Origin of the sequence: Actimicrobium antarcticum (genome assembly GCF_039536745.1) — a bacterium.
Taxonomy (GTDB): domain Bacteria; phylum Pseudomonadota; class Gammaproteobacteria; order Burkholderiales; family Burkholderiaceae_D; genus Actimicrobium; species Actimicrobium antarcticum.
In genome coordinates this window covers 1-57,671 of record NZ_BAAAZE010000012.1, presented here as the reverse complement: position 1 = coordinate 57,671, position 57,671 = coordinate 1, and the positions used below count along the sequence as shown (strand labels likewise).

Genomic DNA, 57,671 nt, shown 5'->3' with positions numbered 1-57,671 from the left:
GACATAAAAATGGTAGTCGCCCAGCCAGGCCTGTTTGGTGATGTAGGCGGCCGGCTGGCGTTCGACGCTGCGCAGTCGGATCACGTCCAGCAGGCTATCGATTTCATCTGGTAGCAAGCGTGCATCGAGGAATGGATCGAGTTTGTCCAGCGGCAGGTTCAGGGTGTGCAGAATCAGGTAGGCGGCTTCATCGAGCGCGTTGGTACTGCCATGGCCGAAGAACAGCTTGGCGTTGTTGAAGCGGGTGACGGCGTAGCGCAACACGTCGCGGATAGTAGAAAAATTGTTGGTCATGGGATTTGGACGTTCAGAAAAAGGTGGGGCGAACTGGTATCGGCCAGGCGTCGAGGTCAGGCTGGAATACGCGCGGTCCGGTGGCCGGGGCGCTGATTTTACGTTGATTTTGCGTGGAGACCAACCGGCTTCCACGCAAGCTGACCGCTCAGGTCAGCAGATTTTCCAGCGTGCGCCGATAAATGTTTTTCAGCGGGTCGATGTAGCGCACCTCGATGTGTTCGTCGATCTTGTGAATACTGCCGTTTGGTGGGCCGACTTCGATGACCTGCGGACAAATCTGCGCAATGAAGCGGCCGTCGGATGTCCCGCCTGTGGTCGACAGTTCGGTGTCGAGACCGGTTTCGGACTTGATCGCTGCGCAGATTGCCGCACTCAGTTCGCCGCGTGGTGTCAGGAACGGCAAGCCGCTGACAGTCCATTTCAGGCTGTATTCCAGTTCGTGTTTGGCAAGGATGGCGACCACGCGCTGCTGCAAGTCCTCGACCGTGCTGGCGGTCGAAAAGCGGAAATTGAAATCGATCACCAGTTCGCCCGGAATCACATTCGACACACCGGCGCCGGCATGGATATTCGAGATTTGCCACGAGGTCGGCAAATAATATTCGTTGGCGTCATCCCATTTTTCGGCGACCAGTTCGGCCAGCGCCGGGGCTGCCACGTGGATCGGATTGCGCGCCAGTTGCGGATAGGCGATGTGCCCCTGAATGCCTTTGACGACGAGTTTGCCGGACATCGAACCACGCCGACCGTTCTTGATCGTATCACCCAGTATGACGGCTGCGGTCGGTTCGCCGACGATGCAATAGTCGAGCTGTTCACCGCGTTCCATCAGCAGGTTGCAGACCACGATGGTGCCATCGGTGGCCGGACCTTCCTCATCGCTGGTAATCAGAAACCCGATCGAGCCAGCATGCTGCGGATGTGCGGTGACGAACTCTTCAACGGCGACGACCATGGCCGCGATCGAGGTCTTCATGTCGGCCGCGCCACGGCCGTACAGCTTGCCATCGCGATGGGTCGGGATGAACGGGTCCGACTGCCACTGGTCGAGCGGGCCGGTCGGCACGACATCGGTATGACCGGCAAATACCAGCAATGGTTGTGCCACGCCTCGGCGCGCCCACAGGTTGGTGACATTGCCGGACTGGATCGATTCGCACTGGAAGCCCAATGGCTCCAGCAAGGCGATCAGCCGTTTCTGGCAACCATTGTCTTCGGGAGTCACGGAGGAGAGCGCGATCAGTTGTTCGGTCAGCGCCAGAGTTTTGCTCATGGTGTCATTTCTTGAAAAGCTGTTGATAAACGTCGTCGGAAAAGCCGACCACGGTGTGCGATGGCGTCACCAGCACCGGCCGCTTGATGACCGATGGCGCTTCCAGCATCAGGACGATCGCGCTATCAGCGTCGATGATGGCGCCCTTGCGTTCGTCGGCGAGGGCGCGCCACGTTGTTCCCTTGCGATTGATCAGCACTTCCCACGCAACATGTTGCAGCCAGCTCTCGATCAGCGCGCGGCTGATGCCGGCTTTCTTGAAGTCGTGGAAGACAACTGTCTGGTCGTGCGAAGCTAACCAGGTGCGGGCTTTTTTGACCTGGTCACAGTTGGGAATGCCATAGAGCGCAAGGGTCATGTGTTCAATGTGAATTCAGTAAAGGTCGCGCCTTCCGGAACATCTTTAACGGGTTCGGGATGCGGCGTTTTGCCGGTCTTGGTGCTATTGCTGTTGTTGATCAACCAGAACAGGTTACTCGCCGAATCGGCATTGGCCAGGGCTTCTTCCTGTGTCACTTTGCCGTCGCGGATCAACTGCATCAGTGCTTGCTCGAACGTCTGCGAGCCCGGCGACAAGCTCTTTTCGATCGCTTCCTTGACCTGGCTGATCTCGCCCTGTTCGATCAGTTCGGAAATGTGGCGGGTATTGAGCAATATCTCGACCGCCGGAACCCGACCGCCATCGATGGACGGCAACAGCCGCTGCGACACGATCGCGGTCAGCGTCGAGGCCAGATCCTGCAACAGCGCCGGGCGGTTCTCGATCGGGAAAAAACCGATGATGCGATTCAGTGCGCGGTAGCTATTACTGGCATGCATGGTCGAGACGACCAGATGCCCGGATTGTGCGTACGCCATGGCCGCTGCCATGGTTTCGCGGTCACGAATTTCGCCGATCAGGATGCAATCCGGCGCTTGTCGCAGTGCATTTCTCAGTGCAATCGACAGGCCTTGCGTATCAACGCCGACCTCGCGCTGGTTGACGATGGATTTCTTGTTGCGGAACAAAAACTCGATCGGGTCTTCCAGCGTCAGGATATGACCGGCCATCATCTGGTTACGGTAATCCAGCATCGACGCGATCGTGGTCGACTTGCCCGATCCGGTCGCGCCCACCACCAGCATCAGGCCACGTTTGGCGACAATGAGTTCTGAAAGTATCGGCGGCATGTTCAGTGTCGCCATCTCGGGGATGATGTACGGGATGTAGCGCAGCACCGCCGAGATCGAATTGCGCTGACGGAATGCAGACAACCGAAAACTGCCGACGCCGGACACGGGAATGCCCATGTTGAGCTCGTTGTCCCGTTCGAGTTCCTGCAATTTGCCTGCCGGGACGACTTCCGCCAGCAGGCTCATGATGTACGCCGGATCCATTTTTTGCTGGTTGATCGGAATGAGCGTGCCGTCGATCTTCATGTGGATCGCGGAGTTCACCGTCAGGAACATGTCCGACGCGCCCTTTTCCTTCATCAGCAAGAATAAACGATCCATCGCCATGCAGTTCTCCCGAAAGTCGCTCGTCAGGTTGCGCAGTTATCTGCGTGATCAGTCGCGTAAAAGCTCGTTGATGCCGGTCTTGGCACGGGTCTTTGCATCGACCCGTTTGACGATGACCGCGCAGTACAGGCTGTACTTGCCGTCCGCCGACGGCAGGTTGCCGGACACCACCACCGAGCCCGAAGGAATCCGGCCATACGTCACTTCGCCGGTGGCGCGGTCATAAATCTTGGTCGACTGGCCGATGTAGACGCCCATCGAAATGACTGAATTTTCTTCGACGATCACGCCTTCGACAATCTCGGAACGCGCACCGATGAAGCAGTTGTCTTCGATGATGGTCGGGTTGGCCTGCATTGGTTCAAGCACGCCACCGATACCGACACCGCCGGACAGATGCACGTTTTTGCCGATCTGGGCGCACGAACCGACAGTGGCCCATGCATCGACCATCGTGCCTTCATCGACATACGCGCCGATGTTGACGAACGACGGCATCAGGATCACGTTTTTACCGAGGAAGCTGCCGCGCCGCGCAACGGCTGGCGGCACCACGCGAAAACCACCCTTGGCAAAGTCTTCGGCGGTGTAATTGGCGAACTTGGTCGGGACCTTGTCGTAGAACTGCATGTCGGCGCCGGCAGGCATGGCGACATTGTCTTCCAGGCGGAACGACAGCAGCACGGCCTTTTTGACCCACTGGTTGACGACCCAGCTACCACTGTCTTTTTGTGCCACGCGCAGGCTGCCGTCATTGAGTTGTTCGATGACATGGGCCACCGCTTCGCGGATAGCTGCGGGTGCGGATTGCGGTGACAGGCTGGCACGGTCTTCCCATGCCTGGTCGATGATGTGCTGAAGTGCTTGAGTCATGGTCGGATACAGTAAAAAAGGGTGAGAAATCAGAGAGTGCCGGTGAAGGCGACGATGCGCAGAGCGGCGTCGAGACATTCGTCGACCTCGGCCACCAGCGCCATGCGAATACGGTTGCGTCCGGGATTGATGCCACAGGCCTCGCGCGCCAGGTAACTGCCGGGTAAAACCGTCACATTATATTCGGCATACAGGCGGCGGGCGAACTCGACATCGGTGATGTCGGCATGCTGGTCGACGCGCGCCCACAAATAGAAACCGGCGTCCGGCAGCGCCACATCCAGCACTTGCTGCAGCAGTGGTGTGACGCGGGTGAACTTGTCGCGGTATTTGGCACGGTTTTCGACTACATGCTGCTCGTCGTTCCATGCGGCGATCGAGGCGGACTGGACCGATGGGCTCATGGCGCCGCCCTGGTAGGTGCGGTACAACAGGAACTGCTTCAGGATGGCGGCATCGCCGGCCACAAAGCCGGAGCGCATGCCCGGCACGTTCGAGCGTTTGGACAAGCTGGTAAATGCGATCAGGCGCGGGAAGTCACCGCGTCCGAGTAATGCGGCTGCCTGCAACGAACCCAGTGGTGCTTCGGGCTTGAAATAGATTTCGGAATAGCACTCGTCGGCAGCAATCACGAAACCGTATTTATCCGATAAGTCGAACAGCAGTTTCCAGTCATCCAGCGTCATCACCGACCCGGTCGGATTGCCTGGCGTGCACAGATACAGCAGACGTACCCGTTGCCAGACGTCGTCCGGGACACTGGCATAGTCGGGCGCAAAATTTCGCGCCGGATCAGAGTTGACGAAGTAGGGCGTGGCACCGGCCAGATAAGCCGCGCCTTCATAAATTTGATAAAACGGGTTCGGGCACATCACGAGGGCATCACTAGCCGGATCGATCACGGTTTGCGCCAGCGCAAACAGCGCTTCACGCGAGCCGTTCACCGGCAGGACTTGTGTCGCCGGATCGATATGCAGCAGCCCGTAGCGGCGTTCCAGCCAGCCGGCGATGGTGGTACGCAGCGCGTCGCTGCCGGCAGTAGTCGGATATGTGGCCAGGCCGGTCAGGTTGTCGGCCAGCGCCTGTTTGATGAACGCGGGTGTCGGATGTTTCGGTTCGCCGATGCCCAGGCTGATCGGGGTGTAGGCAGGATTCGGCGTGATGCCCGAAAACAGCTGCTTGAGTTTTTCAAAAGGATAGGGCTGCAGCTGATTCAGATGTGGATTCACGGGGTGGTCGCAGTGTGGCAAATTGATAAAAAATTGGTCCCATTATAACGTTGCATCCGCCCGGCAACGTTGTTCATTGGCCTTGGCAAAACGGCAAACGCGCCAGTGCCCGATGCTATGATGAAGGCCTTTTTGCGGTGCTGCAGCAGAGCCCGCGTTACTTTGAACTGTTGACCTCGTGCGCTTAACTTCCATCAAACTTTCTGGCTTCAAATCGTTCGTCGATCTCACTAACTTCCAGGTTCCCGGTCAGTTGGTGGGTGTAGTGGGGCCGAACGGTTGTGGCAAATCCAATATCATCGATGCGGTGCGCTGGGTGCTGGGAGAATCAAAGGCGTCCGAATTGCGCGGCGAATCGATGCAGGATGTGATTTTCAATGGCAGCAGCCACCGCAAACCGGCCGGCAGGGCGTCGGTGGAACTGGTGTTTGACAATGCCGATGGCAAAGCGTCGGGACAATGGGGCCAGTATGCCGAGATCGCCGTCAAGCGCACGCTGACCCGCGACGGCACGTCGACCTATTACATCAACAACCAGGCGGTACGCCGCCGCGATATCCAGGATATTTTCCTGGGCACAGGGCTGGGGCCGCGTGCCTACGCGATCATCGGTCAGGGCATGATCTCGCGCATCATCGAAGCGCGGCCGGAAGAGCTGCGGATTTTTCTGGAAGAAGCCGCCGGTGTGTCCAAGTACAAGGAACGCCGCCGCGAAACCGAAAACCGTCTGCACGACACCCGCGACAACCTGCTGCGCGTCGAAGACATCCTGCGCGAACTGAATGCGAATCTCGAGAAACTGCAGGCCCAGGCCGCGGTCGCCACCCGGTTTCGGGAGATGCAAAGCGACCAGGAAGAAAAACAGAAATTGCTCTGGCTGCTGCGCAAGAACGAAGCCAACACCGAACAGCAGAAATTTTTCCGCGACATCGAAAAAGCCCAGACTGAACTTGAGGGAGAAACCGCCAAGTTGCGCCATGTCGAGTTGCAACTGGAGCAGATGCGCCAGTCGCATTACAGCGCCGGCGACCGGATGCATCAGGCCCAGGGGCAGCTCTACCAGACCAATGCCGAAATCGGCAGCCTGGAAGCAGAGATCAAGTTTGTCATCGAATCGCGCAGCCGTTTGCAATCGCAGCTCGATTCACTGACCGCGCAACGCGATCAATGGCAACGCCAGGGCGCACAATTCGGCGAAGACATGGCCGAATCCGAACTGCTGCTGGAAGAGCAGGGCGAACGGGTCGAACAATCACGGCAGACGCTGCAACAGCACAGCGAACGGGTGCCGGCGCTCGAACAGGCGTGGCGCGATGCGCAGCAAAAGTCGACCGAGTCGCGTGCACAGATCATGCAGATCCAGCAGCGCATCGAACTGGAGGCGGCGCACCAGCGCAATGCCGCCAATATCCTGTCCGGCCTGGCAGTGCGACGCGAACGGCTGATGCAGGAAAAAAGTGGCCTGGCACTGCCGGACAATGCGCATCTGGTGGATGCCACGCTGCTGCTGGAAGAAAAAAAAGCCACGCTCGACGAAGCCACGATGCGGCTCGATGAAGCCCAGGGCCAGCAACCCTTGCTGGAAGAAGAGCGCCGCAGCGCCCAGGCCGAAGTCGCCGCAGAAAGCGCCAGCAATGCGCGTCTCGATGCCCGTCTCGGCGCCCTCAAGCAGTTGCAGGAGCGCGTGCAAAGCCAGGGCAAAGTGCAACCGTGGCTGAACCGCCATGAGCTCGACGGCTTGCCGCGGCTATGGCAAAAGCTGCGTATCGAAGCTGGCTGGGAAACCGCGCTGGAGTCGGTGCTGCGTGAACGCACCGCCGCGCTGGAGCTGTCGAACCTGGACTGGGCCAAGGCTTTTTTCAATGACGCACCACCGGCCAAGCTGGCGCTGTTTTCTGCCAGTGCGGCCACCGTGGGCCCGATCACCGAAGCTGTTGAGGGCCTGCAACCATTACAAAACCTGCTGCAACTGAGCGATCCCGGCCTGCGTAATCTGATGCAGGACTGGCTGTGCAATGTGTATGTCGCCGACGATGTCGAGTCGGCCTTTGCCGGACGCGACAAGTTGCCCGCAGGCGCGTCGTTCATCACGCGCCAGGGACACCTGATCGGCAAGTCCAGCGTGCGGTTTTATGCCGCCGACTCCGAGCAGGACGGCATGCTGGCGCGCCAGCAGGAAATCGACAATTTGACCAAGCAGGTGCGCGCCCAGTACCTGCTGGCCGATGCCGCGCGCAGCCGCTCGGTGCAGGCGGACGCGGCCATGACACAGGCACTGCAACGTCTGCAGGAATATCGGCAGCAGGTCGCCACGCTGACCCAATCGGTGCATGCGCTACAGATCGACGTCATGAAAATGTCGGAAGTGCAGGCCCGCTTCAACCAGCGCAGCGGCCAGATCGCCGCCGACCTGGCCGAGATCGCCGAACAGGAAAACGAGCAGCAACAGATCAAGGCCGAATCCGAAGCCACATTCGAAGAACTTGATGGCGAACTGGCCGAGCGCCAGGAAGCCCACGAAGATGGCCAGACCGACTTCCTGCACAAGGAACAGCAGCTGGCCGATGCGCGACAACGCCTGCGTGATCTGGAGCGGTCGGCTCAGGAAATCGACTACGCCGAAAAAAGCCAGCGCAGCAAGATCGATGAACTGCGGCGCAGTATCGCCACGGCCAGTGAGCAGGCCGCACAGTTGACGGCCAGTTTGCAGCAAGGGCATCTGGAGCTGGCCGGGCTGGATGGTCAAACCGCGCAGGCCGGTCTCCAGTCCCTGCTTGAAAAGCGCACGGATCAGGAGCGCGCGCTGGCTGATGCGCGTCATGAGCTGGACCAGTTGTCGCTGCAACTGCGCCAGCACGAAGACGCCCGCATGCAATCCGAGCGCAGCCTGCAACCGCAGCGCGACCGCATCATGGAATTGCAATTGAAAGAACAGGCTGCGCGACTGAACCAGGAGCAGTTTGCGCAGCAGCTGATCGATGCGCAGGCCGATGAAGTCGCGCTGGCCGGCAAGCTACATGACGATCTGCGACCGTCCTATTTGCAAGGCGAAGTCACGCGGTTGACGAATGCGATCATCGCGCTAGGCGCGGTGAATCTCGCGGCACTCGACGAACTGGCGGAGGCGTCTCAGCGCAAGGAATTCCTGGATGCGCAAAACGCCGACCTGACCGAAGCCATCAACACGCTGCAGGACGCCATCCACCGCATCGACAAGGAAACCCGCGAGCTGTTGCAAGACACTTTCGACAAGGTCAATCTGCATTTCGCCGAACTGTTCCCGATTCTGTTTGGCGGCGGGCAGGCCCGGCTGACCATGACTGGCGACGAGATCCTCGACTCCGGTGTGCAGGTCATGGCGCAACCGCCCGGCAAAAAGAACGCGACCATCCATCTGCTCTCGGGTGGCGAAAAAGCGCTGACGGCCACTGCTCTGGTGTTCTCGATGTTCCAGTTGAATCCGGCACCGTTCTGTTTGCTCGATGAAGTCGATGCGCCGCTGGACGATGCCAATACCGAGCGCTTCTGCAACATGGTCAAGCGCATGTCGGTGCATACCCAGTTCCTGTTCATCTCGCATAACAAAATCGCGATGGAAATGGCCCAGCAATTGATCGGCGTGACGATGCAGGAACAGGGCGTCTCGCGGATCGTTGCGGTGGATATGGAGTCGGCCACCAGCTTTGCCGCTGAGGTAGATGCTGCGTGATGACGTTTTGGTACGCAGTGCCGGCGATTCGTGCTGTAATCCGGTCAGCCGCTGAAGCTGGAGGCGGCAATCACTTTTTCTTATGGAGATCAACCATGAAACACATCCTCGCCATCCTGTTACTCGCCGCACCGTTTTGTGTTAACACCGCCATTGCCGCTACTGGCCAGCAAACCAAAATGGCGACCTGCAATAAAGACGCAACCGGCAAAAAGGGCGATGAACGCAAAGCCTTCATGAAGGAATGCCTGAGCATGAAGGGCGACGCGGTGGCTGTGACCCCTGCCGCGGCTGCGACCCCGGCTACGCAACAAAACAAGATGAAAACTTGCAATGCGGACGCAACCGGCAAGAAAGGTGATGAACGTAAAGCCTTCATGAAGGAATGCCTGAGCAAAAAGGCGGACGCTGCTACTCCGGCCGCGGCGGCAACGCCAGCTACCCCAGCTACCCCAGCTACCCCAGCTACCCCAGCTACCGCAGCGGCCCCCGCTACGCAACAGAGCAAGATGAAAACCTGCAATGCCGATGCTGCCGGTAAAAAAGGCGATGAGCGCAAGGCGTTCATGAAAGAGTGCCTGAAGAAGACGCCAGCCTGATTGTTTTGCTGTCAGCACGCACCATAAAAAAGACCATCCGCTGTAACCCGGATGGTCTTTTTTATTGTCCCTGCCGGGGTTTTTTTCCAGCACCACGGCAAGTCAGTCCCTGCAAAACGCGGGCTTCGTGCGACAAGCAAATCGTGGTTTTAGTTGCCGAATCGTAGGCTGGGCTGCAAAGCCCAACACGCGTCAAGCCGCCCTTCAGGTCGTTGTGCGGTCGTCGGTAGTTCACGTTGCGACGACTGCGAAGCACTAGGTCAGGTGCAGCGCGACGGAGAAAAACCGCGTCCGTTGCCGCTGGCAGCATAGGAAGATTGACGCATGTTGGGCTTTGCAACCTACAGGCGGGAGTTCGCAGGCAAAGCCTGTCGTGAAAGGGCTCAGCACGACTAATTCTCCATCAACGCCACCGTCACCGCTACCCGCAACTCCTGCCCGCCACCACCCAGCACGATGCCGCGCATCGGTGTGACATCGCTGAAATCCCGTCCCCAGCCTACCGTAATGTGTTCATCCTTGACCAGGCAACGATTGGTCGGATCAAAATCCACCCAGCCGTATCCTTCGCAATAGACCGAGACCCAGGCATGCGATGCGTCGGCGCCGACGAGGCGCGGCTGACCTGCCGGCGGTGTCGTCAGGATGTAGCCGCTGATGTATCGACACGCAAGGCCGAGCGAACGCAGGCAGCCTATCATCAGGTGGGCAAAGTCCTGGCAGACGCCGCGACGTCCACGCAGTACATCGATCAGTGGCGTGGAAATCGTGGTGGCTTCGGGGTCGTATTTGAAGTCGTGATAAATCCGTTCGGTCAATTCCATGCAGGCATCCAGCAGCGCTCGCCCGGGCGTGAAACTGCTCGACGCGTATTCCACTAGCTCTTCGCCACAGGAAATGTGGGGCGACTCGTACAGGAAGACATAGGGTTCCAGTGACGTCGCGTCCTGCGTGGTCAGCAGGCATGCGCGTTGCTCTTCCCAGGATAGCGAATTGGCGAGCTGCGTCATTCTCGGCCGCGGCGTCAGTAGCACCACCGTGTCAGCCAGCACCAGCAATTCACGATGCGGCGAAGGCAAGGTCAGTGAGCGGGTGGCATTGCCAAAATAGTCGATACGGTTGGACCAGTCGGGTGGTTTCGGATCGATCGTCAACTGGTGCGACTGGGTTTGCTGGTACAAAAACGAACGCGGCGTCATGTGCAGAAACTGCTGCGAGAGCGTAACGGTCCGATGGTAGGTGGTCAGCGTTTCGTGCAGAACACGGTAACGGATGGGGTCTGCCATAGTGCTGGCGGTGGTGATCATCATGGCGTAAACGTATCCAGGTTGACTGCGCCGCTGTAGCTGAAAAATTGCAGGCCGATCTGGTCTGACAGCGCGATGCTGGCGGTATTCAACTTGCGCAGCAGGTTCAGCAAGGGCGCACTGCCGGCGTACAGGTCGCGACCGGGGTTCAGTGCCTGCAATTGCGCTTGCAGGGGCATGAATAATTCGGCGCCACAGGGGCCGTGATTAACGGCAAGCCGATCGAGATTGCGGATCAGGCCACCCACCTGAAAAGCCACCGAGCGCGGATTGCTGTCGTCGAGCACCAGCAGGTCCAGCATGGGCAGCCATTCCGGTTGCGCCATGTAGCGCGAGCGATAGGTGACGATACTGTCGGCGACTTCCAGCAGCCAGTCGAGGCCACTATCAGACGGCATGCTGATGCCGTGCTGCAGGACCGTGCAGAGGAATTGCAGGCGCTCCAGACGGCGACCGATCTGCATGAATCGCCAGCCATTGTCACGGGTCATGCCGTCGTTGGCGAAACCGGACAGGGTCATCAGCGAACTGGTCGCGTTGTCGAGTCGGGTGATGGCACCAGCAAGGCTAGGCGGCTGGCCCATTCCGCTGTGCTGTTGAACAACCTGATTCAGCGTGCGCCAGTTGTCCAGCGACAGGCGCTCCCGCAGCAAGCCGGCAACCCGATACAACTGCTGGAAATTGCTCGCCAGACCGGGACCTTTGCGAGTCACCATCGATTGCAGTAACTCGGTTTCGATATCGGCGTCGTCGTGGGGTTCTTCGTTGAGCAGGCCGAATTTCTGGCACAGGGCCTGGACAGTTTCCCATTCGCCCCCGCGGTATTCGGGTGACACGTTCAGCAAAAAATCCAGCGCACTACGCAGCAGACGGGTGGTGCTGTCGCAGCGTTCGGACAGGCGGCCGAACCAGAACAGGTTTTCCACGACACGACTGGCCAGATGGGTGTCGCCGCGCACCAGTTCATGGGCCGCGGTCGAGCTCGGCAGCAAGCTCATCTGGCTGACCCGGCCGCGCGCCTGCACCCAGGTGTCCTTGCTGGCGCCACCACGTTGCATCGTGATGACGCGGGCATCGGCGCCGGTCGCCACGCGAGTCAGTCCGCCTGGCATCACGATATAGCCATTGGGCGTGGCGCAGGCAAAGACCCGCAAACCTACCACCGAGGCATTCAGGCCCGGCGCCGGGTCTCCGCGCCAGACCGGTGCCTGCGAAATGCGTACCAGTTCCTGGGCTACGTAATTGTGCGGTCTGGCGCGCATGGCGTCGATCAGGCTGGCGCGGGCCTCGGCATCCAGATCCTGACCGAATACCGGCAATTGTCGCAGTTGCGGGAAGGCGGGTTTGACCACCAGGTTATCGAGCTGATCGATGGCCTGTTCCAGCGCAGCCGGTTCACCGCACCACCAGGTGCCTACCGACGGCATTTTCAGTTCTTCACCCAGCAGTCGGCGCGAAATGGCGGGCAGGTAGCCCAGCAGTGCGCCCGATTCCAGCAGGTTAGAGCCGAGCCCGTTGGCCAGTAATACCGTGCCGCGTCGCGCCGCTTCGGTCAGGCCGGCGACACCCAGTGCCGAATCCGAACGCAGTTCGAGCGGATCACAGAATTCATCGTCGACACGGCGCAGGATCACGTGCACACGACGTGGTCCGGCCAGCGTCTTGAGCCAGACCAGGCCATTGCGTACGGTCAGGTCACCACCTTCCACCAGCGGGAAACCGAGGTAGCGCGCCAGGTAGGTTTGTTCGTAATAGGTTTCGTTGTAAGGGCCCGGTGTGAGCAGCACGATCAGCGGTTGTTCGCTGTCGCGCAGCGGCGGGCTGTCATCAGCACCATCGCCCCGGTTGGCGGCGCAAATGCGCCCCCAGTGCGCCAGGCTATCGCGCAGACGGGCAAAAAAACCGGCCAGATGCTCGATCTTCATGTCGCGGAACAGTTCCGGGAACGCCCGCGAAATGACGATCCGGTTTTCCAGCGCATAGCCGGCACCCGAGGGTGACTGGGTGCGGTCGCCGACCACCCACCAGCGCCCATTCGGCGCACGGGTCAGGTCGACGGCGTAGAAATGCAGGGCGATATCGTCGCTCTGGCGTATGCCGTGGCAGGGGCGCAGGAAGCCCGCGTTGCCGTGGACCAGGCCGGGCGGCAGCAAGCCTTCTTTGAGCAAGGTTTGTTCGCCGTAGACATCGCCGAGGATCTGGTTGAGCAGGGTGGCACGCTGGATGACGCCGGCTTCGATGCCGGCCCACTCCTGCTGCGGCAGGATAAACGGCAGCACATCCAGATCCCATGGTCGGGTCATCCCTTTCGGGTCGGCATAGATGTTGTAGGTCACGCCGTTTTCGCGTACCTGGCGCTGCAAGGCATCGATGCGTTGCCGCATGACTTCTGCGGGTTCTCGGCCAAGGTGATCGAAGAGTGCGCGCCAGTGCGGACGAGGCATGCTATCGGCTTCGAACATTTCGTCGTAGCGCTGCTGCGCCAGCGGGTAAGCGGCAAGCAGGGAGTTATTCATTTTTTTCAAGGCAATTGCCAACCAGGTCGTGCAGGAAAGTTTTTCGTGTCAGCGGGCTGCATGGCAGAGATCTGACAGTGCGCTGGTGGACTTGTGTTGCTGTGTATGAGTCGGCCCTCATCATACCTGTACTTCCCGGTTCGTCGGGGGCAGTTCTTCGGGTGTCATTGTGCCCGGTCGTGCAGCTGGCAATAAGTTCGCTGTCGCACAGAATCACTGCTTTACAAGTCGCATACTTGGTAATATTCGCCCGCCGCTACGGTGATGTTTCCGCGCCGATACTTCTGCGCCGACTTCATGGTTTGCGGCACCAACTCCTCCTTTTTTTGAAAAATACGCGTCATGATCCGGCTGAACTTTTCCATAGATCTGAGCTACGAAATCTTCGATAGCGGAAGCGATTTCATTTTTAATATCCACGCTGCAAAGACGCCTTATCAAACGGTGGTCAGCGAATCCCTGCACATTAGCCAGGATGTGCGATCGACCGTCTACACGGCACCGGAAACGGGTTCGCGTTATCTGCGACTGCAATCCGGCAACGGACTGCTCAACGTGCACTATGAAGCCACAGTCGACCTCGTGCATCACGTTGCCGCGCCCGATGCGTTGCAGGAAATGCCGATCGACCAGGTGGCGCCACAGGCACTGACCTACATCTACCCCAGCCGGTATTGCCAGTCCGATCGACTGCATGCACTGGCCGGACGGGAGTTTGGTGCGATACCGCCTGGCTACCATCGGGTCATCGCGATTCAGCAGTGGATCAGGCAGCGCGTGATGTTCCAGTCCGGTAGCACCAATGCCAGCACCTCGGCGCTCGACACGATCATCGAGCAGGTTGGCGTGTGCCGCGATTTTGCCCATCTGATGATTGCTTTATGCCGGGCGGTCAACCTGCCGGCGCGTTTTGTGACCGGGATCGATTACGGTGTCGACCAGTCGTTGCGACCGCTGGACTTCCATGCGTATGTCGAGGTCATGCTGAGCGGGCGCTGGTATCTGTTTGATCCGAGCGGCGTGTCGCCACCGATGGCGCTACTGCGCCTGGGTACCGGACGCGATGCGGTCGATGCGCCGTTTGCCACCGTGTTCGGTGCCGTGAGTTCTGCGGTACCGGTTATCCGGATTACGGCCGTCGATGACGCAGCGCAGGGGCTGGTGCTGCCATGGCATACGGATCAGGCGTTGTCCTCGGCCGAGGCCTGAGTCTCGGCGAGCAGCGGGGCGCTGATGGCCGGAGTATGCATCAGCGCATTTGCCAGAGCACGCTGCACCGCGCCGTCGACATGCACTTCGCGGGCGCTGCCTGCGCGAAATGCAGTAGCGAGATCGTCGGCTGACATCGAAAACGCTTCCTGGCGTTCCCGGGTTGAAAAAATATACAGGGTGCGTAACGGGCTGACCCAGGCCAGCCTGACGTGTTTCGGATCTGCCGATGCCTGGTCGAATTCGAGCCACGCGCCGCGTCGCAATTGCTCCACCTCATCGACAAACTGATCCGGTTCCGGCTCGGCCTGCGTTTGTTCGCGGGCCTTGATTTCGATGCGGCGCTCGGCAGCTTTTCTGGCTACCTCGACGGCAATTTCTACCTGGCGTTCGGGTGACAGTTCCAGCGGCGCCCGCACGATCGAAGCATGGCATTCCGCCAGATCGGCAAAAAACTGCAGCCGGTCGGCGTCTTCCCACTTGATGATGTTGAGCCATTTGTTGAGCATCGACAAAATCGCAGGCAGGCGCGCGATCAGTTCCTTGCGATGGCCGGGTGTGATCTTGGGCTTGATGCTCCAGAGCAGATCATCCATCGTCCTGATCGCACTGGTCAGCACGTCCGGCTTGTCATTTTTGATGCTGTGCGCCAGCGTCAATACCGGCACCCACCGGCTCTCCAGGAAAGCTTCGACGAATGGCGCGACTTCGCCGGTATTGATGCGTACTGCCACATCCTGTTGGGCCGAGCGGGTGGCGCTACGGATTTTTTCGGTCTGCAGCGCCTCGTGGATAGGCGCTTCAAGCGCGCCGGCAGCGGTCGCCTCGTCGTGGGCGATGTAGGCAGTCAGATTGCCGGTGGCCTCGGCAAAACGGTTGCCCGGGTCGGGCAGATCGTTCTCGCTCAGGCGTTCGATACTGTTCTTGATCGTCACGAACAACGGATCATCGGCACCTTTGGCCCGATCCCACACCATGCCGGAACGGGTCAGCAAGTCGATCAGCTTTCGTGCCGGATGATCTTCGCTATAAAAGAATTCCTTGTCGCGTAATGCCTCCTGAAGTACCGGTACTTGCAGCAGGCTGATCAGTTCCTTGATTTCGGTGGGAACGTACTGGTCCCGGAATACGCTGTCGAATACCTGAACCAGCAAGTCTATTGTCGTTTCATCGGTACGGCTCAAGCTGCCGGCCGGCGCATCTGCCTTGATGCGCGACAGCTGATTGCGCGCCGGGTGCCGTTGCGCTGCTGGCAGTGCCTGATGTTGCTGCAACTGACCCAACAACGAATCACCGGCAACGCGACTTGCCGACCAGTCTGGTTGAGCGGTGATGTTCGTGCCGCCTGTTCCGCTGATACCGCTGGTACCTTGATGATCGCCGATGTCGGCTGCATCGAACAGGTGACGCAGTTGCTGCTTCAGCGCTGCCTGGTCTGCTTCGCGAGAGGCGGTGCCGGGGTGACCACCAGATTTGCGAATCTGATAGACGTCGATCAGTTCAGGCAATACGCCACGGGCGATCAGGGTATCGTTGAGCGCCTTGATGATGGGTGGCAAATCGAGGAATACGCCCGGGCGCAGCAAAGGCAGGATCGCAATGGCAGATTCCGACGATGGCACGAACTCGTTCCATGCCGCATGTACAGCACCAAGAAATACCTCGGGACGAAACGGATTCTGCGCCACATTGATCGCATCGCGCTGGAGCAGGATGGCAAGCCTGCTGTTGAGCGCTGCCAGCTGTCCGGCATTGTCGATGTCGAACAGGCGGGCACTGACACCCAGCAGCACCTTGTTATCCATTTCGGCGTACGGCACCAGCGACATGTCACCCGCACGGCGCGATACCGCTTGTCCTGCACCATTTTCGAGCAGCGTGATTTCCTGTTTCAGTGCCTGTTCCAGCCGGTCCGATGCAATATGCAAAAACGCATAGCGATTGTTCGTCAGCAGGTTGGCGAGATTGAAGCAAAGGTTGGCTTCCCGGGCATCGCCGCTACTCTCCGAGAGTTCCATCAAGGTGGCGGACAGGTGTTCCGTGAAGGCTGAAAATTGCGCATCGACCATGCCAATGACGACCGGGACCAGCGTCGACAGGACGTCACTGCGCCGCCTGTGCGTAACCGGCGGAAAAGAGGCTGCGTCAGGGCTGGTATTGGACGCCATGGGTGGAGTTCCAGCGGACATTGTTTGAATGGCGGTATGAAAGTCGATTAAGAGTCGTTGGACTGATTATGCATCAGCCTTACGGTTATTTCCATGTGGAAAGTAATAGTTGTCTCCTGATGGTGTTCGGGTGCTGCTGCCAGTCATGTTCAGCAGGTAAAAGGCTGTTGCGCAGCGAGCCGCAATACAGGCCGCTGCCCTATACTGTCGCGTTACGTTTCCGACGCTCCTTCATGAACGATCCACTCCAGTTATTCGGTTTGACCACAGCACCGCTCGAACTGGTTTCGTTCATTCTTGCACTGATTACGGTCCTTTTGACCATACGCCAGAACCACTGGGGCTGGCTGTTTTCGATTATTTCGTCGGGCACGTATGCCGCCGTTTTTCTGCAGTCCCGGTTGTATGGCGATGCCGGACTGCAGGTCGTGTTCATTGTTCTCTCGGTATGGGGCTGGTATCAGTGGCTGTATGGCGGCGTGGCGCAGTCGCCATTGACCGTCACCAGCCTGTCGCCGCGAGGCTGGCTGCGTTCCGGCCTGGCATGGCTGGCAGGGTTCGCCATCCTGTCGCTGTTCCTGACCTCGTTTACCGATACCGATGTCCCGTACGCAGACGGCTTCCTGACCGCTGGCAGCTTGCTTGGACAATGGCTGCTGTCGCGCAAGAAGCTGGAAAACTGGCATGTCTGGATCGTCGTCGACCTGTTATACATTGCGTTGTATCTCTACAAGGGGTTGGCGTTGACGGCAATCTTGTATGGCATTTTCGTCGTGATGGCGGTGATTGGTTTGCGCACCTGGCGCAAGACATTGTGAGGGTGGCAGCGATAGCGATCCTGGGTGCCGAGTCGACCGGGAAATCAACGCTGGCGGCGGCACTGGCCACGCGCCATCAAACGCTGTGGGTGCCCGAATACCTGCGCGAATTCGTCGATATGCATCAGCGCACGCCACACGAAGACGAGCAATTTCTGATCGCCAGTCGTCAGGTTGCACGTGAAGACACGTTTGCACGAGACGCCAACCGCTGGCTGTTCTGTGATACCACGCCATTGATGACGGCGCTGTACAGCCAATTCTATTTTGGCCGTGTTGATGCCGCGCTCGCAGCCTTGGCTGCCAGCCGGCGTTATGCACTAACCTTCGTCACCGCGCCGGATACACCCTGGATCGCCGATGGGTTGCAGCGCGAATCGGCTGACGTGCGCGATACCGTGCATCAGTGCCTGATTGCGCAGTTGATGTCTACTGGTTCGGGTTTTCATTTGTTGTCGGGAACGCTGGAAAAACGGCTCGTTGAGGCGGATCGGTTGCTGGAGATATCGGCAGGCAAGTGATCGGTTTCTGTGATGGGATAAGCAATTCGTCCAGGCTGCGTCGGTGTTTTTCCACAAATTCCAAAAACACGCCCGTAAATTTTAAATAAATTAAAAAGTCGGCCAAGTCGATTGCAATGGATTGTTACTCTGGGTTATCTTCAGTGCATACCAAAAAGCAATGCTGATACAAGGCGAGTGACGATCTAAACCAGGTTTTCATCCCGGTTCGGTACAAATCGCACCTGCTGTCGGCACGAAGACAGGGAGCGCCGTACGCCATGAGCGACATCATGAAAAGAGTTCAGGCAATTATCGAGAGCAGCGAAAACGTTGCCGGCGCCGTGTCCACGCCGGGGCTCGCCGGACCGTTCAGTCACGGCGTACCCGATCCGGCGAACAGCCCCATCACTTCCACGAAACCGGTAGCGCAACCGGAGCGCCTCCCAGATTCACATAAAGAACTGGAGGGGATTATCCGGATATTGACCAACGTCATCGAGGTAAGCAAAACCAAGTCGGCCGAACTCGCGTCGGTACAAGAGAAAATCCGGGAAAGCGAAGGACGCTTGCTGGCCATCATGAACCATTCAGCATCGATCGTGATGCTGAAAGATGTGGCAGGTCGATACGAGTTCGTCAACCGCTGCTTCGAAGAATTGTTCGATGTCGATGCGGCCACGGTCATTGGCAAAACCGATCATCAGCTCTTTGGTGCAGACATTGGTCAGGTATTGCGTGGCTGCGACCTGGAGACGATCGCCAGTGCAGGCGTGACGCACTCATTCGACGACGTCACGATCGGTGGTCGTGCGGTCAGGCTGGAGAGTATGCGCTTTCCGTTGTTCGATCTTGACGGTGTCGTCACATCGGTGTGCACCCAGGCCAGCGACAGCAGCCTGAAACGGCACGCCGACGAACAGCTCCGGCTTGCTGCCAAAGTATTTGATCGTTCCGGCGAAGCCATCGTCATCACCGACCCCCATGCCGTCATCCTTACGGTCAATGCGGCCTTCACAAGAATTACGCATTACACCATCGACGATGTCATCGGAAAAACGCCACGCATTCTGCAGTCCGGTCAGCACGCGCCGGAGTTTTTTGAACACATGTGGCGGGGCTTGCGCAACGACGGTGCCTGGCAAGGCGAAATCATTAACCGCCGCAAGAATGGCGAAATTTATCCTGAATGGCTGACCATCAATGCGGTCAAGGATGATGCTGGCGACCTCGTCAATTACGTCTCAATCTCGCGTGACATCACGCATGTCCGGGAGTCACAGCGCCGGATCGAGTTTCTCGCTACCCACGACGCATTGACCGGGTTACCCAACCGGACATTGCTTTCCGACCGTCTGGACCATGCGATTTGCCAGGCACGACGCGGTGACCACCGGGTAGCGGTACTGTTCATTGATCTCGATAATTTCAAGAACATCAATGACAGCCTTGGTCATGACGTCGGAGACATGCTGTTAAAGCAAGCGACAGAAAGGTTGAAAAAAAGCGTGCGTGATTCCGACACGCTGGCGCGCCTCGGCGGGGATGAATTTGTGGCAGTGCTGAGCAATGTGTCGGTGGACGATGTCCATGTCGTGGCTGCGCGCATTGTCGACTTCATGGCAACGGTATTCCAGGTCAATGAGAACACCCTGTTCGTGTCGGCCAGTATTGGCATCAGCATGTTTCCGGAAGACGGCAACGACTCCGTGAGTTTGCTGAAAAATGCCGATACCGCGATGTACAGCGCAAAAGACGACGGCCGCAATCAGTACCAGTTTTTTGCCAATCACATGAAAGTCCTGATCATGCAACGCATGGCGCTGGAGACCAGTTTGCGGTTGGCACTGATAGGCGGGTGCTTGCGCATGGAGTATCAACCCAAGATCCACCTGGCGACCGGTGCGATCATTGGTGCCGAGGCACTGGTGCGGTGGCACGATCCGGTTCTGGGAGAGGTAGCGCCAGCGCAATTTATTCCTGTGGCCGAAGGCTGCGGTCTGATTTCCATCCTCGGCAGCCGTGTCTTCGAGATGGTGTCAGGACAGATTGCGTGTTGGCGATCGATGGGCATTGCGGTGCCGCCCATCGCCATCAATGTGTCCGCACATCAGCTGCGCGAACCGCGCTTCGTGGATAACATTGCCGCCGTGATCGCCAGCTCCGGCGTGCCGGCTTACAGCATCAGTATCGAGCTGACCGAAAGCGCGCTGATGGAGCGTGTCGATCAGGTCCGCGAACGGCTTCTGCAACTCGAATCGATGGGCGTTACCTTGAGCGTGGATGACTTTGGTACCGGTTATTCGTCATTGGCCTACTTGCGCAAATTGCCGATCGGGGAATTGAAGGTTGATCGCAGTTTTATCGACGGACTGACCGATCAGCCTGATGACCGCTCGGTCGCCAAGACCATTATCGACATGGCGCACGCGCTCGGGATGCAGGTGGTCGCGGAAGGCGTCGAAACGCTTGCCCAATTGCGCGTTTTACAAAGTCAGGGATGTGACATCGCGCAGGGCTACCTGTTTTATCGACCACTGGCACCAGACGAATTTGTGCGTGCATTAACGGCCGGCTCGCTGGCAATTTGCGGGCCTGTGTTGCAGGTCGAAAATCTCTGAGAACCTTGACATTGTCCTGCGGTAAATTCCTCAAAAGAACTTCACCGATTCTTTCATTCGACGTGTCATTTTCTGACACGGGTTTGTCCTGTTCTCCGATAGCGACCCCCAAAACCAGCGCCTAGTATCGCTACCGATGGCGCTGCCTTGACGGGTTGCCATCCGGTCCAGCGGAGTCCGGTCACCTGGTTGACCACCTCCCTTTTACCGTGAACTCTTAACTCAACTCGAAGGAGATGGTAATGTCGACGAACCAAAAAGGTAAGCAGTCACAAGAGGAGATGGACGCGATGCAGGGCAGGGAACAGGGTGGTTCTGGTCGCAGTTCTGGCACGCAAGGCGGATCGCATGAGCAGCATGTCGAATCCGGCCGCCAAAGCCACAAGAACGACAACAGGCAATCCGATACCAGCGGTAGCCAATCGGGCAGTTCGGAAAAATCCAGCGGTGTTTCCCGCAGCGGGACTTCCGATCAGCAGACCGATGCTGGTCGTCAAAGCAACAAGGGCGACAACAAACAGTCCGACAGCGGGGAAGGCAGCCGATCCGGTAGCCAGGGTAGCTCACGCGGCGGTACGCACGAGCAGCACGTCGAAGCTGGTCGCCAAAGCCACAAGAATACGAACAAATAAGCCGACTGCAGTCAATCGGCGGTAATGAGGTACGGTGTCGGTGACGGCACCTGAATCAAACAATGCGCGCCAGAACGGCGCGCATTTTTTTGCCCGTGCCTGAGCATGCCGACAGCGGCGGCACACTGTGATCCTCGTGCTGCATCGGCTTACGTCACATTAAAAATCAAACTGCGCCGACACCTTGAAGGTCCTCGGCGCGCCAGCCAGCAAATACCCGCCCAGTGCCGACGACGCATCGCGCCAGTAAAACTTGTCGAACGCGTTGTCGACGTTGGCACGCAGCGTGGTGGCCGTGCCGTTGACCGAGGTCAGGTAGCGCGCGCCGAGGTTGAACAGGTGATACGACGGGATCGTGATGCGCGCCACGCTGTCAGGACTGAACACCTTGTTGCCGGAATAATTCCATGCGCCGTTGAGCTTCAGGCCTGCGATGGTGGGCACCGCGTAGTCGAGCGTCAGCGCCGAGCGGAAGTCCGGCACGTTGGTCACGCGCTGGTCGTTCTGGGCCGCATCATCGGTATTGCGCTGGCGCGCCTGCAAGGCCGTGGCGCTGAACCCGATTGTCAGGTCACGGGTCATTTTGCCCTGGGTTGCCAGTTCCACACCGCGATGGACGGCATCACCATTGCGCAGGTACGTGAAGCTGCTGTTGGTATATTCCAGCGGCTTGGTGATCTGGAATAGTGCTGCCGACATTTGCCAGTTGCCCGCCAGCTCTGCCTTGACGCCGAGTTCTTGCTGGCGCGATTTGGAGGGATCGAGAATCTGGTTGGCGTTCGTGGTCAGCAGCGGCGCGACGCCACCGTGTTCCAGACCTTGCGAGTAGGCGCCATACAATGTCCAGTTGGCCAGCGGATTGACTACCAGCGCCACCGATGGCAACACGTAGCTGCGCTCGAAGGCGGTGCCGAACTGGGTACGTTCAATCTGGGTGTGGCGCAGGCCGGCATGCAGTTTGACTTGCTCCGACAGCGTCAGGATGTCTTGCACGAACAGCGATTGCTCGTTGCCTTTGCGCTGAAGCATGACCGGGCCGGTGGAAATGGTGGAGGCCGGGACCACAACAGGCTGATAGATATTGCTGGTGCCATTGGCCATCGATCCGGCGCAATCCAGCGTGCCATACACACAGTCGCCAAATTCATCGCGGCGGCGCAAGGTGTCCATGCCCAGAGTGACCTGATGGACGATGGCACCGGTGGCGAATTTGCCTTGCAGCGAGGCTTTTGTCGATAGCAGTGTTTTTACTTCGCCGGTGCTCTGGTAGTCGTACACGTCGTAGTCGCCATTGGCACAGAAACCCGGGAACAGCCCGGCGGATGCGCAACCGTACGGGAAGGCGGCGTAGTCGTCGCGCAGCAGGCGATGGCGGTTGACGGCGATGGTGCTGCTCCAGTCCTGGTTCCACTTGTAGTCAAAGCGCAGACCAACGTTGGTGCTGTCGGTCACGACCGGCTTGCTCCAGGGCTGGTTGTTGAGCATGGTCTTGGCGGAAACGCCGGTGGGCAGGTCGGTGCCGCCGAGCAGCTGGAAGCCGGGTGCCGTGAGCTGGGACTTGTGCTGCGTATCGAGGTCGATCTGCAGCAATGCCTTGGGCGAAATCTGCCAGTCGAAGGCGCCCGACACAAATTGGCGCTCGCCATCGGCACCCTTGACGTACGAGCGGATTTTTTCGGCGGCGGCGTTGATCCGGTAACCGAAGCGCTTGTCGTCAAACCTGCCGCCAAAGTCGACCGATCCGTAGACGGTGCCGCGTTCACTGGCTTCCAGCAGGATGGAGCGCAGCGGTGTCGCGGTGGGGCGCTTGGTAATGAAATCGATGATGCCGCCCGGGGTCGAGATACCGGCTTGCAGTCCCGATAATCCTTTCAGGATTTCGACCCGTTCCTTGTTCTCGAACGGGATCGCTGCATCCGACGCAATCGGCAAACCATCCTTGCGGTAGCTCGATGCATTGTCGAGGGCGAAACCGCGAATGGAAAATTGTTCGGCGTAACCAACTGCGTTATAGGCTTCGTTCAGGCTGGCATCAAGCCGGCTGATATCGGCGATACGACGGATTTGCAGATCCTGTAGTTGTTGCTGGCTGATGACGCTGACGGCTGCCGGCGTTTGCAGCAGCGGCGCAGTGCCGAATCCACCCACGCTGGCATTGCGTCCGGTATCACGTGGCAAAGCGGTCTCGGAGACTACCACTTGGGGCAAGGTTTGTTCGGTAGTTAGTGTGGCAGTTTGTGCGTGGGCGGCAGAGGCGACGAGGAGGCTTTGTGCAACCAGGAAGGCAATTCGGGTCAGGCGGAGGTTCGGTACCGGCATGGTTCGCTCTATCAAGTGTGGAAACACTGGTGGCAGCGAAGAAGCGGTCGAAGGAGGGGGCCTGTCGCTTCCCTTCGCTGGCATTATCCAGATCAGGTTCAAAGGGTAAATCTCACCCGAAAGCTGATGCTTTCAGGACCCCTAGCAGGAGCGGAGTGTAGCACGCGGGTCGTGTGGTGTATGGAACGATGGCGGATTGATGCGGTGCATGGCGCCACGCGCCGGTTCAAACCGTGCACGCCCGGCCAGTCAAGACACTTGCGGCAGCTCCAGCAAGCGTTCAATGGGCTCCGGTTTGTGCAGGAAGAACCCCTGAGCATAAGTAATACCCAGCTCCTTGACCCGCTCCAGCACTGGCGCTTTGTCGACGTATTCGGCAACCGTCTGGATGCCCATGACCTTGGCAACATCCACAAAGCACCGCACTGCCACATCATCCAGAGGGTCGTCAAGCAAGTCCTTGATGAACTGGCCGTCGATCTTCAGGTAGTCCACATGCAGCCGCTTGAGGTAGCCGAAAGATGACGCACCGGCACCAAAGTCATCCAGCGCAACGCTGATGCCCAGGGCACGAACCTGATCCACGAATACCGCCGCATCGGCCAGATTGGTCACCGCAGCAGTCTCGGTAATCTCGAAGCACAAACGTTCACACAACGAGGCCGGTAATGCAGACAGGCTTTCCATGACATGGCGGTGAAAGGCGCGGTCGCCCACGCTTTGACCCGACAAATTGATGCACAGCAGCTGGATCGCGTGATTCGGTCCCAGCGCTTCCAGCCAGGCAATCGACTTTCGCAACACCCAACGGTCGATGCGTGTCGCCAGATGAAACCGCTCCGCAGCGGGCAAGAACGCTGCCGGCGAAATGATGGACCCGTCGGTATCCAGCATGCGCAGCAACACTTCAGCATGCATGCCGTGCACGCCACCTTCCAGTGAATGCAACCGCTGGGCGTACAGCACAAAACGGTCTTCGTCCAGCGCCTGTTCGATACGCGTTGTCCAGTGCATTTCGCCCTGGCGTACTTGCATGGCCTGGTCGTTATCAATCCATGTATGCACCCTGTTGCGGCCGGCTTCCTTGGCGGCGTAGCAGCACGTGTCGGCTGCCTGCATGACTGCGGCGGTATTGGCAAAGCTATTGCTGACTGCTACCAGCCCGATGCTGGTGCCAACCCGGAAACGTCTGCCGTCATGCTGGAACCTGAACTCATCCATGCGGTCGCAGATCTGCTGCGCGACACGCTGGGCCTGCTCGCCGTTGCAATGGTCCAGGATGATGCCGAACTCGTCGCCACCCAATCGGGCCAGGGTGTCACGCGCACGAACCACGTCACCCATCAAACGACTCACCTGCTGCAGCAACAGATCACCGGCGGTATGCCCGCATGCGTCGTTGACCAGCTTGAACTGGTCCAGATCGACGTATAACAAAGCGTGGACGCTGCCGTCGTCATGCGATTTTTGCAAAAGAGAACGCAGACGGGATTCGAACTCTACCCGATTGACCAGACCCGTCAATGCGTCATGCGTGGCGCGATAGCTCATTTCACCAGAGAGGCGGCGCTGCTCGGTCACATCATGGAACACCAGTACGGCTCCCAGTACGGTTCCTTGCGCGTCGCGAATCGGGGCGGCGGAGTCTTCGATGCCGAACTCCATGCCGTCGCGCGAGATCAGCACGGTGTTGTTTGCAAGACCAACTATCTTGTCCAGCTTGAGGCAGGTCTCGATCGGGTTCTCGGCGAGCAAACGGGTCTGCTCATGGACCACATGAAAAATGTCGACCAGCGGGCGTCCTTGTGCATCGGAAATGGTCCAGCCTGTCATCCGTTCGGCCACCGGATTGAGCCATGTGACGTCGCCTTGCGCATTCGTGGTGATGACCGAGTCACCAATGGATTCCATGGTGATGCGAAGAAGCTCGATTTGCTGGGCCAGGGCGATCTCGGTTTCGCGCTCATGCGTCACATCCCAGTTCACTCCGACCATGCGCAACGCAGTGCCCTTGGCGTCACGCTCCACAATTGCCGTGGACTTGATGGCGTGCACGCTCTTATCTGACCAGATAATGCGAAATTCAAGCGCAAATTCCTGCTCGCCAGCAAGTGCCTTTTGCAACGCAACTTCGGGCTTCTTTTGATCGTCGGGATGCAGGTGGCGCGTCCACAAACTGTAGGTATCTGTCACGCTATCTGGTTCAAGGCCAAATAGCCGATACATCAACTGGTCCCAGACCAGGGTGCCTGTTATCAGGTCATATTCCCAAACCCCGATGCCGCCAGCGCCCGTCGCCAATTGCATGCGGTCATGAATACGGGCAATGAGCCGGCGTGTTTTCACGGCTTCGGTAATGTCCTGGAATGCGCCCAGCAGCCGGATAGGTTGCCCATACTCGAACTCGGCTGAGCCCATGGCACGTACCCAGACGATCACCCCGTCCCTGCGCACCAGTTCCAGTTCCAGATCCCAACCCTGGCCGGTCGTCACCGCGTTGTTCACCGCGTCCTGAATGATAGGACGCGAGTCTGTCGAATAGAACTGGATGGCCTCTTCCAATGTGGGCGTATAACCGGGTACTTCGCCCTGAATACGACACGTCTCATCGGACCAATAGACGCTATTCGAGCGCAGGTCTACCTCCCAGCCGCCGACGCCAGCCATGCGGCCGGTGCGGTCGAGGAAGACCTGGCTTTTACGCAGTTGGTCTTCGAACTGCTTGCGTTGTGAAATGTCGCGACTTACGGAAACGTAACGCTCGATCGCGCCATCAGCGCCTCTGAGCGGAGCTACGATGCTATACATCCAATACAGTTCTCCGTTTTTTTTGCGATTGCAAATCTCACCGTGCCAGGACTCGCCTTGCGCCAATTTCGCCCACATTTCAGAAAAAAATGATGCAGAGTGGGCGCCCGAGGTCACCATGCGGTGATCTTGTCCCAACAGTTCCGTACGTGGATAGCCACTGAGATCGCAAAACGCGTCGTTGACCTCGGTGATGCGGGAGGAAAGATCTCCGACCGAAACGACGAAGTGCTCCTTGATCATGCCAAGCAACGATTCGGTCGCGTGCTTTGCGTGGGATTGTTGCGTCATGTCTTCGACGGTACCGACATAGCCAGTACGTAGCCCTTGCGCATCGAGGATCGCGCCGGCAGTGCTACGCACGACGCGCAGTTCGCCGCTCTGCTGGTGGATGCGGAACTCCATGTCAAACTTTTGACCGGTTTCGGCACAGGCCTGCCAGTTGGCAAAGACGTTGGGTGCATCCTGCGGATGCAAGGTCGCTTTCCAACCCGTGCCGACGCTTTGTGTCTCGGTCATGCCAAAAATCTGCTGCCAGGCGGCATTCGTATAGGTGCACGCACCGTGCATATCGGTCGCGTAAATGCCGGTGGGTGACGCCGCACTCAACGCCCGAAACTGTGCTGCACTGTGTTCTGTGTCGCGCGCGATCCTGCGCATCTCCATGAACTGACTTGCCGCTTTCGCCAATTGCAACAAGACTTTGCGTTGCTGAGGATCGAGCGTGCGGGGTTCTCGATCAATGACACATAGTTCGCCTACATGTGCGCCACATGCCAGCACCAGCGGTGCGGCTGCATAAAACCGGATATGCGAATCACCGACGACCAGAGGATTATCGGAAAACCGCTCGTCCTCCAGCGCATTGGGCACCTCGAACAGTCCATCCTGCAAGATGCCATACGAACAAAATGAGCCGTGGCGGGGTGTCTCCCTGACATCGCCGAGTCCGATGCTGGCTTTGAACCATTGGCGATCAGTGTCCACCAGACTGAAAAGGGAAATCGGAGCGTCGCACACCAGCGCGGCGGCTTTGACCAATGCATCAAAGCCTTCCTCAGCCTCGGTGTCGAGAATGTCGAGTCGTTGAAGGGCGCACAGGCGAGCGTCTTCGGAATCAGGTATCGGTGCAGCAATCAAGGCTAACCCTTTTGTGCGTGGCATCGGAGGGCCGGTGGAAAGGATGCGGCGAACTTCAGATCAACTGAAGGGGCGCCTTCGGGATTGCTTTTGGCAAAACTAGACACATCGGAAAACACACGTTTTCCAGCAACGTGTCGATTTTTGTTTCGACATATTTCACAACCTGCAGCAAGTTTGCAAAGAGCATTCAGTTGATGGTAAGCCATAACCAGATCGGAATCCATGGACATGAACGAGTTTTTGTATCGTGTTGCCAATGAGGTAAACAGGCGGTTTTCAGGAGACAGACAAACGCTCGCGCAAGGATCTTCGGCATGCGGCTTTGCATCAGGCCGCGGCCTGCTTGGAATAGCTGAACCGGTCCAATCCACCGAGTGAAATCAAATCGCACACGATCAAAAAACGTCACCCGAGTTGCCCACCTATACAATCGACAGCCGTGCACCGGCGCTGCCGTTTCAGCATGACGCGATGCAGGCAAACCTCCAGGCAGCAACGATCACAAAGAATGATTCAGCAATTCAGCACAATGACCAACGAAAGGACTCCCATGCGCCACAAAGAACGCCATCGCACCCAGCATATCGGCTGGCTGCGCGCCGCCGTACTCGGTGCCAATGACGGTATCGTTTCTACAGCCAGTCTGGTGGTCGGCGTGGCCGCCGCCAATGCCAGCCAGGGCAGCATCCTCATGACTGGTGTAGCCGGGCTGGTGGCGGGGGCGATGTCGATGGCGGCGGGCGAATATGTGTCGGTGCACTCGCAGGCCGATACCGAAAACGCCGACCTCGACAAGGAGCGCGCCGAGCTACTGGACGATCCGGTTGCCGAGCGGCGCGAATTGACCGCGATTTATGTGGCGCGCGGTATCGAGCATGGGCTGGCCGAGCAAGTGGCCGAACAGCTGATGCTGCACGACGATATTGGTGCACACGCCCGCGACGAGTTGGGTATTTCGGAGACCGTCAGTGCGCAACCGGTACAGGCGGCGCTGTCATCGGCCGGCAGTTTTGCGATCGGTGCGTTGCTGCCGCTGGCCGTGACTGCGGTTGCACCGGCAAACACGTTGATCTGGCTGGTGGCAGGAAGCTCGCTGATTTTCCTGGCGCTGCTGGGCGTGATCTCGGCCAGGGTAGGTGGTGCCAATGTGCTGGTTGGTGCTTGGCGGGTGACGTTTTGGGGCGCGCTGGCGATGGCGGTCACGGCTGGCGTGGGCGCGCTTTTCGGTGCGACTGTTTGAGTTGCGAGAACTGACAACGACGCTAGTCGTGTATAAGAACCACAACCGCAACCGCAACCGCAACCGCAACCGCAACCGCAAACGACATATCAAGTCACCGTGCGGGCAGTCCTGTCCGCACCGGCGTCTGATTAACTCCTACCCCTGAATATGGTCCCGATCCAACGATGATAAAACCCTCCCGCTCTCCTTCCGCAATCACGCGTTTTTTCCAGTCAGATGCCGCCGGTGGCGTCGTCCTGATGATTGCTGCAGTCGCCGCCATGCTGGTGGCGAACTCGCCATGGCAAACGACGTATCTGGGCGTCCTGCACAGCGACCTGTTTGGTCTGTCGGTGGAACATTGGGTCAATGATGGTTTGATGGCAGTGTTCTTCCTGATGGTGGGTCTGGAGATCAAGCGCGAGCTGCTGACCGGTGCGCTGTCGAGCTGGTCGCAGCGGGCCTTGCCGGGATTCGCGGCTGTGGGTGGCATGGTGGTGCCGGCATTGATCTATGTCGGCTTTAACTGGAACAGTCCGCAGACTCTGGGTGGATGGGCGATTCCCGCCGCGACCGACATCGCGTTTGCGCTGGGTGTACTGGCACTGCTCGGCCCACGCGTACCGGTGTCGCTGAAAATCTTTCTGGCAGCGCTGGCGATTCTGGATGACCTGGGTGCGGTCGTGATCATCACGCTGTTCCATACCACCGGCCTGTCGATACCGATGTTGCTGAGTGCGCTGGCGGTGCTGGCAGTGCTGTTCGTGATGAACCGGATGGGTGTACAGCGCCTGATTTATTACGTCATCGGCGGGGTTGTCCTGTGGATTTTTGTCTACCAGTCAGGCGTGCATGCAACGCTGGCCGGGGTCGCGCTGGCGTTCTGCATTCCGTTGCGTGTGGTCGGATACAAAGGCAGGAAGTCGCCGCTGGTCAAGCTGGAGCACGGATTGCACCCATGGGTGGCGTTTGCCGTCGTGCCGATCTTCGGGTTTGCCAATGCGGGTGTGTCACTGGCGGGATTCGACATGCAGCATCTGGTCGATCCGGTGCCACTGGGCGTGGCGCTCGGACTGTTCATCGGCAAGCAGGTCGGCGTGGTGGGACTGTGCGCGCTGGCCATCAAGTTTGGCTTGGCGCAGCTGCCCAAAGGCAGTAACTGGACACAGCTGTACGGCGTGGCACTACTGTGCGGAATCGGTTTCACGATGAGTCTGTTCATCGGATCGCTCGCCTTTGCCGGATCAGCCGTGTTGATCGACGAAGTCAAAATCGGCGTGTTGATCGGATCGATCCTGTCCGGCGTTGCGGGTGCGCTGGTGGTGCTGGCAGGGAGCCGGAAGTAAGTGTCGAAGTCGTAACGGCGGTGTCGTGCCGGGCTTGATGCAACCCGATTCCCGCCTGCCGGTATCGATGGAAACTGTGTTTTCGACGGCACGTTCTGCTGCAAAGCCAGCGCTTTCAACGAGAGCATTGCCTGCAAATTTCACCATGAAAACTACCGACTGTTGGGCTGCAAAGCCCAACGATTCGGCAACGTAATCGACGCTTTCGAAACCCACCTTGAAAGAGTTGGCGTTGCAGCTCAGCTTGAATCAAGCTATTTTCCGACTGCCGGCATCGGTGCAAACAATGCTTCCAGATCCTCTCCCGAGAATTTCACGGCGGCCTTGCCATCTTCTGACAAGATGCCTTCGGCTAGCGCCGCTTTCTTGTCCTGCAGCGCGACGATTTTTTCTTCGATGCTGCCGGCGATAATAAGTTTGTAGACAAACACCGGTTTTTCCTGGCCGAGCCGATGGGCCCGGTCGGTGGCCTGGTTCTCGGCAGCCGGGTTCCACCACGGATCGTAATGGATCACGGTGTCGGCCGCAGTCAGGTTCAGGCCCACGCCACCGGCTTTCAGGCTGATCAGGAACAACGGTACTTCGCCGTCCTGGAAGCGCCGCACCGGCGTGGCACGGTCGGTGGTGTCGCCGGTCAGCAGCACGTACGGAATGCCGGCTTTTTCGACCTCCGTGGCGATCAGCGCCAGCATGCCCGTGAATTGCGAGAACAGCAGCACGCGCCGGCCTTCTTCGATCATGTCGGGCAGCATCGACAGCAGCAACTCCAGCTTGGCCGATTCCTTCACACCTTCGGCTTTCTTGAGCTTCACCAGGCGCGGATCGCAACAGACCTGGCGCAATTTCAGCAGCGCATCGAGCACTACGATGTGGCTGCGCGCCAGCCCCTGTTCGGCGATGACGGCCCGGACTTTTTCGTGCATGGCCGTGCGCACGGTTTCGTAGAGATCGCGCTGCGTGCCGTCGAGATCGACGCGGCGCACGATCAGGGTTTTTGGTGGCAATTCAGTCGCCACTTCATTCTTGCGCCGGCGCAGCATGAATGGCCGGATGCGTCGCGCCAGCAAATCGCGTCGCACCGTGTCGCCGGCTTTTTCGATCGGCGTGCGCCAGCGTTTGGTGAAGTCCTTCTGGTTGCCCAGAAAGCCCGGCAACAGGAAGTCGAACATCGACCAGAGTTCGCCAAGGTGATTTTCCAGCGGCGTTCCGGTCAGGCACAGACGATGGCGCGCCTTCAGGTCGCGGATGGCGACAGCGGCCTTGGTGCTGGCATTCTTGACAAATTGCGCTTCATCCAGAATCAGCAAATGGTAATTGTGCTGCGCCAGGATTTCATGGTCGCGCCACAGCAAGGCATAGGTGGTCAGCACCAGGTCATGATTGCCGATCTGGTCAAACTGGTCCTTGCGTCCGGCACCTTGCAGGCTGAGTACGCGCAGGCTCGGCGCGAAGCGTCTGGCTTCGTCCTGCCAGTTGTGCACCAGTGAGGTCGGCACGACGATCAAGGCTGGCCGGTCGAGTCGGCCGGCTTCCTGTTCGACCAGCAGATGGGCCAGCGTCTGGATGGTTTTACCGAGTCCCATATCGTCGGCCAATACGCCGGACAGTTTGTGCTCGCGCAGGAATTGCATCCAGCTCAGGCCTTGTTGCTGGTAACTGCGCAGGTCTGCCTGCAGGCTTTTGGGGACCGGCACTTCGCTGATGCCCGCGCCGCTTTTCAGACGCTGGGCCAGCTGGCGAATCGAGTCATCGCCATGGAATTGCCAGCGGCCGGTATCGTTGAGGGCATCCAGTCGGCCGGCATCAAGCCGGGAAACGCGCAGGCTGGCACCCGGCGTTGCGCCATCGAACAGGTCGATCAATACCCGTACGACCGGCTTGATGCGATCGGCGCGCAAGCGCAGGCGTTCGCCGCGATCAGTCTTGAGTTCGATCGCTTCGTCGTCGGCAATCGACTCCAGTCCGGTTTTCAACCAGCGCTGGTCGCGCTGGAATAACTCCGCCAGCAACGGTTCCAGCCGGACAATCCGGTCACCCACGCGGATGCCCATATCGAGGTCGAACCAGCCGTCCGCGGCTTCATGCATCTGGCCTTCGATGCTGTCGATCTCGATGATATTGAAACGGAAATTCGGCGACGTATGTACCTGCCAGCCTTGCGCGCGCAGCCCCGGCAGGTTGTGCTGCATGAAATCTGTCCAGGCGTCTGTTTCATTGAATCCCCACAGTGATGCCGGGAACGTCTGCGGGCCATACACGCAACCCGGAGGAACCGGGTTCAGCCCGGATTGGCGCAGCTCGGCGAGGCGGGATTTTTCGGCCAGGGAATGACGTTTTACCTGGACGATTTCGCCGTCAGGGGTCTTCATCAGCGAGTCGGTCGTACCCACTTCAAACAGCAAGCCGTCGTAATCGAACAGCACGGTGGCATGATCGAACTGCTTCAATTTGTCGTCATAGAATTTGTTATGCAGGGCATATACCGGCAGCGTGTCCAGCGCCAGCACTGGCACGGGCTCACTATCGACGACGCGGATCGCCGACATCAGTTCAACCGGTGGCACAGGCACGGTCGGCGCGATCTGGCGCAATACGGCAGCGACGACCGGCGCCTCCGCTGGCGCGATCGGCGGCATGCCAAGAAATTCCACCATCTGGTTCGCCGGGCAGGATAACTCCACCAGGCCGACTTCATGCGTTGCCTGATCGAGATACGCAAACGGCTCGACTTCGATCACGCTGGTGGCGAACGGGACGGTCTGCAACTGCGGACGCAGACGGTCGCCGGGACAGGGGTCCCAGTCGATCCGACCGGCGCGTGACGCACCGGCATGCAGGGCCACGATGGTGATTTTTCCGTCGGTATCCTGCGCGAACAGGCGCCCGGTCGCCAGCATCTTTTCCAGCACGGCAGCGCCATTGATGCCGCTCAGTGCAAAACCGCCGCCGTAGTTCGCCCGGGAGCGGCCCATCCAGAGCATGCGCAGGATGCCGAGATCCTCTTCGGCGATGAACTGCGGCGGATTGAGCAGGGCGCTCTCGACATTGTTCCATGGGGTGCTGATGGAGCGGATGCTGCCGTCGCTGACCACGCCTGCCTTGAAAAACAGCACTTCGTGATGCCGTGCATAGCGCGATGGTGCCAGCACATAGGCCAGTGCCAGGCTGGCTTTTTTTGATTTTGTTTTTTTCCCATCGGTGAGCGTGAGCCGTCCGCGCACATGTTCCAGCCAGCTGATCAGTTCGGGTCGCACCGAGGTGCTGACGGAGGCGCTGTGCTCCAGGCTGGCCATCAACAACGCACCGACATGCTTGCAGTCGACGCTGACCGGACAGGAGCACAGTCCCTGAATATCCAGCTTGTGTTGTTGCCCGGTTGCGTGCTGATGAAAACGCACGGTGGTCTGGTAGGGCGTCGCTTCGGAGCCTTGCACCATACCGCGCAGGACATTGTCGTTCCATTCCAGCTTCGAGACGAAGCGCACGTAGGGCCGGGCTTTCGCCAGCGTTGCGGCGCCTAGCCATCGCAGTAATTGCGAGTGGTCAAACGGGAAAGCGTGTGAAGTCATTGCCATGGGAGCGTAAAGGTCGTCGGTGCGAAGACCAGATTATAAGTTGCGTGGCAACTAACGTTTGCATCAGCGATGTTTTCACGATCATCTGGTTCGCCTGTTGTAAAACGCGCATGCTTAATTGCCTTGCCGGCCCAACTCTTCCAGCCGCGCCAACCATTTTTCGGCAGACGGCGGTTGCATTTCTCCGATCATGCCGATCAGAGTTTCGTTGACGGGGGCGACGCCAACAAAGCCGAGGATATTGCGTTCCAGCGACTTGATACTGTGGGCCCGGAAATACCAGCGGTAGATCAGCGCCGGCATCCCCATCGTGACGACGACGCGGGCAGAGCGACCGGCCAGTCCCTTGCTTGCCGGCCCGTGCGGCGGATCACCGCAGAAAGCAAAGCCAGGCCGGGCTATCTGCTCAAGGAAACCCTTGAGCAGCGCCGGCATGTCGCCCAGCCAGAGCGGAAAAAACAGCACCAGATGCTCGGCCCACTTGATCGCCTCTTGCGCGTCGACGAGCGCCGATGGCAAGGTGCCGTGCTCCCATTCGTACTGGCTGCGTAGCAGCGGAAAATCGAGGGTCGCCACATCGACACTGCATACCGTGTGCCCGTGTTCGCTGGCGCCTCTGGCATAAGCTGCTTCCAGGGCATGGCAAAAATGGCGCTGGCTGGCGTCCGGATGACCCTGTATCAGGAGAATTTTCATGCACGTCACTCGGAAAAAAGTCCGATGAGTGTGCCAGTCACGGATCAATTTCGGATTGCGTTGGATCAATCGACATCCGGACCGTGTCGACCGAGTCTCGCCACATCACGCTTTCGAAAAACTTGATACAGTTCGACAACCCGGTTGGGTCCGAGTTCGGTCCTTCCGCCATCTGTCACTTATCTGTCACTTCCTGCTAAAAGGCACCAATGACCAATGACCCGCGCTGCTGTGGTACCGATACCTGCCTGATCAACGCCGACGGCGAATGCTGGTGCGGACAAAAATGGGATGGCGAGAAGATGTGCTTCCCGGTATTGAACACGGACACCGATGACTCCGCACCGCCCTCCAACGCCGCACCGGAAGCCAATGACTAAACCACTGCCCGAGCACGCAACAGCCTCTGCCAGCGCAATCGTCCCGAGCGGACGCTGGTCGCGTCTGGCACGGATGGGGTCGCTGGCCACCGGTATTGCCGGCGGCATGCTGGCAGAGGGTGCCCGCCAGCTGGCACAGGGAAAACGGCCCGCACTGGGCGACCTGCTGATGACGCCGGCCAATGCACACCGGGTGGCCGACCAGCTGTCGCGCTTGCGTGGTGCGGCCATGAAGGTGGGACAATTGCTCTCGATGGATGCCGGTGACCTGCTGCCGCCCGAGATCGCCGCGATACTCGCGCGGCTGCGTTCGGAGGCCACACCCATGCCGATGAGCCAGGTCGTGGAGGTACTGGAGGCCAACTGGGGCGCGAACTGGAAGCGCCATTTCCTGCAGTTTTCGTTCACGCCGACGGCGGCGGCGTCCATCGGCCAGGTACATTTTGCGCAGACTCACGACGGCCAGCGCGTCGCCATCAAGCTGCAGTATCCGGGCGTACGGCAAAGCATCGACAGCGATGTCGACAATGTCGCGACGCTGCTGCGCATGTCCGGCATGTTGCCCGGCACGCTGGATATCGCACCGCTGATGCGGGACGCCAAGCGCCAGTTGCATGAAGAAGCCGATTACCTCAGCGAAGGCGCATTCATGGCGCGCTACGCCAGTCTGCTGGCGGATGCACCGCACTATGCCGTACCGGACCTGCTCCCGGAACTAACCACGGTCAATGTGCTGACCATGTCGCGTATGGACGGCGTGCCGGTGGAGTCGCTAACGACAGCGCCACAGACAGTACGCGACCGCATCGCCAGCTTGCTGATCAGCTTGTTGCTGCGCGAGCTGTTCGAGTTTCAGTTGATACAGACCGATCCGAATTTCGCCAACTATCGCTATGACATCAGCACCGGCCAGGTCATCCTGCTCGACTTCGGCGCGACTCGTGCCTATTCGGCCGACATGGTGGCGCAGTTCCGCCAGATCGTGCTTGGTGCCGTCGACGGCGATACGCAGGCAATGGACGCCGCCGCCTGCGCGATCGGCTATTTCGACGCGAGCACAGCCTTGCATCATCGCCAGGCAGTGCTCGCCATGTTCACGCTGGCATGTGCGCCATTGCGTCATGACGGCGATTATGATTTCGGACAATCCGACATTGCGGCGCAAATTCGGGATGCCGGCCTTGCACTGGGACGCGACCGGAATTTCTGGCATACGCCGCCGGTCGATGCGCTGTTCTTGCATCGCAAGCTGGGTGGATTGTATTTGCTGGCGGCGCGGCTGAAAGCGCGCGTGAACGTGCGGGCGCTGGCGCGGGAGTTCCTCGTTCCTGCCTCCATCGGGCAATCCTGAACCGCGCCGCGTGACGCCGTGTGCGCGCGTGCGCAGCATCGCAGCATCGCAGCATCGCAGCAACGCATCGCAGCATCGATACCCGATCCCACTGCAGCATCTGTAGTCAACCAGAGCGCAGGCAAGCACGTGGCTGACGACGGGTTCTTTCGCACGATCCGGTGGCATTGGCTTTCGGCCTGACGGTCGGCACGGCGACATACGCACTGGGATCTGTTTCCGGGGGGTGGGCACGTCAATCCCGCCGTGTCCGTTGGACTATGCGACCTGCGCTACCGCGTCATCATTCCTCTTCCTGATCCGGCAACTTCAACCGCCCCGTATGAAAGTCGTATTCATAGACCTCACCATATCGGCCCCATTCGACGGCGACTTCCAGCACGCGCTTGGCTTCGTCTTCTTTGAGGAATTCTTCCAGCATGTCGAGGAACGGCTTTTCCGGTGAGGTGCCGGTCGGTTCACGTTCCAGTTGCTGGCGGATCCGCGCGGCCAGCGGCACATGCAGTAGCACCTGCTGCCCGAACAGTTCCTGGCGCAAGGTCTGGTCGGCGTCGGCATAACGCTGGCCCAGCGGCGTGAGCGTGATGTCGCCTTTGTCGATATGCGCCAGGCCGAGCATGCCGAGAGCTTCATAGGTATGGAACAATTCGTCGTCGGCCAGTTCGGTTTCTTCAGCCAGTTGCGGCAGGTCGGCGCGGCCATCGAAGGGCGCACCGGCGAGCAGATCGAGCACGCCTTCGATATGGCTGACGTCAGTGTCCGGCAAGCGGTAGCCGAGGTGCACCGCGGGTGCCCGGCCGGTGACGGTTTCCTGGATCGGACGCAGCGTCATCAAGCCATAGACTTCGTCGATCAGTCCGCGCACTTCGGGGGAATCAACTTTGCGCGGACGCGGCAAGTCGATCTTGATCTCGTTGCGAATACGACCCGGGTCGCTCGACAGGATCATGATGCGGTCCGCCATCATCACGGCTTCTTCGATGTTGTGCGAGACGATCAGGATGCCCTTGGTCAGGATGCGGTTGCTGTCCCACAGGTCGAGGATGTCATTGCGCAGGGTCTCGCCGGTCAGCACGTCGAGCGCCGAGAACGCTTCGTCCATTAGCAGTACATCCGGATTGGTGACCAGTGCACGGGCGATGCCGACGCGCTGGCGCATGCCGCCCGAGAGTTCGCGCGGTAGCGCGCCGCCGAAACCGGCCAGCCCCATCAGTTCGAGCATGCTGTCGGCGCGTTTTTCGCGTTCGGCCGGTGCGACGCCCTGGGCTTCCAGGCCCAGTTCAACATTCTGCTGCACGGTCAGCCACGGGAATAATGCAAATGACTGGAACACCATTGCCACGCCCGACGCCGGGCCATAGATGTCCATGCCGCGATAGGTTGCGGTGCCGGCATCGGCCGGGATCAGGCCAGCCATGATGCGCAGCAGGGTGGATTTGCCGGAGCCGGATTTACCCAGCAGCGCCACGATTTCGCCTTCAGCGAGAGAAAAATGGACGCCATCCAGAATCATGCGCGGTGCGCCATCGGCGCTGCGAAACGACTTCGCGACACTGGTCAGTTCCATCAAGGCTTGTTTGGTCATGCGAACTCCCTATCGATTGCGGACAACTTCAGCGACTGCGGTCTTCGGCGAGCGAATATAACTTGCGCCAGAAGAACCGGTTCAACAACATCACGAACACGCACATCACGCCGATGCCCAGCGCGATCCTGTGAAAATCGCCGGCGTCGGTCATCTGCTTGATGTAGCTGCCCAGGCCATCGGCGATGAGCGTGGTTTTGCCCCAGGTGACATATTCGGCAACGATGCTGGCATTCCATGAGCCGCCGCTGGCCGTGATCGCACCAGTGATATAGGCCGGGAACACGGCGGGCAGATAGACCCGTTTCCATTTCAGCCAGCCCTTCAGCCCGAGATTGTCAGCGGCCAGTCGCAGCTCGTTCGGAATCGTCGAGGCCCCGGCCACCACATTGAACAGGATGTACCACTGGGTGCCAAATACCATTAGCGGACTGAGCCAGATATTGGCATTGAGCTTGAACGTCACCAGCAGGTAGACCACCATCGGGAACATCAGGTTGACCGGAAACGCCGCCAGGAATTGCGCCACTGCCTGCACCCGTTGCGAATACTGTGGCCGCAAGCCGATCCAGACCGCAATCGGCACCCACACCAGCGACGCCAGGGCGATCAGCAACAGCACCCGCGCCAGCGTAATCATGCCCAGTCCGACCACGTGCAGCGCCTCGCTCCAGCCCACGTCGATGTGGACGAACAGCACCAGCTGCACCACGGCAAACAGCGACAGCGCGATGATCAGCACGTCCCACACGCGTGCCAGCGATTTGCTGCGCTGGTCCGAACGCCGGGTCGGTGCCACGGTTTGCTCGCGCAGGCTGAACCAGCCCAGCGTGCCGCCGAGCACACCCCAGAAGCGATCGGTCAGCGCACGTATCCAGCGACTACGCCGGCCCAGGTCCAGCAGCCACGAGTTCTGGGCCGAGTCGCCCTGCGATTCCTCGAAGCGAAATTTGTCGGCCCAGGCCAGCAATGGCCGGAAAAAAAGCTGGTCGTACAGCATGATCCCGATCAGCATCGCGGCAATCGCCCAGGCAATGGCACGGCCGTTTTCGGCTTCGATCGCCATCGCAATGTAGGAGCCGATGCCCGGCAATTTGATGTCCTGTCCTGCCACCGAAATGGCTTCGGCAGCGACCAGAAAAAACCAGCCGCCCGACATCGACATCATCATGTTCCACAGCAGCCCCGGCATCGCGAACGGCAATTCCAGACGCCAGAAGCGCTGCCAGCCGGACTGGCGGAAGACACGTGACGCTTCGCTCAGCTCGGGTGGCACGGTACGCATCGACTGATACAGGCTGAAGGCCATGTTCCAGGCCTGCGAAGTAAAGATTGCAAAGATGGCCGCACATTCGACGCCCAGCAGATTGCCGGGGAATAGCAAGATGAACGGCGCAATGGCAATCGCCTGGAAACCGAGGATAGGGACCGATTGCAGGATGTCGAGCAGCGGCACCATGATTTTTTCGGCAGCACGATATTTGACGGCGATGGCGGCAAACGCAAAACTGAACAGCAGCGAACAGGCCAGGGCCGTGAACATGCGCAGCATCGTGCGCAACAGGTAATACGGCAGGTAATGCGGGTCGAGCGAAATCGGCGTGGCCTGGCCGACCACGAACGGCCGGGTCATCTGCATGGCGCCAAAAGCCAGCCCGGCGATGAGCGCCAGTACCAGCGGCAGCAGGATCCAGTCCCAGCGATTGGGTCCGGCGGCCAGCACCGAGCGCCCGCTGCGGCGTGGGTTGAATAGTTCGAACATGACGTATCCCAGGTGGCGCGATGGAAAAAGGGGAAATGCAAGTGAGGCGCGGCGGTCGTGATCCGCTTGCGGAAAAAGCCCGCCATTATGAATCAAGCAGATGACCTCCGAGTTACAAAATTAGGTGGTCGGGCGACTGGTTTGCAGGTGCGCAAGTGGTTCGTCGGCGTGGTGCACCGTGCGCGATGTGGCTATATCTGCGACCATGCACCTTTTTTAAAGGATTCCGATGACGACAACGACGCAACCCACTACCGCCAACACCGACATGCTGTTGTTCGAGCCAACCTTGCTTGGCCCGCTGCGTTTGCAGAACCGCATCGTCATGGCGCCGCTGACACGCAGCCGTGCACTTGAAGGCGACGTGCCGAGCGAACTGGCCATCGAGTACTACACCCAGCGCGCGACGGCCGGTTTGATCATTGCCGAAGCCACGCAAATTTCGCCCCAGGGAAAAGGCTATGTCTTCACGCCCGGCATTTATAACGACAGCCAGGTCGTGGCCTGGAAGCGCATCACCGACGCCGTGCATGCCAAAGGCGGTCACATGTTCCTGCAGCTCTGGCACGTCGGCCGCATCTCGCATCCGTCGATCCAGCCGGATGGCGGCTTGCCGGTAGCACCGTCGGCAATCAAGCCCGAAGGTCAGTCGTACACCAATGACGGGTTCGTGCCGATGGTCACGCCGCGCGCGCTGGAGTTGTCCGAGATGCCAGGCATCGTCGAGCAATACCGCACAGCCGCGCTCAATGCCAAGGCCGCCGGTTTCGACGGCGTTGAAATTCATGCCGCCAATGGTTACTTGCTCGACCAGTTCCTGCGCGACAAAACCAATCAGCGCACCGACGAATACGGCGGTTCGATCGAGAACCGCGCGCGTCTGCTGCTGGAAGTCACGGCAGCCGTGGTCGAGGTATGGGGCGGTGACAGCGTCGGCATCCGTATTTCGCCGCTCAGCAAATTCGGTGATATCGATGACAGCAATCCGCAGCCATTGTTCACGTATGTGGTCGAGCAGCTCAATGCCTTCAACCTGATCTATCTGCATGTCATCGAAGGCGAGACCGGCGGTGCGCGCGACGTGCCGGGTGGCTTCGACCTGCAGACGTTGCATCACCTCTTCAACGGTGCTTACATGGCCAACAACGGTTACGACATGACGTTGGCACGCGATACCCTCAACACCAAAAACGCCGACCTGATCTGCTTTGGTCGACCGTTTATTGCCAACCCGGATCTGGTGGAGCGCCTGCGCACCGGCGCACCATTAAACGAAGCCGATCCGGCCACGATGTATGGCGGCGGCGCTGGCGGGTATGTGGATTACCCGTTTTTGCCTAGCAAGGCCTGATGCAGACACGTGAGATAGTGCGTTCGTTTCGAACGTAAAAAAAGCCAGGCACGTTGCCTGGCTTTTTTACGTTATGTCGGCGTCTCCGCGATCCAGCTTTTTTCCGCTCACCATCGCAGCAACCAGATTCTCGCGATGCTGCCAGCTCGTGAACAAGACGCCGGCAACATGCAGCGCGATCAACGCCAGCAGCAACCAGCCTGTTCCGGCATGCAATGCAACCAGCCACGCATATCCCCACAACCACTCGGTGGTTGCCAGCCATCCCGTGATGCCAAGCAAACCAACACAGGACAGGATGGCGACGACCATCCAGCCTCCCAGCGGGTTGTGACCGAGGTAGCGCGATGCGGTGCCGTTGAGCACGCTGCGTAGATACAGGATTGTTTGCGGAACCGGGCTGAGGAATTGCGTGAAACGCGCATAGCGGCTGCCGGTGTAGCCCCAGGCCAGGCGGATACCGACGACCGCGGCTGCAGCGTAGCCGAAATATTCATGCGCAGCGCCGATGCGGCTGCTGGTGATCCACGCAGCAGCGACAGTGGCCACCAGCGCCCAGTGCATCAGGCGAATCGGCAGATCCCAGACCGCATGCTTATTTTTCGTCGACACGGTCGAATGTCACAGGATCGAAGAACGCTTCTATGCGCTTGCCTTGCGGGTCTTTTGCATAGACTTCGTAGCAGCTTGCCGACTTTTCCATGCGGCGTATCTGCCAGCCTTCTTTGATCAGTTTTTGTTCCAGTTCGGTGTGGGGCTTCCAGTCTGCTGCCGGATGTGGCGGACATTTGACGTCGCCGTGGGCCCAGGCGCTGCCGGTTGCGACGGCGAACAGGAGCGGGATAAGGATCGATAATTTCATTAAAACTCCTTCGAAAAGAATTGCGCGTATGCGGCAAATGAGAATTCACCTGGCTCAGGTAATGGCCCAGCGGCGCAGCAGGTTATGGTATATGCCGGTGAGTCTGAGGAGGTTCTGGTCATCGCTGGCAACCGTGGGCGTGAGCCGCTGGATGGTGTCATCGAGATCGAACAGCAGGGCACGCTCACCCGCATCGCGCACCATGCTTTCGATCCAGAAAAATGCGGCGACGCGCGCGCCCCGGGTGACCGGCGTGACCCGATGCAGGCTGGACGACGGGTACAGCACCATCGCACCGGCGGCGAGCTTGATGGTTTGCACGCCGAACTCGCCGTCGATTTCCAGCTCACCGCCATCGTAGTCGTCTGGTTCGCTCAGAAACAGGGTGGCAGCGAGGTCGCTGCGCAGGCTTTGCCGGAGGCCGGGAAGTTGCATCACGGCGCTGTCGACATGGGTCGCATAACTGCCGCCACCGGCATAGCGGTTGAATCTGGGCGGGTAAATCGTGCGAGGCAGGGCGGCCGAGATGAAGCGTGGATGGTTACCCAGCTTGCGCAGGATGTGGTTGCCCAGATTGATGGCAACGTCGGCGTCGTCCCGGATTTGCAGGTTGTGTTTGGCCTGGCGTGCAAGGTTGCCGGCGGTATTGGCGCCATCCTCCCAGTCAGCCTGGTCGAGGTGGAGACGAAACTGTCGGACTTCTTCTTTGCTCAGGACATGGTCGATGGTGATCAGCATGGTGGTAGGTCTTTATCAGCAGGGCGAGTGGCCATGGTCGACCGGTATGTGATGGCCGATGAGCGCATCGGGTCGAATGTCGGGCACGGTAGCGCAACCGGCCAGCGCCATGCAGACTTCCAGTTCCTCCAGCAGCAACCTGATCATGTGGGCCACACCCAACGCGCCGGCCACGCTCAAGGCGTACAGTTGCAGTCGCCCGATCAGGACGGCATTTGCGCCCAGTGCCAGTGCCTTGAAAATATCGGCGCCCGACCGAATGCCACTGTCGAGCAATAACGGGAACGAGGCACCGACCGCTGCACGGATGGCAGGCAGGGCATCGAGGCTGGCAGGTGCGCCATCCAGACTGCGACCGCCGTGGTTCGACACCACCACACCAGTGACGCCCATGCTTTGCAATGCGATGGCATCTTCCGGATGCAGCACGCCCTTGACCCAGACCGGCAACCTGGTCTGGGTCAGCAGCCATTCGAGATCGCGCCAGGTGGGTGCGGTACGCATCACTCCCTGAAAAATACGGCTTTGACCTGACCCCAGTGGCGCCGATGCTGCGGGCGTCTCGTCGCGCAAGTTGACCGCTACACAGTCGCGCGGCATGCGAAAGCCGGACCGCAGTGCGCGCATGCTTGGGATCTGGATCGTGGCGTCGAGTGTTACCACGATGGCGCCGTAGCCGGCATCTTCCGCGCGTTTGACCAGGTCGCGCGTCCCTTCCTGTGCTGGCTGGAAGTACAACTGGAACCAGCGATCGGGTCCTGCCGCAGCGGCAATTTCTTCGAGTCGAACCGACGATAACGTGCTGCTCACCATGCAGCTGTCCATGACCTGTGCTGCGCGTGCTGTCTCCAGTTCACCGAGCGGATGGACCAGTTTCTGGAACGCCACTGGTGCCAGGAAGACCGGATGGGCATAGCCCTTGCCCGCAATCGTCACGCGCGTGTGGCCCGTTGTCAGGTCACGCAGCAAGCGCGGGTAGATGGCCCAGCGGGCAAACGCAGACCGGTTGGCCGCTACGGTGGTGTCTCGCCCGCAGCCGCCTGCGATGTAGTCGTGGCTGGGTAACTCCATGCAGCGCGGCGCCAGCAATTCGTAATCCTGCGCGCACAGAATCTCGGGCGGAATGCGGTTGGGGAGCGGGCGTGCGGGTGAAGCAATGGAACTCGTCATCATGTGGGCAATGCCGGAAGCGAATCCGGCATTCGGGTGAAATGTTAGTCGGACTTTTTTGCTGGTCTCCTGCTCACATTTTGTAGTTCAGCGTCAGGCGCACTGCGCGCGCATCACCCTTGTAAAGAAACGAGCCGGACCGATACACCGCCGTGTAGTAATCCTTGTCGCCGGCGTTGAGCACGTTCACCCGAAGATCGAGGCTCTTGCTGAAGCGATAGGCGGCCGACAGGTCGAATACCGTAAAGGCGGGCACCGGTTGGGCGCAATACCCCGCGCTGTTGAAACCGGCTGCAGTGTCGGGCTGACCACCGCAACGCTGGCCTTCATAGCGCGCCGCCGCACCGACCGAGAAGGCGTCCGTGAGCTGATACTTGAGTTGTGCCGAATAAGATTTTTCTGCGAAGTTGCTCAAGGGCTTACCGATGTTCGTCGCGGTCGCCGAATCAAGTACTCTGGATTTCAGGAACGCCACGCCGATCTGGCCGGACAGCTTGTCGGTCATGTTGCCGGTCAGTCCGAATTCGGCGCCGTGCACGCGATTCTTGCCGGTGTTGAAGGTACCGACGGTATCGTAGTTGGCGCCTTCCATGACGTCTGATTTCGTGGTCTGGAAGATGGCGGCAGTGGCGAGCAGTTTCTCGTCGAGCAGATTCCACTTGGTGCCGAGTTCGAGGTTTTTCGAGGTTTCCGGTTTTGCGCCGGCGATCTGGTTCTGGTACAGCACGGCGCCACCGTAACCGCTGCTGGTACCCGAATCGGCTTCGCCGCCATTGATGTCCTGTGCGCTGGCCGCGCTGGCATAGACCATGCCGAGCTTGTTGATCTTGTAGCTCAGGCCAACGTGACCGTTGAGCAACGTGTCCTGATAGCTGTAGTCGCCGGTTACGTCGCCGGTGAGGTTGTTGCGCCGGACCAGTGACAAGTCAAAATGATCTGCGCGAACGCCACCGAATACCGTGATCTTGTCGGTCAGGTCGACCGTGTCCATCGCGGTGAGGGCCAGACTCTTGACGTGCCAGTCCTGGTTCCAGCTGCGGCGGGTGCTGGTCCGGCCGGCCAGGTTGTGCAGATCGCTCACTGCGACGCCATTGCTGTTCGTGAAGCAGTAGCCGTTGTTGGTACCGATGCCGGCAGTGGTCTTGCAATTGAAGGCGCCGGTATTGCTGAGGCCGTAGTTGCCCGAGACGACCTTGTGGTCGGTGTATTCGGCACCGAGAATGAATTCGTGCTTCAGACCCGCCAGTTGCTTGTCCCATCGCAGGTTGCTCTGGTGGGCAAAATAGTCGACGTCCTGCCAGCCCGTGTGACCGTTGTCGAGATAGCCGGTGGTGTAGGCAGTGCCGGTGGCGCCATCGTAACGCGTGCCACTGGAGGCGCCGGTCGTGACATAGCCGTTACTTGATTGACCGTAACGGGTCAGGCTGGTGAGGTTCAGGTTGGGGGCGAGTTTCCAGTTGATCCGCGCCGTCACGGTGTCAACATTCGAACTCAGGAAATCGTCGGCTTGTGCATAAACCGGTACGTTCGTCGCAGGCACGCGGTTCGGTACCGTGCCGACCAGATAGCTGCCCAGCGTCGGGGATTGGTCTTTGGTACGCAGGCCGTAGTAGTCCAGTGTGAGGTTCAGATCCTTGTTGATTTCCCACAATCCCGACAATGCCAATCCTTGGCGACTGCGGTTCGATGGCGCGCTGCCCGGAACATCTTCATCGCCATACAGGGCGTTGGCGCGCAAGGCAAAGCTGTCGCCCATCGCCTTGTTCACATCAACGCTGACGCGCTTCTGGTGATCACTTCCCAAGCCCAGCGAAAAACGGGTGAAGTCGAGGTCGAGTGTGGCCTGTTTGGTGATGGCATTGATGGCGCCGCCAGCGGTGCCGCGCCCGGCGAAACTGGAGTTTGGTCCTTTGGAAATTTCCAGTTGCTCGATGGCGAAGCTTTCACGGGTGCTCATGCCCGGGTCACGCAAGCCGTCGACAAAAACATCGCTGCGGGCTTCCTGGCCGCGGATGATGTATCGGTCGCCAAATGCATTGCCGTTCTCCCCGGTGCCCAGAGTAATGCCGGGCTGTGCGTTCAGTATCTGCTTGAGATCGGTGAAGCCGGAGTCATCGATGGCGGCTTTGGTGACGACAGAAATGGTTTGCGGCGTTTCTGCCAGCGGGCGAGTGTGGCGTGCATCGCCTGATGTTTTTGCCTTGTAGGGGGCGCCTGCCTGGCCATTCGGATTCGGATCAATGGCTTTTCCGTAGACGACCACTGCTTGTACTTTTTCTTCGGGAATCGCCACTGCAGCGCTCTGCGCCATGGCTGCCAATGGCATGAAAATCGCGGTCGAGAGGCCCATTGCGATGCCCGTTTTTTTTACGGATCTGGTGGATGTGTCGTTGCTGGCGCGAAGGCTCATAGGCTTGCGCGCTGCCCGGTATGGTTGTTTCAAATCATTCCCCAAATTGAATTCAAAGGCAGAAAGTAGTCGGAACCGAATGTCCGTCTCTCTGCGTGTTGACGCTGATAATAGTCCAGATGCGAATGATTCGCAATAAGATTTGAGGTGGATGTCTTGAATTTGGATAGTAAGTCGGACAGCGGCAGGAGCGTGACGGTGATTCCACGCAGTCTCGGCGATCAACTCAACGAGGCTGCTGAAATAAAAGGCAGCATTGACAACTGGCCTGCATGCTGGCGTTCGGAAGCACTACATAGGGTTATGCACAATGTTATTCACAGAAATTGGGCATAACTTATTTGGTCGGCACGACGCGACCGGCTTCCGGCAGGAAACACGGATGAAGCTTTGGAGCGCGGTTCCGGAAACCGCCATTTTTGGGCCGTGAAGTACCCCGCGATTACCATTGCCACGCAAAGCCGGTCTCAAATCCGGCTCCGGCCTCGACCAATTCGGTACGCTGATTCCCTGATCTTGAACAGCCACGGCCAGCAACCGGACAACTGCCGCAGCGATGATCAGAATAATCGACGGTACGGGCTAGCTTTTAGTCTCTTTGCCATGCGTGGAAATAAATGCCTGCGTGCCTACAGAGGTATAGGTAGGGGCGTAATTCACCGAGGCTGCTTTTGCGCGATAGGCATGCAGTGAGGCTGCATTGATTTGCGGTGTGGACTCGATGACGGCTGGGCTGGATTTCATGGCGGTGTCCATCACAGCTTTTGACTTCGACCCGCCGTTTTTATATTGCTCACGCAAAATGCTGGCCATCGCACCACCCAGATTCGGTTTGCCTGTCTGCGCATTGGGCAACTTGAGCACATCCTTTAACTCGTTTTCGGCCGCTCCCTGAACAAAGTCTGCGCCAAACTTCATGGCATTTTTGGTAACGGCTTTGGCAATCTCCGGTGCAATTTTTCGAGTCAGGATGCGAAACATAGTGATGTCCTTAAAAAAGGCTAAATCAACGTCTGTCAATCTCGTGCTTGAAAAAGTCCATTTGTTCGGCGAGTCGGTTGCTGCAGATAGCTAGTGCAGATGCGGCGTGGCGTACCGGTTCACGCGTCTCTCTTGCTGGCTTAAAGGATTGTCGATGCCGCGGCAAGTGACGTTGCCGCTGGCCTGACACACAATGCCAGGTAGAGATGGGTCGCCATTTGATTCCATGTGGTTCCATTTTGCGGCAAAAGATCGGCATGTTGAAATCTGAATAAAGAAGGAATGCCGGCGAGCCGCAGATGTCATCCGAACCGCATCCTGAACCAGCGTTGATTGCGGCGATGGCACTATTTCGTGCAGCTTAGTGCTGCGACTGATTCACCATACACTCGAAGAGATGCCGGATGCTTAATGGTCTTTAAAAAATGATTCAAGTCGTTGATTTATATAAATATTCGGTATAAAGTAAAAAACTGGAATAAAACACCGAAAGTTCTCCGATGCTAGAACGATCCGCCGACGCCATGCGTCAATATATTGATGCTGTAGCGACTTTTGAAGCCTACGAAGAAGCCGTCGTCGAAGCTGCCCAGGTTCGCGGTGGCATGTACTGGCACAAAGGGGCCGCTTCGACGCCGGGCGACGTCTATCTGGTGCGGACCAGCGCCTCCGGTAGCGAGAAAAGTCTGGGGCGTCGATCTCCGGAGACCGAAGCGATTTACGCAAAATTTCGACAGCGCAAAGAATTGGCCGAGGAAAGACGTGCTGGCCTGGTTATCGCTCTGAGCAGGCAGAAACGCATGAACCGCGCACTACGTGTCGGGCGGGTTGCGCCACTGGTCGTTGACATTCTGAACCGGCTGGCGTCAACCAATCTGGGAGAGCACTTCCGGGTGGTCGGAACTCATGCGCTCTATGCGTACGAATCGGCAGCTGGCGTGATCTTCGATGACGACGCACTCGCTACACGTGACATTGATCTGCTCTGGGATGTGCGCAAGCGCGTTGCCTTTGCAACTGCTTTGAGCCAGGTCGACAGCTCGATGCTCGGTGTGCTGCGCAAGGTTGACCCTACGTTTCGGATACGGAATTCGCAGAAATACACTGCCGTCAACAAGGATGGACTCGAGGTGGATATCATTCGGCGCGAGCAAATGACCGACAACCCGCATCCCGTGCGGCTTAGCGAGGACGAGGACGATTTCTGGGTGGCGCAAGCGCCGCGTGCACAAGAGTTACTGGATTCACCACCGTTTTCTGCAGTGATTGTGGCGACCAATGGCGAGATGGCGCGCATGAATACCCTGGCGCCGATGGCCTTCGTCCGCTTCAAGCAATGGCTGGGAACATTGCGCGAACGCGACCCATTGAAGCGTCGACGCGATGCCTTGCAATCAAGCGCAGTTGACAAGGTGACGCGTGAGTACTTGCCGCAATGGGCGAGCGACTGACTAGCCGGTTTTGCGTGTCATCGCCGCCGACGTGCATTGAGAACGAATAGCGCAAGTCCCCCAAGAATCGCGACCGAGGCAAGCACGAACCGCTGCGTGATCGGTTCGCCCAGAAACAGCATGCCGCCTACGGTCGCCAGCACCGGTACGCTTAGTTGCACGGTTGCCGCGGTGCTGGCAGTCAATCCGCGCAGGGCGGTGTACCAGATCGCGTATCCGAGTCCCGACGCCACGGCGCCCGAGATGATCGCGTAGGCGACGCCGGTCGGATCGGCTGAACTGTGAGACAGCATGGTCAAGCCGAAGACCAGCGCCAGCGGGACTGCCCGCATGAAATTGCCGGCGGTGACCAGGAGCGGATCTCCTGCGCCTCTGGCGCGCAACGAATAGACGCCCCAGGCGATACCGGCACAGACCATCAACAGGGCACCGGCCAGCGGTGGTGCCGATAGTCCGGGCAGCAGCAAAAAAACAATCCCGATGCACGCCAGGGTCAGGCCGGCAACTTGCCAGCGTCCTATGCGTTCGCCAGACCAGAGGCCGTAGCTGATCATGGTTGCCTGGACCGCGCCAAAAAGAAGGAGGGCGCCGGTCGCCGCAGACAGACTGATATACGCAAACGAAAATCCGGCGGCATACACGAAGAGGGCCAGTGCCGAGCGCCAGTTCCCGGTCGATGTCACAGCGCTCCCGCTAGTCGCAGTAGTGCGGCGCAGCCGCACGATCAGCCATAGCATCAGCGCGCCCGCGGTAATCCGTATCACCGTGAATGTCGCCGGATCAATGCCGGATTGTTTCAATGCGATGCGGCAGAGTATGGAATTTGCAGCAAAGGCAATCATCGCCAGCGCAGTCAGAAAAACCACCTTGACTGGCGTAGTCATGACTTGTTCCGGCGCAGCTCTGCGACGGACACGCGTGCAAGTTGCAGTAAATTTTTCAGCAGGGTTTTACGGGTCACGGACGGCTGTGTCGGCATAATCGGGTCTCTGTTTTTATATGGTCGTTCGATGGCCGGAGATGGTACTCCTTCGACCGGAGCCCAGGCACGTATCCGGGCATGGTCGCGGTATGGCTGAACCGATCCGAGACTCTTTTCCGATGGCTCGACGATGCAGCGCGGCCATACACAGCATTCGTTCGCCGCACGTCCACTGCTAAACTCGCGGCCTGACTTTTTTGCAGGCACCTGGCACACCGTGAACCACACCCTTGAACAACTACGCTCCGGTCAGTTGATCGGCACGCAACGCCTGAACCTGGCATGTGGGCTGACCGAGTTTCCGCGTGAAATTTTTGATCTGGCCGACACACTGGAAATCCTCGATCTGTCCGGCAACGCGCTGTCGTCGTTACCGGATGATCTTCCGCGCTTGCACAAGCTGCGCGTCCTGTTTTGCTCGAACAACCAGTTTGTCGCACTACCGGAAATCCTGGGGCAATGTGCGCAACTGAGCATGATCGGTTTCAAGGCGAATCGCATTCGCACGGTAGCCGGCACTGCGCTGCCGGCCACACTGCGCTGGCTGATCCTGACCGACAACCAGATCGAAGACATGCCCGTAGACATCGGCCGCTGCACACAACTGCAGAAGCTGATGCTCGCCGGTAACCGGTTAAGTACGCTACCCGTGCAGTTGTCGCACTGCTCGCGACTTGAATTGCTGCGTATCTCTGCCAATCGATTCGTCGCTCTGCCCGATTGGTTACTCTCGATGCCGCGCTTGTCATGGCTCGCCTTTGCCGGCAACCCGTTCTGCGAAGAGCGCGAGCGCGTCGCGCTGGCAGAGTCCCGAACAACGGATATCCGCTGGTCGCAATTGCAGGTACACAATCAGCTGGGTGAGGGCGCCTCCGGCATCATTTACCGGGCGGAGTATCAGTGCGACGATGGCCTGCGAGCGGTGGCGCTCAAGTTGTTCAAGGGCGAGATGACCAGCGACGGATTGCCACGGAGCGAGATGGCAGCGTGCATCTCCGCAGGCGCGCATCCGGCGCTGATCGCGATCACGGGAACCCTGATCGATCATCCGGCCGGCGCCAGTGGATTGGTCATGCCATTGATTGATCCTGCGTTCCGCATTCTGGCCGGCCCGCCCAGCCTGGCATCCTGTACCCGCGATACCTACTCGGCAGACACCGTTTTTGATCCGGCTACGCTCCTTGGAATCGCACAGGGCATCGCCTCGGCGGCGATGCATCTGCATGCCCAGGGTATCCTGCATGGGGACTTGTATGGCCACAATATCCTGCACTGCGGCGGCGGCAATGTCCTGCTGGGGGATTTCGGCGCGGCATCACTGTTCGGTACCGGATCGTCGATCGCACTATCCTTGCAACGGCTCGAAGTCCGTGCTTTTGGTTGTCTGCTCGACGAGCTGGTCGAACGCTGCGAAGTCCGGTCAGATGATCACATTGTGATCGCGCGGCTAGCGGCAGTGGCGGCCAGCTGTTTGCAGAGAGATAACTTGCAACGCCCGCTTTTCGAGCAGCTTGTTCAGGAAATTTTCGCCATCACGGAATTGCATCAGGCAAGCGCACGTTGAAGTGCATGTTGCCGTGTAGGCCCGGAGCAGCGCGCAAGCGCCGCTGCTCCGGGCGTGTGCGGTGTCGCTTTCGGCGCACCCAATTGGCTCAGCTGCACTGATTTAACGCCGGTTACCGCTGTCCCAATACCCACTTCAATGCACGCAGGCCACTGGCTGTAGAAAAGTCACGTCCGTTGGCGGGCACGCTAACTGCTAGGGATGCGTTGCGCACTGTGTTGAGCGCCGCCATTGAATCACGGCATGCAAGCCTGCACTGTCATGGCGCACAGCGATAAAGCTCCTGGCAACATCACCGAATAAGGAACACCCATGAAAATTCTCGTCATTGGCCACGGCATGGTCGGGCACAAGTTCCTCGAAAGCCTCACCGACAACGGCCTGCATGATGCGGAGGTCACGGTGTTGTGCGAAGAACCGCGGGCGGCCTACGACCGGGTGCATCTGTCCGAATTCTTTTCCGGAAAATCCGCCGACGACCTGTCGCTGGTACCGCCCGGTTTTTTTGACCGCGCCAACGTGCTGCTGCAGTTGAATACCCGGGCCGTGTCGATCGATCGCCGCGCCAAATCAGTCACCGTCAATAGCGGCGAAACACTGTTCTATGACAAGTTGATCATCGCAACCGGCTCGACACCGTTCGTGCCACCTTTGCCCGGCAAGGACCGCGAGGATTGTTTTGTCTACCGCACCATCGAAGACCTCGAAGGCATGCTGGAATGCGGCAACCGGTCGCGCAGCGGCGTGGTCATCGGTGGCGGGTTGCTGGGACTGGAGTGCGCCAAGGCGCTGCGGGACATGAACCTGCAGACCCATGTGGTGGAATTCTCGCCACGCCTGATGGCGGTGCAGATGGACGATGCCGGGGCACGCGTGCTGCGCAAGCGCATCGAAGATCTGGGCGTGGGCGTGCATACCCAGAAAAATACCCTGGAGATCATCGATGGGCAGGATGCCCGGCACCGACTGGTGTTCGCCGATGGCACCCACCTCGAGACGGACATGATCGTCTTCTCCGCCGGCATTCGTCCGCGTGACGACCTGGCCCGCCAGTGCGGGCTGGAAGTCGGTCCTCGCGGCGGTATCGCCATTGACAACAACTGCCGCACGTCCGACCCGGATATCTATGCGATCGGCGAGTGCGCACTCTGGAATGGCCAGATTTTCGGACTGGTTGCACCGGGCTACGAGATGGCACGCATTGCTGCTCGCCACCTGACCGGCGAAGTCGCCGAGTTCGCCGGCGCCGACATGAGCACCAAACTCAAGCTGATGGGCGTGGATGTCGCCAGCATCGGTGATGCGATGGGCAGTACCGCCGGCAGCCGTGCTTACCAGTTCACCGATGAGCGCAAGCAGATCTACAAGAAGATCGTCGTGTCTGAGTGCGGCACCCAATTGCTGGGCGCCGTGCTGGTGGGGGACGCCAGTGAATACGGCACCCTGCTGCAGATGATGTTGAACAAGATTGCGTTACCCGAAAGCCCGGAATTCCTGATCCTGCCGCAAAGCGACGGCGAGGCAAAACCGGGCCTGGGCGTGGATGCCTTGCCGGCCTCGGCCCAGATCTGCTCCTGCAATAACGTCTCCAAAGGTCAGCTTTGCGACGCGGTTGCCGGTGGCATCACGACGGTCGCCGAATTGAAATCCTGCACCAGGGCCGGTACCGCCTGCGGTGGCTGCGTGGCGCTGGTCACGCAGGTCATGAAGGCCGAAATGACGAAGCAGGGGATGGCCGTCAACAACCACCTGTGCGAGCACTTCGCCTATTCGCGCCAGGAGCTGTATCACCTGGTTCGTGTTGGCAACATCAAGACCTTCGGCGCATTGCTGGCGAACCACGGTCACGGACTCGGCTGCGATATTTGCAAGCCGGTTGCGGCGAGCATTCTGGCGTCGTGCTGGAATGACTTCGTCCTCAAAAAGGAGCACGCCGGGCTGCAGGATTCCAATGACTACTTCCTCGGCAATATCCAGAAAGACGGCACGTATTCGGTCGTGCCGCGCATGCCGGCCGGCGAAGTCACGCCGGATGGGTTGATTGCCGTTGGCATGATCGCAAAAAAATTCGGCCTGTACACCAAGATCACCGGCGGCGCACGGGTCGACATGTTCGGCGCCCGCGTCGACCAGTTGCCATCGATCTGGGAAGAACTGATCGCCGCCGGTTTCGAATCGGGCCATGCCTACGGCAAGTCGCTGCGCACCGTCAAATCCTGCGTCGGATCGACCTGGTGCCGCTATGGCGTCGACGACAGCATTGGCCTCGCCATCGCACTCGAAAACCGTTACAAGGGATTGCGGGCGCCGCACAAAATCAAGTTCGGCGTCTCCGGTTGCACCCGCGAATGCGCCGAAGCGCAGGGCAAAGACGTCGGCATCATTGCCACCGACAAGGGCTGGAATCTGTACGTCTGCGGCAATGGCGGTATGAAGCCACGTCACGCCGAACTGCTGGCCTCGGACCTGTCTCGCGAAACGTTGATCCAGACCATCGATCGTTTTCTGATGTTCTACATCCGCACCGCTGATCGCCTGCAGCGCACCAGCGTCTGGCGCGACAACCTCGAAGGCGGCCTCGACTACCTCAAGCAAGTCGTCGTCAACGACAAACTCGGCGTGGCCGCAGAACTCGAAAGCGAGATGCAGCACGTCGTCGATACCTACGAATGCGAATGGAAGAACGCCGTCTCGGACCCTGAGACGCGTAAGCGTTTCCGCCAGTTCGTCAACAGCGACCAGCCGGATGCCAATGTGGTTTTCGTTGAAGAGCGTGGCCAGATCCGGCCTGCCAATCCCGAAGAGCGCAAAGTCATCCCCATCATCGCCAAAGCCGCCTGAGGAGCACTACATCATGACCATCGAATCCGGCATCACCACCTGGAACGCGATCTGTACTCTTGACGACATCACGCCAAATACCGGGATTTGCGCGCTGATCAACGACAAGCATGTTGCGGTGTTTCGCATCGGAGGCGACGCGGGACAATTATTTGCGATTGATAACTTCGACCCGAACGCCCAGGCCAGCGTCCTGTCGCGCGGATTGATCGGCAGCCTTGGCGCACGCATCGTGGTGGCGTCGCCGATTTACAAACACCACTTTGATCTGGCGAGCGGTGAATGTCTTGAGGCACCGGAGAATTCGGTGAACACCTATCGTGTCCGGGTCGAAGACAGCATGGTGTGCGTTGCCATGTAGGCGAAACGATGCGCGGATCTGATTGTGTGCATCGATTCGGCTGCCAGAATTTGCCTGGCAACCCGTATCGAACAGGTCAGTGCGTGATGAGATCGTAGTTGACTTCTTCGCTCTCGATCATGTCGAGGAAGTCATTGAGCACATCGTCATCCTGGGTACTTGTCCAGGTGTCTTCGGGGTCGGTGGCGAACATCGGCTCGATGGTGATGTCGAGGAACTTCCCGTCTGGCAGTTTGATGACTTGCGCGCCAGTGGAGGTCTGTGCCAGCTCCCAGCCCTCGGGGATGGTCATGTCGAGTTTGATGGTGACGGTTAATTTTTTCATGGGAATTCCTGTGGTGTTGTCTTGCTGCCTTGGGGCGATGCAGTGGATGGGCGGGGCTATTCGGATCGATCCGAATAGCGATTTACGTAAAAGGACGGTGAGGGTATCAGGAGTTGCCAGCTTGCGGCGGAAGCCGTGAGTAATAGACTGTCGCTGGTGTGATGACATCGAAATTATGCACAGTGGTGTTCAGCATTCTGTTCCCGTTTTGGAAACCTGATTGCCGGGTTCGACCCACGCACCTTTGAGACGGCGACAAGGTCGACGAATTGATCGTGTATCTCTCCAGCAGCCTTACCGGCATGGACAGGTATCTTGACGATACTGTGTGCGAGCGCAGATGGCCGTTGTAGGTGCGCCGCTTTACGACCCAAATGCAGCACAAACGAATGCGCAGCCGCAATAGAAAAAGGGCTACGTTTTCACGTAACCCTTTTCGCTTTACTACTAAATTCCTGGCTCCCCGAGTCGAACGAATCCACGAACTTGGACTGGGCGGTTCTGTTTCAGCTTTGATCTTAGATTAAAGCAAAGTCATGAAGTGAATGGGTACGACTTTAAGTATTCATTAACAGTTGACCCTTTGTAATAGTTGATGTAACTAAATGCTGAACCATTTTTATATGATTTGTTCGATTCCTGTCCCGCGGCCCACTTCTCAAATGCAATCCATTGGGAGAGGATGTTGTTAATAGAATCTGCTTCAGATTTACTCGCTTTGATCCCGTGATTTATGCAAGCTGCCACAACGCCGTACTGACCATATCGTAGCGATTGGCCGTATTTTTTGGTGTGATAACGATCGTCTGTTGGCGACTTCGATTTACGTATAATGCCGAGCTGTCGAAGGACTTCATAGCCGTAAGCGTACTTATGAACTTTTTCAACTTTCAGAAGCGACTGCAAAGCTTCTTCAGTGAAAAATTGCAAAATATTAGATCGCGCCTGGCTAACACGATATTCAGATGCTCATCCCACACGTATTACCATATCGCGATTTACTAATACATCTTCCTTGATATAACCTAAATGCAGGCCATCCGAAAATTCTCCGCGCTTCCGTTCATAATACAAACCATATTTTTCAAAAAACTCGTCTTGAAGTCGTATTTGAATTTCGTCGTTAGAACGCCGATCAGATTCATCAATTTTTGTCTGAGAATTACTCGCTTTCGATATTGCGCCGATTAATTCAAGTCGTTTGGTAGCATTGGAAGGCCTCGTTTCTCCCACAAATGTTATTACGCGCAGCAAAACCTCTTTCCCTTTAAAAACGCTGAAGTCACCCGAATCGAGACCTTCTTCGTAGATTCGACTAAGGGTATAAGCCGTTTGTCCGCCGTTCACAAGCTGTGGATTGCGAAGGATAATTTGAGCCGTCCCTTGTTTCGCGGTATCCGAGCTTATTGAAGTTCCGTCTGAAATAATAGTGATTCCATTATTAAAAAGGGAAAACTCGTTCGTACTTTTATCTTTTATTGATTCAGCTATCGCTTGGTTAACAGAATTTTTGTCCAGTTCTAAGAAGCTTCGAGGATTAAATCGAAGAATTGAGTTCTTATAAGAGTGTAGGACGCGACCAATTTCTTTTGTGGGTACAAATAATAGCTTAATGTTCGTTTTCACCGAATCTGTTTTCACGTCGTAATCAAGATGCGTATCACCGCGCAAATTGGCGAGATTTATTTCGATGTTCAAATTATTGTCGGAAAAATAAGTCCCGTTGATTACAGGGAAAAGAAGTTCTTTATATACTCTTTCGTGTGGATACTGATCAACCTTATATCCTTCGACAAGCTTCTTCAGTTGGGGAAGCGTAAAGTTTTTTGTGTTGCCGAGTAAAACTACTTGGGTCGTGTAGCTGGGCGAATCTGGCAACGACTTAATCGATTTTTGAAGGTTTTTTACGATAAAGTCATTATAAAAATTCCCTTCGTTATCTTTTTTTTCTCCCTTGAGAATTCGCTTCACATCCATCTTTAAAAGATCGTCGGCTGTCATATTGTTGGAAACAAAATTACCAGCCGTGGCGCGAAACTTTGATTGCAACAAAAATATTTGTTTTTGCTATTTGTCAATGTAAAAGGCATCTATTCCGCCGTCATAAGGTCCGTCGGTGATTAGTTTTAGACGCTCTTCAAACTCCGTTATACCAAATCTTGCTTTTAGAAATAGATGAAGCAGTGCTTTCGATCTAGCTTGGATCAGAGGATCCTTTGCGTTAGTTGTAGGGTGATACGAAATGTCCGTAGCGGGCGCTTCGTTTCTTAAGGAGTCTAGTACCCGGCATAGGGTTTTGTACTGTCGCTGGTGCGCGATAACTGTCGTCATAATTTTTGATCGTTTGGGTTTTGATTCGCACTTTCCCCCGTCTTAGTAACACGGGGGTCTACAAATACATGATCGAGAATAACATTGCTTCAAAAGCAATTGTTTGGTTTTCGCGACCGGCTGTATTTGGGCTTGCAGGTAGCGCAGCTACCGAAACCCCAAATACAGCCGGAACGCTGACGTAAAATGTTGATTGACATTCGATAGACATTACATAAAATGTCTCGCATACATTTCTTCGGAGAAAATGCGAGATGAAAGCTACTGAGCTTGTAAGTATGTGGGGTTCGCTCGACAACACCAGGCTGACGAGCAAACAGGTCTCGTTTCGCCTGCCGGTCCATGTGGCCGCCAAGATTGCGGCCCTATGCGATCTTTACCCAACCAAGACTCGGACCCAGATCGTCGGAGACCTTCTTTCAAGTGCGCTCGGCGATGTCGAAAAGGCTTTGCCCGCATTTAAGGGTGAGCGATGGGGTAGCGCGACCGACGATAATGGCGGTCCACTCTTCATGACAGTCGGTCCAATGGCTGATTTCAGGCATCGCACTAACGTTCACTACGTGGCTTTTGAAAAGGAGCTCGGGATGGACGAACCAGCCCCGTTTTATCCAGGTGATTTGATCTGGGAAGAGGGCTGACCGTGGAACTGCTTCTGTCAGGCCTAGATACTGTCGAGTGCGCCTACTTCCTTCGGCCGACCTCCGGCTGCACTTTGGATTTTTTCCAGCTCTCGCTTGCCAAGGAATCGCTTCGGCAAAGTAAAAAGCGTGAGCCGAAAAAAATAACCCTCGGCGGCGTAATGCCGTTCAGATAAGCGCCTTCTTCAAGACGCGAACGACATAGCGTACTGGCTTTGCTTTGAC

42 protein-coding genes, 1 pseudogene and 1 riboswitch (1 of these 44 running past the window's edge) are annotated in these 57,671 nt (G+C 58.3%); of the genes and pseudogenes, 18 read left to right on the top strand and 25 right to left on the bottom strand.

Annotated features, from left to right (window positions below):
* From prmB to dapC, 6 genes are all read right to left on the bottom strand, one after another.
* Positions 1 to 294 carry the beginning of a 50S ribosomal protein L3 N(5)-glutamine methyltransferase gene (prmB, locus tag ABD720_RS14565; RefSeq protein WP_344764164.1) on the bottom strand. The gene continues 585 nt to the left of window position 1, outside the view, so only the first 294 of its 879 coding nucleotides appear in the window; its start codon is at positions 292 to 294; its stop codon lies off the left edge, out of view.
* A 148-nt stretch (positions 295 to 442) separates the two neighbouring features.
* Entirely contained in the window at positions 443 to 1,570 is a 1,128-nt protein-coding gene (gene dapE, locus ABD720_RS14560) for a succinyl-diaminopimelate desuccinylase (protein WP_344764162.1), read from the bottom strand.
* A 4-nt stretch (positions 1,571 to 1,574) separates the two neighbouring features.
* Positions 1,575 to 1,928, bottom strand: a complete 354-nt coding sequence (locus ABD720_RS14555; protein WP_344764160.1) for an ArsC family reductase — start codon at positions 1,926 to 1,928, stop codon at positions 1,575 to 1,577.
* Positions 1,925 to 3,070 carry a PilT/PilU family type 4a pilus ATPase gene (locus ABD720_RS14550; RefSeq protein ID WP_344764158.1) on the bottom strand — a complete coding sequence of 382 codons (1,146 nt, stop codon included), beginning with the start codon at positions 3,068 to 3,070 and terminating at the stop codon, positions 1,925 to 1,927. Before ABD720_RS14550 ends, ABD720_RS14555 begins: the two co-directional genes overlap by 4 nt.
* A gap of 48 nt (positions 3,071 to 3,118) precedes the next feature.
* Positions 3,119 to 3,943: a 2,3,4,5-tetrahydropyridine-2,6-dicarboxylate N-succinyltransferase gene (gene dapD, locus ABD720_RS14545; RefSeq protein ID WP_344764156.1), complete on the bottom strand. Its 825-nt coding sequence runs from the start codon at positions 3,941 to 3,943 to the stop codon at positions 3,119 to 3,121.
* 29 nt (positions 3,944 to 3,972) lie between these two features.
* Positions 3,973 to 5,172, bottom strand: coding sequence for a succinyldiaminopimelate transaminase (dapC, locus tag ABD720_RS14540; protein ID WP_344764154.1), 1,200 nt, complete (start codon positions 5,170 to 5,172; stop codon positions 3,973 to 3,975).
* Positions 5,173 to 5,350: 178 nt separating this feature from the next.
* On the opposite strand from dapC, the gene smc reads away from it, so the two are divergent.
* The 3 genes and pseudogenes from smc (at position 5,351) to ABD720_RS19360 (ending at position 9,480) form a co-directional block, all read left to right on the top strand.
* Complete coding sequence (smc, locus tag ABD720_RS14535; protein WP_344764152.1) at positions 5,351 to 8,881, top strand: chromosome segregation protein SMC; 3,531 nt, start codon at positions 5,351 to 5,353, stop codon at positions 8,879 to 8,881.
* A gap of 95 nt (positions 8,882 to 8,976) precedes the next feature.
* Positions 8,977 to 9,282 (top strand): annotated as a pseudogene (locus ABD720_RS19365) (PsiF family protein); the annotation flags it as partial.
* A complete protein-coding gene (locus ABD720_RS19360) occupies positions 9,259 to 9,480 on the top strand; it encodes a PsiF family protein (RefSeq protein WP_425547985.1) in 222 nt (73 codons plus the stop codon). The pseudogene ABD720_RS19365 and the gene ABD720_RS19360, both read left to right, overlap by 24 nt.
* A gap of 392 nt (positions 9,481 to 9,872) precedes the next feature.
* On the opposite strand, the gene ABD720_RS14520 is transcribed toward ABD720_RS19360, so the two are convergent.
* Both ABD720_RS14520 and ABD720_RS14515 read right to left on the bottom strand, forming a co-directional pair.
* Entirely contained in the window at positions 9,873 to 10,790 is a 918-nt protein-coding gene (locus ABD720_RS14520) for a transglutaminase family protein (protein WP_344764150.1), read from the bottom strand.
* Positions 10,787 to 13,303, bottom strand: coding sequence for a circularly permuted type 2 ATP-grasp protein (locus ABD720_RS14515; protein WP_344764147.1), 2,517 nt, complete (start codon positions 13,301 to 13,303; stop codon positions 10,787 to 10,789). Before ABD720_RS14515 ends, ABD720_RS14520 begins: the two co-directional genes overlap by 4 nt.
* Before the next feature lie 342 nt (positions 13,304 to 13,645).
* Here ABD720_RS14515 and ABD720_RS14510 point away from each other — a divergent pair, with 342 nt between their 5' ends.
* Positions 13,646 to 14,512 (top strand): transglutaminase-like domain-containing protein, encoded by an 867-nt coding sequence (locus ABD720_RS14510; protein WP_344764142.1) that lies wholly within the window; start codon positions 13,646 to 13,648, stop codon positions 14,510 to 14,512.
* Here ABD720_RS14510 and ABD720_RS14505 read toward each other — a convergent pair.
* Positions 14,485 to 16,680, bottom strand: coding sequence for a DUF1631 family protein (locus ABD720_RS14505; RefSeq protein ID WP_344764138.1), 2,196 nt, complete (start codon positions 16,678 to 16,680; stop codon positions 14,485 to 14,487). The two genes, ABD720_RS14510 and ABD720_RS14505, sit on opposite strands and share 28 nt — an antisense overlap.
* Before the next feature lie 233 nt (positions 16,681 to 16,913).
* On the opposite strand from ABD720_RS14505, the gene pnuC reads away from it, so the two are divergent.
* The 4 genes from pnuC (at position 16,914) to ABD720_RS14485 (ending at position 21,251) form a co-directional block, all read left to right on the top strand.
* Positions 16,914 to 17,498 (top strand): nicotinamide riboside transporter PnuC, encoded by a 585-nt coding sequence (gene pnuC / locus ABD720_RS14500; protein WP_344764133.1) that lies wholly within the window; start codon positions 16,914 to 16,916, stop codon positions 17,496 to 17,498.
* 2 nt (positions 17,499 to 17,500) lie between these two features.
* On the top strand, positions 17,501 to 18,019 hold the full coding sequence (locus ABD720_RS14495; protein ID WP_344764131.1) for an AAA family ATPase: 519 nt from the start codon (positions 17,501 to 17,503) through the stop codon (positions 18,017 to 18,019).
* 272 nt (positions 18,020 to 18,291) lie between these two features.
* Positions 18,292 to 20,619: a putative bifunctional diguanylate cyclase/phosphodiesterase gene (locus ABD720_RS14490; RefSeq protein ID WP_344764130.1), complete on the top strand. Its 2,328-nt coding sequence runs from the start codon at positions 18,292 to 18,294 to the stop codon at positions 20,617 to 20,619.
* Positions 20,620 to 20,861: 242 nt separating this feature from the next.
* Positions 20,862 to 21,251: a hypothetical protein gene (locus ABD720_RS14485; RefSeq protein ID WP_344764128.1), complete on the top strand. Its 390-nt coding sequence runs from the start codon at positions 20,862 to 20,864 to the stop codon at positions 21,249 to 21,251.
* A gap of 159 nt (positions 21,252 to 21,410) precedes the next feature.
* Here ABD720_RS14485 and ABD720_RS14480 read toward each other — a convergent pair whose 3' ends face one another.
* Together ABD720_RS14480 and ABD720_RS14475 are read right to left on the bottom strand one after the other, a co-directional pair.
* Complete coding sequence (locus tag ABD720_RS14480; RefSeq protein ID WP_344764126.1) at positions 21,411 to 23,570, bottom strand: TonB-dependent siderophore receptor; 2,160 nt, start codon at positions 23,568 to 23,570, stop codon at positions 21,411 to 21,413.
* 52 nt (positions 23,571 to 23,622) lie between these two features.
* A riboswitch (TPP riboswitch) is annotated at positions 23,623 to 23,723 on the bottom strand.
* A gap of 96 nt (positions 23,724 to 23,819) precedes the next feature.
* On the bottom strand, positions 23,820 to 27,518 hold the full coding sequence (locus tag ABD720_RS14475) for a PAS domain-containing protein (RefSeq protein ID WP_344764124.1): 3,699 nt from the start codon (positions 27,516 to 27,518) through the stop codon (positions 23,820 to 23,822).
* A 553-nt stretch (positions 27,519 to 28,071) separates the two neighbouring features.
* Here ABD720_RS14475 and ABD720_RS14470 point away from each other — a divergent pair.
* On the top strand, positions 28,072 to 28,761 hold the full coding sequence (locus tag ABD720_RS14470; protein ID WP_344764122.1) for a VIT1/CCC1 transporter family protein: 690 nt from the start codon (positions 28,072 to 28,074) through the stop codon (positions 28,759 to 28,761).
* A gap of 167 nt (positions 28,762 to 28,928) precedes the next feature.
* Entirely contained in the window at positions 28,929 to 30,089 is a 1,161-nt protein-coding gene (nhaA, locus tag ABD720_RS14465) for a Na+/H+ antiporter NhaA (protein ID WP_344764120.1), read from the top strand.
* Between the two features lie 254 nt (positions 30,090 to 30,343).
* On the opposite strand, the gene ABD720_RS14460 is transcribed toward nhaA, so the two are convergent.
* A complete protein-coding gene (locus ABD720_RS14460) occupies positions 30,344 to 33,664 on the bottom strand; it encodes a DEAD/DEAH box helicase (RefSeq protein WP_344764118.1) in 3,321 nt (1,106 codons plus the stop codon).
* 114 nt (positions 33,665 to 33,778) lie between these two features.
* On the bottom strand, positions 33,779 to 34,369 hold the full coding sequence (locus ABD720_RS14455) for an NAD(P)H-dependent oxidoreductase (RefSeq protein ID WP_344764116.1): 591 nt from the start codon (positions 34,367 to 34,369) through the stop codon (positions 33,779 to 33,781).
* A 200-nt stretch (positions 34,370 to 34,569) separates the two neighbouring features.
* Here ABD720_RS14455 and ABD720_RS14450 point away from each other — a divergent pair, with 200 nt between their 5' ends.
* Positions 34,570 to 34,740: a hypothetical protein gene (locus ABD720_RS14450; protein WP_344764114.1), complete on the top strand. Its 171-nt coding sequence runs from the start codon at positions 34,570 to 34,572 to the stop codon at positions 34,738 to 34,740.
* Positions 34,733 to 36,091: an ABC1 kinase family protein gene (locus ABD720_RS14445; RefSeq protein ID WP_344764112.1), complete on the top strand. Its 1,359-nt coding sequence runs from the start codon at positions 34,733 to 34,735 to the stop codon at positions 36,089 to 36,091. The genes ABD720_RS14450 and ABD720_RS14445 overlap by 8 nt, the downstream gene beginning before the upstream one ends.
* A 283-nt stretch (positions 36,092 to 36,374) precedes the next feature.
* Here the strand turns inward: ABD720_RS14445 and ABD720_RS14440 are convergent, their stop codons facing one another.
* Positions 36,375 to 37,676 carry an ABC transporter ATP-binding protein gene (locus tag ABD720_RS14440; RefSeq protein WP_344764110.1) on the bottom strand — a complete coding sequence of 434 codons (1,302 nt, stop codon included), beginning with the start codon at positions 37,674 to 37,676 and terminating at the stop codon, positions 36,375 to 36,377.
* Positions 37,677 to 37,704: 28 nt separating this feature from the next.
* On the bottom strand, positions 37,705 to 39,438 hold the full coding sequence (locus ABD720_RS14435) for an ABC transporter permease (protein ID WP_344764108.1): 1,734 nt from the start codon (positions 39,436 to 39,438) through the stop codon (positions 37,705 to 37,707).
* Between the two features lie 229 nt (positions 39,439 to 39,667).
* Between ABD720_RS14435 and ABD720_RS14430 the strand changes: the two genes are divergently transcribed.
* Positions 39,668 to 40,789: an alkene reductase gene (locus ABD720_RS14430; RefSeq protein ID WP_344764106.1), complete on the top strand. Its 1,122-nt coding sequence runs from the start codon at positions 39,668 to 39,670 to the stop codon at positions 40,787 to 40,789.
* A 66-nt stretch (positions 40,790 to 40,855) separates the two neighbouring features.
* Here the strand turns inward: ABD720_RS14430 and ABD720_RS14425 are convergent, their stop codons facing one another.
* From ABD720_RS14425 to ABD720_RS14400, 6 genes are all read right to left on the bottom strand, one after another.
* A complete protein-coding gene (locus ABD720_RS14425; RefSeq protein WP_344764104.1) occupies positions 40,856 to 41,401 on the bottom strand; it encodes a cytochrome b/b6 domain-containing protein in 546 nt (181 codons plus the stop codon).
* The gene (locus ABD720_RS14420; protein ID WP_344764102.1) at positions 41,385 to 41,651 is read right to left on the bottom strand and encodes a PepSY domain-containing protein; all 267 of its coding nucleotides are present in this window, start codon (positions 41,649 to 41,651) and stop codon (positions 41,385 to 41,387) included. Before ABD720_RS14420 ends, ABD720_RS14425 begins: the two co-directional genes overlap by 17 nt.
* Before the next feature lie 54 nt (positions 41,652 to 41,705).
* Positions 41,706 to 42,389: a Fe2+-dependent dioxygenase gene (locus tag ABD720_RS14415; RefSeq protein WP_344764100.1), complete on the bottom strand. Its 684-nt coding sequence runs from the start codon at positions 42,387 to 42,389 to the stop codon at positions 41,706 to 41,708.
* Positions 42,390 to 42,404: 15 nt separating this feature from the next.
* A complete protein-coding gene (locus ABD720_RS14410; RefSeq protein WP_344764098.1) occupies positions 42,405 to 43,559 on the bottom strand; it encodes an alpha-hydroxy acid oxidase in 1,155 nt (384 codons plus the stop codon).
* Between the two features lie 73 nt (positions 43,560 to 43,632).
* Positions 43,633 to 45,909, bottom strand: a complete 2,277-nt coding sequence (locus ABD720_RS14405; protein WP_344764095.1) for a TonB-dependent receptor — start codon at positions 45,907 to 45,909, stop codon at positions 43,633 to 43,635.
* A 642-nt stretch (positions 45,910 to 46,551) separates the two neighbouring features.
* Positions 46,552 to 46,950 (bottom strand): hypothetical protein, encoded by a 399-nt coding sequence (locus tag ABD720_RS14400; RefSeq protein ID WP_344764094.1) that lies wholly within the window; start codon positions 46,948 to 46,950, stop codon positions 46,552 to 46,554.
* A 500-nt stretch (positions 46,951 to 47,450) separates the two neighbouring features.
* On the opposite strand from ABD720_RS14400, the gene ABD720_RS14395 reads away from it, so the two are divergent.
* The gene (locus tag ABD720_RS14395) at positions 47,451 to 48,401 is read left to right on the top strand and encodes a GSU2403 family nucleotidyltransferase fold protein (protein WP_344764092.1); all 951 of its coding nucleotides are present in this window, start codon (positions 47,451 to 47,453) and stop codon (positions 48,399 to 48,401) included.
* A 17-nt stretch (positions 48,402 to 48,418) separates the two neighbouring features.
* Here the strand turns inward: ABD720_RS14395 and ABD720_RS14390 are convergent, their stop codons facing one another.
* Positions 48,419 to 49,285: a DMT family transporter gene (locus ABD720_RS14390; protein ID WP_344764090.1), complete on the bottom strand. Its 867-nt coding sequence runs from the start codon at positions 49,283 to 49,285 to the stop codon at positions 48,419 to 48,421.
* Positions 49,286 to 49,600: 315 nt separating this feature from the next.
* On the opposite strand from ABD720_RS14390, the gene ABD720_RS14385 reads away from it, so the two are divergent.
* The 3 genes from ABD720_RS14385 to nirD all read left to right on the top strand — a co-directional run bounded on the left by ABD720_RS14385 (position 49,601) and on the right by nirD (position 54,149).
* Positions 49,601 to 50,947 (top strand): leucine-rich repeat-containing protein kinase family protein, encoded by a 1,347-nt coding sequence (locus ABD720_RS14385; RefSeq protein WP_344764088.1) that lies wholly within the window; start codon positions 49,601 to 49,603, stop codon positions 50,945 to 50,947.
* Positions 50,948 to 51,259: 312 nt separating this feature from the next.
* The gene (gene nirB / locus ABD720_RS14380; protein ID WP_344764086.1) at positions 51,260 to 53,788 is read left to right on the top strand and encodes a nitrite reductase large subunit NirB; all 2,529 of its coding nucleotides are present in this window, start codon (positions 51,260 to 51,262) and stop codon (positions 53,786 to 53,788) included.
* A 13-nt stretch (positions 53,789 to 53,801) separates the two neighbouring features.
* Positions 53,802 to 54,149 carry a nitrite reductase small subunit NirD gene (gene nirD / locus ABD720_RS14375; protein ID WP_344764084.1) on the top strand — a complete coding sequence of 116 codons (348 nt, stop codon included), beginning with the start codon at positions 53,802 to 53,804 and terminating at the stop codon, positions 54,147 to 54,149.
* Positions 54,150 to 54,225: 76 nt separating this feature from the next.
* On the opposite strand, the gene ABD720_RS14370 is transcribed toward nirD, so the two are convergent.
* Together ABD720_RS14370 and ABD720_RS14365 are read right to left on the bottom strand one after the other, a co-directional pair.
* A complete protein-coding gene (locus ABD720_RS14370; protein WP_344764082.1) occupies positions 54,226 to 54,474 on the bottom strand; it encodes a hypothetical protein in 249 nt (82 codons plus the stop codon).
* 969 nt (positions 54,475 to 55,443) lie between these two features.
* Positions 55,444 to 56,523 carry an AIPR family protein gene (locus ABD720_RS14365; protein ID WP_344764081.1) on the bottom strand — a complete coding sequence of 360 codons (1,080 nt, stop codon included), beginning with the start codon at positions 56,521 to 56,523 and terminating at the stop codon, positions 55,444 to 55,446.
* Positions 56,524 to 57,059: 536 nt separating this feature from the next.
* On the opposite strand from ABD720_RS14365, the gene ABD720_RS14360 reads away from it, so the two are divergent.
* A complete protein-coding gene (locus ABD720_RS14360) occupies positions 57,060 to 57,446 on the top strand; it encodes a hypothetical protein (protein ID WP_344764080.1) in 387 nt (128 codons plus the stop codon).
* 43 nt (positions 57,447 to 57,489) lie between these two features.
* On the opposite strand, the gene ABD720_RS14355 is transcribed toward ABD720_RS14360, so the two are convergent.
* Positions 57,490 to 57,671, bottom strand: a 182-nt coding sequence (locus ABD720_RS14355; protein ID WP_344764079.1) for a hypothetical protein, incomplete at its 5' end; no start/stop codon positions are given.

Excerpts from the sequence above, each read along its gene's own strand:
- dapE (WP_344764162.1), bottom strand. The coding sequence starts at position 1,570 with ATGAGCAAAACTCTGGCGCTGACCGAACAACTGATCGCGCTCTCCTCC.
- ABD720_RS14555 (WP_344764160.1), bottom strand. The coding sequence starts at position 1,928 with ATGACCCTTGCGCTCTATGGCATTCCCAACTGTGACCAGGTCAAAAAA.
- ABD720_RS14550 (WP_344764158.1), bottom strand. The coding sequence starts at position 3,070 with ATGGCGATGGATCGTTTATTCTTGCTGATGAAGGAAAAGGGCGCGTCG.
- dapD (WP_344764156.1), bottom strand. The coding sequence starts at position 3,943 with ATGACTCAAGCACTTCAGCACATCATCGACCAGGCATGGGAAGACCGT.
- ABD720_RS19360 (WP_425547985.1), top strand. The coding sequence starts at position 9,259 with ATGAAGGAATGCCTGAGCAAAAAGGCGGACGCTGCTACTCCGGCCGCG.
- ABD720_RS14520 (WP_344764150.1), bottom strand. The coding sequence starts at position 10,790 with ATGATGATCACCACCGCCAGCACTATGGCAGACCCCATCCGTTACCGT.
- ABD720_RS14515 (WP_344764147.1), bottom strand. The coding sequence starts at position 13,303 with ATGAATAACTCCCTGCTTGCCGCTTACCCGCTGGCGCAGCAGCGCTAC.
- ABD720_RS14510 (WP_344764142.1), top strand. The coding sequence starts at position 13,646 with ATGATCCGGCTGAACTTTTCCATAGATCTGAGCTACGAAATCTTCGAT.
- ABD720_RS14505 (WP_344764138.1), bottom strand. The coding sequence starts at position 16,680 with ATGGCGTCCAATACCAGCCCTGACGCAGCCTCTTTTCCGCCGGTTACG.
- pnuC (WP_344764133.1), top strand. The coding sequence starts at position 16,914 with ATGAACGATCCACTCCAGTTATTCGGTTTGACCACAGCACCGCTCGAA.
- ABD720_RS14490 (WP_344764130.1), top strand. The coding sequence starts at position 18,292 with ATGAAAAGAGTTCAGGCAATTATCGAGAGCAGCGAAAACGTTGCCGGC.
- ABD720_RS14485 (WP_344764128.1), top strand. The coding sequence starts at position 20,862 with ATGTCGACGAACCAAAAAGGTAAGCAGTCACAAGAGGAGATGGACGCG.
- ABD720_RS14480 (WP_344764126.1), bottom strand. The coding sequence starts at position 23,570 with ATGCCGGTACCGAACCTCCGCCTGACCCGAATTGCCTTCCTGGTTGCA.
- ABD720_RS14470 (WP_344764122.1), top strand. The coding sequence starts at position 28,072 with ATGCGCCACAAAGAACGCCATCGCACCCAGCATATCGGCTGGCTGCGC.
- nhaA (WP_344764120.1), top strand. The coding sequence starts at position 28,929 with ATGATAAAACCCTCCCGCTCTCCTTCCGCAATCACGCGTTTTTTCCAG.
- ABD720_RS14460 (WP_344764118.1), bottom strand. The coding sequence starts at position 33,664 with ATGGCAATGACTTCACACGCTTTCCCGTTTGACCACTCGCAATTACTG.
- ABD720_RS14450 (WP_344764114.1), top strand. The coding sequence starts at position 34,570 with ATGACCAATGACCCGCGCTGCTGTGGTACCGATACCTGCCTGATCAAC.
- ABD720_RS14445 (WP_344764112.1), top strand. The coding sequence starts at position 34,733 with ATGACTAAACCACTGCCCGAGCACGCAACAGCCTCTGCCAGCGCAATC.
- ABD720_RS14440 (WP_344764110.1), bottom strand. The coding sequence starts at position 37,676 with ATGACCAAACAAGCCTTGATGGAACTGACCAGTGTCGCGAAGTCGTTT.
- ABD720_RS14435 (WP_344764108.1), bottom strand. The coding sequence starts at position 39,438 with ATGTTCGAACTATTCAACCCACGCCGCAGCGGGCGCTCGGTGCTGGCC.
- ABD720_RS14430 (WP_344764106.1), top strand. The coding sequence starts at position 39,668 with ATGACGACAACGACGCAACCCACTACCGCCAACACCGACATGCTGTTG.
- ABD720_RS14420 (WP_344764102.1), bottom strand. The coding sequence starts at position 41,651 with ATGAAATTATCGATCCTTATCCCGCTCCTGTTCGCCGTCGCAACCGGC.
- ABD720_RS14415 (WP_344764100.1), bottom strand. The coding sequence starts at position 42,389 with ATGCTGATCACCATCGACCATGTCCTGAGCAAAGAAGAAGTCCGACAG.
- ABD720_RS14410 (WP_344764098.1), bottom strand. The coding sequence starts at position 43,559 with ATGACGAGTTCCATTGCTTCACCCGCACGCCCGCTCCCCAACCGCATT.
- ABD720_RS14405 (WP_344764095.1), bottom strand. The coding sequence starts at position 45,909 with ATGGGCCTCTCGACCGCGATTTTCATGCCATTGGCAGCCATGGCGCAG.
- ABD720_RS14400 (WP_344764094.1), bottom strand. The coding sequence starts at position 46,950 with ATGTTTCGCATCCTGACTCGAAAAATTGCACCGGAGATTGCCAAAGCC.
- ABD720_RS14395 (WP_344764092.1), top strand. The coding sequence starts at position 47,451 with ATGCTAGAACGATCCGCCGACGCCATGCGTCAATATATTGATGCTGTA.
- ABD720_RS14390 (WP_344764090.1), bottom strand. The coding sequence starts at position 49,285 with ATGACTACGCCAGTCAAGGTGGTTTTTCTGACTGCGCTGGCGATGATT.
- nirB (WP_344764086.1), top strand. The coding sequence starts at position 51,260 with ATGAAAATTCTCGTCATTGGCCACGGCATGGTCGGGCACAAGTTCCTC.
- nirD (WP_344764084.1), top strand. The coding sequence starts at position 53,802 with ATGACCATCGAATCCGGCATCACCACCTGGAACGCGATCTGTACTCTT.
- ABD720_RS14370 (WP_344764082.1), bottom strand. The coding sequence starts at position 54,474 with ATGAAAAAATTAACCGTCACCATCAAACTCGACATGACCATCCCCGAG.
- ABD720_RS14360 (WP_344764080.1), top strand. The coding sequence starts at position 57,060 with ATGAAAGCTACTGAGCTTGTAAGTATGTGGGGTTCGCTCGACAACACC.